The 57,671-nt window shown below is 59.3% G+C and carries 51 protein-coding genes, 1 tRNA gene and 1 other RNA gene (2 of these 53 running past the window's edge); 28 read left to right on the top strand and 25 right to left on the bottom strand.

Features of this window, described 5'->3' with window-relative positions; all coding sequences use genetic code 11:
* Together AWX27_RS06285 and nfo are read left to right on the top strand one after the other, a co-directional pair.
* Window positions 1–77, top strand: partial view of a YeiH family protein gene (locus tag AWX27_RS06285; RefSeq protein WP_060420222.1) — the 3' end only. Its footprint begins 997 nt before the window's first position; only the last 77 of its 1,074 coding nucleotides appear in the window; its start codon lies beyond the left edge, outside the window; its stop codon occupies window positions 75–77.
* 101 nt (window positions 78–178) lie between these two features.
* Window positions 179–1,018 (top strand): deoxyribonuclease IV, encoded by an 840-nt coding sequence (gene nfo / locus AWX27_RS06280; RefSeq protein WP_016926988.1) that lies wholly within the window; start codon window positions 179–181, stop codon window positions 1,016–1,018.
* A 19-nt stretch (window positions 1,019–1,037) separates the two neighbouring features.
* Here the strand turns inward: nfo and AWX27_RS06275 are convergent, their stop codons facing one another.
* The 4 genes from AWX27_RS06275 to fruB form a co-directional block, all read right to left on the bottom strand.
* A complete protein-coding gene (locus AWX27_RS06275; protein ID WP_080432913.1) occupies window positions 1,038–1,631 on the bottom strand; it encodes a DJ-1/PfpI family protein in 594 nt (197 codons plus the stop codon).
* 162 nt (window positions 1,632–1,793) lie between these two features.
* Window positions 1,794–3,476: a PTS fructose transporter subunit IIBC gene (gene fruA / locus AWX27_RS06270; RefSeq protein WP_060420216.1), complete on the bottom strand. Its 1,683-nt coding sequence runs from the start codon at window positions 3,474–3,476 to the stop codon at window positions 1,794–1,796.
* An 11-nt stretch (window positions 3,477–3,487) separates the two neighbouring features.
* On the bottom strand, window positions 3,488–4,429 hold the full coding sequence (fruK, locus tag AWX27_RS06265; protein WP_015378523.1) for a 1-phosphofructokinase: 942 nt from the start codon (window positions 4,427–4,429) through the stop codon (window positions 3,488–3,490).
* Window positions 4,426–5,559, bottom strand: coding sequence for a fused PTS fructose transporter subunit IIA/HPr protein (gene fruB, locus AWX27_RS06260; RefSeq protein WP_060420213.1), 1,134 nt, complete (start codon window positions 5,557–5,559; stop codon window positions 4,426–4,428). The genes fruK and fruB overlap by 4 nt, the downstream gene beginning before the upstream one ends.
* Before the next feature lie 247 nt (window positions 5,560–5,806).
* Between fruB and AWX27_RS06255 the strand changes: the two genes are divergently transcribed.
* The 3 genes from AWX27_RS06255 to torA all read left to right on the top strand — a co-directional run bounded on the left by AWX27_RS06255 (window position 5,807) and on the right by torA (window position 10,110).
* A complete protein-coding gene (locus AWX27_RS06255; protein ID WP_046687518.1) occupies window positions 5,807–6,229 on the top strand; it encodes a nucleotide triphosphate diphosphatase NUDT15 in 423 nt (140 codons plus the stop codon).
* Between the two features lie 233 nt (window positions 6,230–6,462).
* Window positions 6,463–7,623: a NapC/NirT family cytochrome c gene (locus tag AWX27_RS06250; RefSeq protein ID WP_060420210.1), complete on the top strand. Its 1,161-nt coding sequence runs from the start codon at window positions 6,463–6,465 to the stop codon at window positions 7,621–7,623.
* Window positions 7,624–7,635: 12 nt separating this feature from the next.
* Window positions 7,636–10,110, top strand: coding sequence for a trimethylamine-N-oxide reductase TorA (torA, locus tag AWX27_RS06245; RefSeq protein WP_060420207.1), 2,475 nt, complete (start codon window positions 7,636–7,638; stop codon window positions 10,108–10,110).
* A 1-nt stretch (window position 10,111) separates the two neighbouring features.
* On the opposite strand, the gene AWX27_RS25000 is transcribed toward torA, so the two are convergent.
* Window positions 10,112–10,327 carry a hypothetical protein gene (locus AWX27_RS25000; protein WP_154618174.1) on the bottom strand — a complete coding sequence of 72 codons (216 nt, stop codon included), beginning with the start codon at window positions 10,325–10,327 and terminating at the stop codon, window positions 10,112–10,114.
* Window positions 10,328–10,424: 97 nt separating this feature from the next.
* Between AWX27_RS25000 and AWX27_RS06240 the strand changes: the two genes are divergently transcribed.
* The gene (locus AWX27_RS06240) at window positions 10,425–11,600 is read left to right on the top strand and encodes a sugar efflux transporter (protein WP_060420204.1); all 1,176 of its coding nucleotides are present in this window, start codon (window positions 10,425–10,427) and stop codon (window positions 11,598–11,600) included.
* Here AWX27_RS06240 and AWX27_RS06235 read toward each other — a convergent pair.
* On the bottom strand, window positions 11,597–11,851 hold the full coding sequence (locus AWX27_RS06235) for a YkgJ family cysteine cluster protein (RefSeq protein WP_060420200.1): 255 nt from the start codon (window positions 11,849–11,851) through the stop codon (window positions 11,597–11,599). The genes AWX27_RS06240 and AWX27_RS06235 overlap by 4 nt on opposite strands.
* Before the next feature lie 264 nt (window positions 11,852–12,115).
* On the opposite strand from AWX27_RS06235, the gene mtr reads away from it, so the two are divergent.
* Complete coding sequence (gene mtr / locus AWX27_RS06230) at window positions 12,116–13,360, top strand: tryptophan permease (protein WP_060420197.1); 1,245 nt, start codon at window positions 12,116–12,118, stop codon at window positions 13,358–13,360.
* Window positions 13,361–13,486: 126 nt separating this feature from the next.
* Window positions 13,487–14,059 (top strand): elongation factor P-like protein YeiP, encoded by a 573-nt coding sequence (yeiP, locus tag AWX27_RS06225; RefSeq protein ID WP_004935725.1) that lies wholly within the window; start codon window positions 13,487–13,489, stop codon window positions 14,057–14,059.
* 43 nt (window positions 14,060–14,102) lie between these two features.
* On the opposite strand, the gene uxuA is transcribed toward yeiP, so the two are convergent.
* Window positions 14,103–15,293: a mannonate dehydratase gene (gene uxuA / locus AWX27_RS06220; protein WP_060420195.1), complete on the bottom strand. Its 1,191-nt coding sequence runs from the start codon at window positions 15,291–15,293 to the stop codon at window positions 14,103–14,105.
* A 293-nt stretch (window positions 15,294–15,586) separates the two neighbouring features.
* Here uxuA and AWX27_RS06215 point away from each other — a divergent pair, with 293 nt between their 5' ends.
* Window positions 15,587–17,059 carry a mannitol dehydrogenase family protein gene (locus AWX27_RS06215; RefSeq protein ID WP_060420192.1) on the top strand — a complete coding sequence of 491 codons (1,473 nt, stop codon included), beginning with the start codon at window positions 15,587–15,589 and terminating at the stop codon, window positions 17,057–17,059.
* A gap of 62 nt (window positions 17,060–17,121) precedes the next feature.
* Here the strand turns inward: AWX27_RS06215 and AWX27_RS06210 are convergent, their stop codons facing one another.
* Window positions 17,122–17,430, bottom strand: a complete 309-nt coding sequence (locus AWX27_RS06210; protein ID WP_060420188.1) for a type 1 fimbrial protein — start codon at window positions 17,428–17,430, stop codon at window positions 17,122–17,124.
* Between the two features lie 318 nt (window positions 17,431–17,748).
* Between AWX27_RS06210 and AWX27_RS06205 the strand changes: the two genes are divergently transcribed.
* The 8 genes from AWX27_RS06205 to yejF all read left to right on the top strand — a co-directional run bounded on the left by AWX27_RS06205 (window position 17,749) and on the right by yejF (window position 28,131).
* Window positions 17,749–18,723 (top strand): CobW family GTP-binding protein, encoded by a 975-nt coding sequence (locus tag AWX27_RS06205; RefSeq protein WP_060420186.1) that lies wholly within the window; start codon window positions 17,749–17,751, stop codon window positions 18,721–18,723.
* Window positions 18,724–18,801: 78 nt separating this feature from the next.
* Window positions 18,802–19,512, top strand: coding sequence for a phosphatase PAP2 family protein (locus AWX27_RS06200; RefSeq protein WP_038876299.1), 711 nt, complete (start codon window positions 18,802–18,804; stop codon window positions 19,510–19,512).
* Window positions 19,513–19,922: 410 nt separating this feature from the next.
* A complete protein-coding gene (gene mepS, locus AWX27_RS06195; protein ID WP_038876300.1) occupies window positions 19,923–20,498 on the top strand; it encodes a bifunctional murein DD-endopeptidase/murein LD-carboxypeptidase in 576 nt (191 codons plus the stop codon).
* 412 nt (window positions 20,499–20,910) lie between these two features.
* Window positions 20,911–22,494 (top strand): cyclic di-GMP phosphodiesterase, encoded by a 1,584-nt coding sequence (locus AWX27_RS06190; protein ID WP_060420184.1) that lies wholly within the window; start codon window positions 20,911–20,913, stop codon window positions 22,492–22,494.
* Window positions 22,495–22,587: 93 nt separating this feature from the next.
* Window positions 22,588–24,396 carry an extracellular solute-binding protein gene (locus AWX27_RS06185; RefSeq protein WP_060420182.1) on the top strand — a complete coding sequence of 603 codons (1,809 nt, stop codon included), beginning with the start codon at window positions 22,588–22,590 and terminating at the stop codon, window positions 24,394–24,396.
* A 9-nt stretch (window positions 24,397–24,405) separates the two neighbouring features.
* Complete coding sequence (locus AWX27_RS06180; RefSeq protein ID WP_060420179.1) at window positions 24,406–25,497, top strand: microcin C ABC transporter permease YejB; 1,092 nt, start codon at window positions 24,406–24,408, stop codon at window positions 25,495–25,497.
* Window positions 25,494–26,519 (top strand): ABC transporter permease, encoded by a 1,026-nt coding sequence (locus AWX27_RS06175; protein WP_060420176.1) that lies wholly within the window; start codon window positions 25,494–25,496, stop codon window positions 26,517–26,519. Before AWX27_RS06180 ends, AWX27_RS06175 begins: the two co-directional genes overlap by 4 nt.
* Window position 26,520: 1 nt before the next feature.
* Window positions 26,521–28,131: a microcin C ABC transporter ATP-binding protein YejF gene (gene yejF / locus AWX27_RS06170; protein ID WP_060420174.1), complete on the top strand. Its 1,611-nt coding sequence runs from the start codon at window positions 26,521–26,523 to the stop codon at window positions 28,129–28,131.
* A 9-nt stretch (window positions 28,132–28,140) separates the two neighbouring features.
* Here yejF and AWX27_RS06165 read toward each other — a convergent pair whose 3' ends face one another.
* The 3 genes from AWX27_RS06165 to rsuA form a co-directional block, all read right to left on the bottom strand.
* Window positions 28,141–28,485, bottom strand: a complete 345-nt coding sequence (locus tag AWX27_RS06165; protein WP_047730237.1) for a YejG family protein — start codon at window positions 28,483–28,485, stop codon at window positions 28,141–28,143.
* Between the two features lie 594 nt (window positions 28,486–29,079).
* Window positions 29,080–30,276 (bottom strand): Bcr/CflA family multidrug efflux MFS transporter, encoded by a 1,197-nt coding sequence (locus tag AWX27_RS06160; protein ID WP_047730236.1) that lies wholly within the window; start codon window positions 30,274–30,276, stop codon window positions 29,080–29,082.
* A 41-nt stretch (window positions 30,277–30,317) separates the two neighbouring features.
* Window positions 30,318–31,031 carry a 16S rRNA pseudouridine(516) synthase RsuA gene (gene rsuA, locus AWX27_RS06155; protein ID WP_060420171.1) on the bottom strand — a complete coding sequence of 238 codons (714 nt, stop codon included), beginning with the start codon at window positions 31,029–31,031 and terminating at the stop codon, window positions 30,318–30,320.
* 318 nt (window positions 31,032–31,349) lie between these two features.
* Here rsuA and AWX27_RS06150 point away from each other — a divergent pair, with 318 nt between their 5' ends.
* Both AWX27_RS06150 and rplY read left to right on the top strand, forming a co-directional pair.
* Window positions 31,350–33,107 carry a DNA repair helicase RadD gene (locus AWX27_RS06150; RefSeq protein WP_060420168.1) on the top strand — a complete coding sequence of 586 codons (1,758 nt, stop codon included), beginning with the start codon at window positions 31,350–31,352 and terminating at the stop codon, window positions 33,105–33,107.
* Between the two features lie 162 nt (window positions 33,108–33,269).
* On the top strand, window positions 33,270–33,554 hold the full coding sequence (gene rplY / locus AWX27_RS24400) for a 50S ribosomal protein L25 (RefSeq protein WP_019453645.1): 285 nt from the start codon (window positions 33,270–33,272) through the stop codon (window positions 33,552–33,554).
* A gap of 84 nt (window positions 33,555–33,638) precedes the next feature.
* Here rplY and yejK read toward each other — a convergent pair whose 3' ends face one another.
* Window positions 33,639–34,646, bottom strand: a complete 1,008-nt coding sequence (yejK, locus tag AWX27_RS06140; RefSeq protein WP_060420164.1) for a nucleoid-associated protein YejK — start codon at window positions 34,644–34,646, stop codon at window positions 33,639–33,641.
* A 211-nt stretch (window positions 34,647–34,857) separates the two neighbouring features.
* Here yejK and AWX27_RS06135 point away from each other — a divergent pair, with 211 nt between their 5' ends.
* The 4 genes from AWX27_RS06135 (at window position 34,858) to AWX27_RS06120 (ending at window position 37,195) form a co-directional block, all read left to right on the top strand.
* Entirely contained in the window at window positions 34,858–35,085 is a 228-nt protein-coding gene (locus AWX27_RS06135; RefSeq protein WP_004935782.1) for a YejL family protein, read from the top strand.
* A gap of 9 nt (window positions 35,086–35,094) precedes the next feature.
* Window positions 35,095–36,876: an LPS biosynthesis-modulating metalloenzyme YejM gene (gene yejM, locus AWX27_RS06130; RefSeq protein WP_060420162.1), complete on the top strand. Its 1,782-nt coding sequence runs from the start codon at window positions 35,095–35,097 to the stop codon at window positions 36,874–36,876.
* A gap of 78 nt (window positions 36,877–36,954) precedes the next feature.
* Window positions 36,955–37,031 (top strand) — tRNA-Pro (locus tag AWX27_RS06125).
* A 34-nt stretch (window positions 37,032–37,065) separates the two neighbouring features.
* Window positions 37,066–37,195: non-coding RNA, RtT sRNA (locus AWX27_RS06120), on the top strand.
* A gap of 47 nt (window positions 37,196–37,242) precedes the next feature.
* On the opposite strand, the gene ttrA is transcribed toward AWX27_RS06120, so the two are convergent.
* From ttrA to ttrB, 3 genes are read right to left on the bottom strand one after another with little or no spacing between them, the layout of a single operon-like run.
* Window positions 37,243–40,314 carry a tetrathionate reductase subunit TtrA gene (gene ttrA, locus AWX27_RS06115; RefSeq protein WP_060420159.1) on the bottom strand — a complete coding sequence of 1,024 codons (3,072 nt, stop codon included), beginning with the start codon at window positions 40,312–40,314 and terminating at the stop codon, window positions 37,243–37,245.
* Window positions 40,307–41,332 (bottom strand): tetrathionate reductase subunit TtrC, encoded by a 1,026-nt coding sequence (gene ttrC, locus AWX27_RS06110; RefSeq protein ID WP_060420157.1) that lies wholly within the window; start codon window positions 41,330–41,332, stop codon window positions 40,307–40,309. Before ttrC ends, ttrA begins: the two co-directional genes overlap by 8 nt.
* Window positions 41,329–42,066 (bottom strand): tetrathionate reductase subunit TtrB, encoded by a 738-nt coding sequence (gene ttrB, locus AWX27_RS06105; protein WP_060420154.1) that lies wholly within the window; start codon window positions 42,064–42,066, stop codon window positions 41,329–41,331. Before ttrB ends, ttrC begins: the two co-directional genes overlap by 4 nt.
* 229 nt (window positions 42,067–42,295) lie before the next feature.
* Here ttrB and ttrS point away from each other — a divergent pair, with 229 nt between their 5' ends.
* The 4 genes from ttrS (at window position 42,296) to AWX27_RS06085 (ending at window position 46,340) form a co-directional block, all read left to right on the top strand.
* Window positions 42,296–44,017, top strand: a complete 1,722-nt coding sequence (gene ttrS / locus AWX27_RS06100) for a tetrathionate respiration histidine kinase TtrS (protein WP_230200956.1) — start codon at window positions 42,296–42,298, stop codon at window positions 44,015–44,017.
* On the top strand, window positions 43,989–44,588 hold the full coding sequence (gene ttrR / locus AWX27_RS06095; RefSeq protein ID WP_060420151.1) for a tetrathionate respiration response regulator TtrR: 600 nt from the start codon (window positions 43,989–43,991) through the stop codon (window positions 44,586–44,588). The genes ttrS and ttrR overlap by 29 nt, the downstream gene beginning before the upstream one ends.
* A gap of 340 nt (window positions 44,589–44,928) precedes the next feature.
* Window positions 44,929–45,591: a VUT family protein gene (locus AWX27_RS06090; protein WP_025303625.1), complete on the top strand. Its 663-nt coding sequence runs from the start codon at window positions 44,929–44,931 to the stop codon at window positions 45,589–45,591.
* Between the two features lie 17 nt (window positions 45,592–45,608).
* Entirely contained in the window at window positions 45,609–46,340 is a 732-nt protein-coding gene (locus AWX27_RS06085) for a metallophosphoesterase family protein (protein ID WP_060420148.1), read from the top strand.
* Here AWX27_RS06085 and AWX27_RS06080 read toward each other — a convergent pair.
* Both AWX27_RS06080 and AWX27_RS06075 read right to left on the bottom strand, forming a co-directional pair.
* Window positions 46,333–46,821: an ATP synthase subunit B family protein gene (locus AWX27_RS06080; protein WP_060420144.1), complete on the bottom strand. Its 489-nt coding sequence runs from the start codon at window positions 46,819–46,821 to the stop codon at window positions 46,333–46,335. The two genes, AWX27_RS06085 and AWX27_RS06080, sit on opposite strands and share 8 nt — an antisense overlap.
* Complete coding sequence (locus AWX27_RS06075) at window positions 46,822–47,475, bottom strand: helix-turn-helix domain-containing protein (protein ID WP_072265423.1); 654 nt, start codon at window positions 47,473–47,475, stop codon at window positions 46,822–46,824.
* An 870-nt stretch (window positions 47,476–48,345) separates the two neighbouring features.
* Here AWX27_RS06075 and AWX27_RS06070 point away from each other — a divergent pair.
* Window positions 48,346–48,588, top strand: a complete 243-nt coding sequence (locus AWX27_RS06070; RefSeq protein WP_060420138.1) for a DinI family protein — start codon at window positions 48,346–48,348, stop codon at window positions 48,586–48,588.
* Between the two features lie 167 nt (window positions 48,589–48,755).
* Here AWX27_RS06070 and AWX27_RS24870 read toward each other — a convergent pair whose 3' ends face one another.
* The 8 genes from AWX27_RS24870 to AWX27_RS06030 all read right to left on the bottom strand — a co-directional run.
* Entirely contained in the window at window positions 48,756–49,940 is a 1,185-nt protein-coding gene (locus AWX27_RS24870) for a phage tail fiber protein (protein WP_080432915.1), read from the bottom strand.
* Window positions 49,941–49,943: 3 nt separating this feature from the next.
* Window positions 49,944–51,137, bottom strand: coding sequence for a tail fiber domain-containing protein (locus AWX27_RS06055; RefSeq protein WP_060420129.1), 1,194 nt, complete (start codon window positions 51,135–51,137; stop codon window positions 49,944–49,946).
* 67 nt (window positions 51,138–51,204) lie between these two features.
* Complete coding sequence (locus AWX27_RS06050; protein ID WP_060420126.1) at window positions 51,205–52,203, bottom strand: DUF6453 family protein; 999 nt, start codon at window positions 52,201–52,203, stop codon at window positions 51,205–51,207.
* A gap of 5 nt (window positions 52,204–52,208) precedes the next feature.
* Window positions 52,209–55,415, bottom strand: a complete 3,207-nt coding sequence (locus AWX27_RS06045; RefSeq protein WP_060420123.1) for a TipJ family phage tail tip protein — start codon at window positions 55,413–55,415, stop codon at window positions 52,209–52,211.
* Window positions 55,416–55,468: 53 nt separating this feature from the next.
* Window positions 55,469–56,095, bottom strand: a complete 627-nt coding sequence (locus AWX27_RS06040; protein WP_060420117.1) for a tail assembly protein — start codon at window positions 56,093–56,095, stop codon at window positions 55,469–55,471.
* A 42-nt stretch (window positions 56,096–56,137) separates the two neighbouring features.
* Window positions 56,138–56,488, bottom strand: coding sequence for a hypothetical protein (locus AWX27_RS24995; RefSeq protein ID WP_154618175.1), 351 nt, complete (start codon window positions 56,486–56,488; stop codon window positions 56,138–56,140).
* A gap of 37 nt (window positions 56,489–56,525) precedes the next feature.
* Window positions 56,526–57,230: a C40 family peptidase gene (locus tag AWX27_RS06035; protein ID WP_060420114.1), complete on the bottom strand. Its 705-nt coding sequence runs from the start codon at window positions 57,228–57,230 to the stop codon at window positions 56,526–56,528.
* Between the two features lie 9 nt (window positions 57,231–57,239).
* Window positions 57,240–57,671, bottom strand: the 3' portion of a protein-coding gene (locus AWX27_RS06030; RefSeq protein WP_047730874.1) for a phage minor tail protein L. It continues 318 nt past the right edge of the window; the window shows 432 of its 750 coding nt (coding positions 319–750); its start codon lies off the right edge, out of view; it ends in the stop codon at window positions 57,240–57,242.

Below are 57,671 nucleotides of genomic sequence, written 5' to 3'. Positions count from 1 at the left end.
TGTTGGCCACGCTGCTGTTCGTCTGGCTGCTGGTCGGCGGCGGCGCGATAAACCAGCTGGTGCAACACTGGCTCTAATCATCCCCTTCAGCGGCCCGCTTCGGCGGGCCGCCGCTTTTCATCATTCAATCCGCCCGCCATCAATGCCATAATGTCACCGATAACACAGGAGAATGAAGATGAAGTTTGTCGGTGCACATGTCAGCGCGTCAGGCGGCGTGGATCAGGCGGTTATCCGCGCGCACGAATTGGAGGCGACCGCGTTCGCCCTGTTCACCAAAAATCAGCGTCAATGGAAGGCCGCGCCGCTGGCCGCCGACGTGATCGATAAGTTCAAGAGCGCCTGCGCGCAGTACGGCTTCGGGCCGGGGCAAATCCTGCCGCACGACAGCTACCTGATCAACCTGGGCCACCCGGTGGCCGAGGCGTTGGAAAAATCGCGCGAGGCGTTTATCGACGAGTTGCAGCGCTGCGAACAGCTGGGGCTGACGCTGCTGAACTTCCACCCGGGCAGCCACCTGCTGCAAATCGATGAAGACAAGTGCCTGGCGCGCATCGCCGAATCGATCAACATCGCGCTGGACAAAACCGCCGGCGTGACGGCGGTGATCGAAAACACCGCCGGCCAGGGCAGCAACCTGGGCTTCAAATTCGAACATCTGGCGGCGATCATCGACGGCGTGGAAGACAAGAGCCGCGTCGGCGTTTGCATCGACACCTGCCACGCCTTCGCCGCCGGATACGATCTGCGTACCGAAGAAGAGTGCGAGCGCACTTTTAAGCAGCTTGGCGACATCGTCGGTTTCAACTACCTGCGCGGCATGCACCTGAACGATGCCAAGAGCGAGTTCAACAGCCGCGTCGACCGCCACCACAGCCTGGGAGAGGGCAACATCGGCAAAACGGTGTTCAGCTACATCATGCGCGATCCGCGTTTCGACAATATCCCGCTGATTCTGGAAACGGTAAATCCGGATATCTGGGCGGAAGAGATCGCCTGGCTGAAGGCGCAGCAGTAACCCACCTCTGGCCGCTCGCCTAGGCGCGAGCGGTTTCCCCCACCGCGTGCTCCGCCGCCAACATGGCGCTGAACTGGCGCAGCGTCTCTTCATCCAGGCCCGCAGCCCTGAACACGGCGGCGGTAAAGCTGACCGGTGCCGATCCCGGTGCCGTAATGACACGGTCATCCACGACGGCGGCGGCGCTCGCAACGAAATGGCTCTGCCCGGTGTAGCCCTCAGCATGGCGCGTCAAAAACCCGGCATCGTTGGAAGTATGCGCCCTGCCGTTCAACAGGCCGGCCCGCGCCAACGCCAACGTTCCACCGCAAATGCCCGCCAGGGTTGCGCCGCGTTGAAACTGCTCGTTGAGCAACGCGCTGATATCCGGTGCCCGTTCGGTTTCCCATAGAGTGCCACCGACCACCACCAGCACCTCGGGGCGCCAATCCGCCAATTCGGCCACGCCTTTTTCAACCTCTACCGTCAGCCCGCCCTGTGATCGAAACTTTCCGACCTGCGGCGCAAAAAACGCTACCTCCAGCCCATAAAACGGGCCGCCAACGCCGGCAATCAGCACGTATTCCCAATCGGCGAAACCGGATGCCAGTACGATCGCCACTTTTTTAGCCACGAATGAATCTCCTTGAGTCATTCCTTGTTCGCATGAACAAAGTCGCGCTGTCAGCTTAGAAAGCGTTGTGGCTTTTGGCCAGGGATAAATCGTGCTAACTGCCTCAACCACAAACAAAAACGCGCAACCCAGGGCTGCGCGTTTTGGCGATACCGACGTCAGTTACGCCGCGGCGGCGACCGACGTTTCAGCACGCTTCAGCAGGGCATAAGCCACGCCCGCCAGCAGGGTACCGGCGGCGATCGCCACCAGATACAGCAGCACCGGCGTGATTGCACCCGGGATCAGCAGCACGAACAGCCCGCCGTGCGGCGCCATCAGTTTGGCGCCGAACGCCATCGACAGCGCACCGGTCAGCGCCCCGCCGGCGATGCAGCAAGGCAGCACGCGCATCGGATCGCGGGCGGCGAACGGGATCGCCCCTTCAGAGATAAAGCACAGGCCCAGCACCAGCGCCGCTTTGCCGCCTTCCCGTTCGGATTTCTCGAACTTGTGGCGCGCTAGCAGCGTCGCCAGCCCCATCGCCAGCGGAGGCACCATGCCGGCGGCCATGATCGCCGCCATTGGCGCATACACCGAGGAGCTGAGCAGCGCCACGCCAAAGGCGTAGGCCGCTTTGTTCACCGGACCGCCCATGTCGGTACACATCATCGCGCCGAGAATCGCCCCCAGCAGCACCGCGTTGGCGGTGCCCAGCGACTGCAGCCAATGGGTCAGGCCTTCCATGATTTTCGCCACCGGCGTGCCGACCACGTAAATCATGATAAGACCGGTGATCAGGCTGGCCACCAGCGGAATGATCAAGATTGGCTTTAGCGCTTCCATGCTCTGCGGCAGACGCAGCTTGCTGCTGATCGCCTTGGCGACGTAACCCGCCAGGAAACCGGCGATGATGCCGCCGAGGAACCCGGCGCCGGTGCTCACGGCCAGCATGCCTCCGATCAGGCCCGGCGTCAGGCCCGGGCGATCCGCGATGGAGAAGGCGATGAAACCGGCCAATACCGGCACCATCAGCGCAAAGGCGGAGCCGCCGCCGATCTGCATCAGCGCCGCCGCCAACGTGCCTTTGACTTCAAACGCCTTGATGCCGAACACGAACGACAGCGCGATACACAGACCGCCGGCCACCACCATCGGCAGCATGTAGGACACGCCGGTCAGCAGGTGGCGATACGGGCCGTTGCCCTCTTTCTTTTTACCCGCCGGCGCCGCACTGCCGCGCTGCTGCGGCTGGAACACCTCGGCCTCGGCCAGCGCCTTGTCCAGTTCCTGGGCGGTTTTCTTCAGCGCCAGGCCGGTGGAAGTGCGGTACATCGGCTTACCGGCAAACTTATCCAGATCCACCTCGATATCCGCCGCGACGATCACCAGATCCGCCGCCGCCACTTCTTCCGGGGTGATGGCGTTGCCGGCACCGACGGAGCCGCGCGTTTCCACCTTCACCCACCAGCCGCGTTTCTTCGCTTCACTTTCAATGGCTTCGGCCGCCATAAAGGTGTGCGCCACGCCGGTTGGGCAAGCGGTGATCGCCACGATGCGTTTTTGCCCATCGGCTTTCACCGGCGCCGCCTGCGGTGCCTGATAGGTTTCAGCTTCGGCCTTGGCGCGCGCCAGAAAAGCCTCCGGCTCACGCACCGCCTGCTCTACGTCGCCCACATACACCAATTTGCCGTTCAGCCCGGCGTCAGCAGGGGCAGACTGCCCCGCCACCGCCACCAGTTCGGCGTCCTGCAGCGACTCGACCAGCGTCAGGCCGGTTTTGGCCGCGGCAGCCTCCAGCATGCGTTTCGCCAGGTGGCCACGGGCCTGCCCCAGCGAACTGTCTACCATCAGCAGCGTTTTCATTCTGCCTCCTGCTATTGATTGAAAGGTTTCAGATCGACGCGCGCCATCATCGCGGCCAACTGGGGACGATCGGTCACGCCGACGTTGCTCTGGCTGACCGCCAGCGCCGCTACCGCCGTGGCCAGACGCAGGGTATGTTCACTGGATTCGCGCATCAGCAGGCCGTAAATCAGGCCCCCGACCATCGAATCGCCGGCACCCACGGTGCTGACCACCTCACAGGACGGCGGTTTGGCGATCCAGGCGCCGGACGCATTAACCCACAGCGCGCCTTCCGCGCCGAGGGAGATCACCACGTGGGCGATGCCCTGTTCGCGCAGCGCATGCGCGGCCTCGACCACGTCCGCCAGCGTCGGCAGCGGGCGGCCGGCCCAGATTTCCAGCTCGCGGCGGTTCGGCTTCACCAGCCACGGCGAGGCCTTCAGCCCGGCGACCAGCGCTTCGCGGCTGCTGTCGAAAATGATGCACGGGCACTTGGCGCGCAGCTGGGTCATCCAGTCGGTAAAGGCATCGGGATCGACACCGGCCGGCAGGCTGCCGCTCACCGCCACCATGTCGAACTGGCCCAGCCAGCTCAGCGAGTCGCTGACGAAGCGATCCCAGTCCTGCGGCGTCACTTCAAAACCGGAGAAGTTGAAGTCGGTCACTTCACCGTCTTTTTCCGTCAGCTTGACGTTGATGCGGGTACGGCCCGGCACCACCTGGAAGCGGTTGGCGATCCCCAGATCGCTGAACAGCAGCTGGAAACCGTCCTGATTGTCTTTGCCCAGGAAACCGCCGACGGTGACGTCGATGCCCAAATCCTTCAACACTTTGGCGACGTTGATGCCCTTACCGGCGGCGTGCAGGCCGGCGGTTTTTACCCGGTTGACTTCCCCGCGCTCGATCTGCGGGCAGAAGCCCACCAGATCGTACGCCGGGTTCAGGGTGATCGTTGCTACTCTTCTGCTCATGCTGCGCCCTCGCCCAGTCCTTCATTAATCGCTTCGCCAATCGCCTTCAGCGCGGCTTCAGCATCTTCTCCATTGGCGGTAAAGCGCAGGTGATGCCCTTTCTTCACGCCCAGCGCTACCACCTTCATCAGGCTGCGCCCGTTGGCCGGCTTACCGCTGCCGTCCAGGTTGGTGACGGTGATGTCACTGTTGAAACTTTTGATCACGTTGACCAGCGCCGTGCCCGGCCGTGCGTGCAGGCCGTGCTCGTTGCGGATCACAAACTCGGCGCTCAGCACGCTGCTCTCCTCGGCCACTTCGCTGGTCAGCAGCGCCAGCACCCCGGCGGCATCCGCCTTCAGCAGGCGTTCAGCTTTGTTGGCCAGCAGCAGGTCGCTGAGGTAGTTGAGCACCGCCAGCGGCTGCGCATCGGCAACCGACACCGTCAGCAGCAGCGCCACCGGCTCGCCGTCTTCCACGAAAGCGTGCGCCGGACGGCTGATGGTGGCCGCGCTGGCCAGGTTGCCTTCGACGCTGTCGCTCAGCCAGATGCCCTGCCCCAGGTTCAGCGGCTTGCGAGTGATGGCATCGCTGACGAACTGCGCGTTGACCGCGCCGGCCTTTTGCAGCCGGCCGGCATTCAGCGCCTGCAGCGTCATCAGGCTGTCGGCCGCGACGTCGAGCGCAATCAGCGAAACGTCGAACTGAAATTCGGCGCTCTGCTGTTCGCCCATCAGCAGGCTGCGCAGCTCTTCCGCGGAGGTGGTTTTCGCCAGCCGCTCCGCCACGCCGTCATCGCTCAATACGTGAGTGAGCTGGCGCAGCAGCGCCAAATGCTCGTCGGAGCGGGCGGCGATGCCGATCGCCACATAGGCGGTCTGGCCTTCGCCCCAGGCGATGCCCTGCGGGAACTGGAATACCTGCACGCCGGTTTTCAGCACCAGATCGCGGGTATCGGTGGTGCCGTGCGGAATGGCGATGCCGTTGCCCAGATAGGTGGACGTCTGCAGTTCGCGCTGCAGCATGCCGTCCACGTAACCGGCGCTGACGCAGCCCGCTTCGGTCAGGGCGGCGGCCACCTGGCGGATGGCCTCCTGCTTACCGTCGGCAGCGGCGCCCAGATGAATGTCTTGCGGTGACAACTGGAACATGATTCTCCTCTCCTGCTGAATTGAATCGTTTCAGCTTCATTGAGAAAAAGGAGCGTTACCCGCTCGCCACAAGCGGTCGGATAACGCTGAAACGTTTCAAGGAGTGTGTAAGCAGCGCAAGGTGAAAGCAAGCTTTCTCCCTTTCGCCATTGCAGATTTTTGAGCTTACGCACACTTTCGCCGGCGCATTGGTCAGCGCCGGGGCAAAATGACATACTGTGCTGAAACTTTGCTGACGGAGAAAAGCATGAACGTAGTGACGGGCGTCGGGGTGATCATCGTCAACCCGCAGGGCGAGATTTTGTTGGGCAAACGCTGCGGCCCGCACGCGCCCTTTTGGTCGATCCCCGGCGGGCATCTGGAGGCCGGTGAAACCTTCGAGCAGTGTGCCCAGCGCGAAATCGCCGAAGAGACCGGGTTGCTCATCGACCCGCCGCGCTTCGTGGGCGTCAGCAACAATCTGCAAACCTGGCGCGCCGAAGGCAAACACACGGTGTCTGTTTGCCTGCAGGTGGATCATCCCGGCGGCAGCGCCGAGTTGAAAGAACCTGAAAAGTGCGCCGAATGGCGCTGGTGCGCGCCAGACGCCCTGCCGGAGCCGCATTTCGAAGCCAGCCGCACCGCCATCCGCCTGTGGCTGAGCGGCCAGGCCTATGTGCCCACGGCCTGACCCATCGCGAGCGCGTGTTGCGTTCGCCTCCCCTGCCGCACTGCCCCACCGCTATATAAATTAGAATATAACGCTATTTTTTGCGATATATGCCCTTTTTTTGACTACGGATAACCCTATGGGGTTAACCCTCTTCTATTATTACCCCTGCAATCGACGTGGCATTCTGACCTCCGGTCGGCGGCCTTTTGGCAAGATTTTATTTTAAATTCATAATTATAAGCGGGTTTACCATGAGCAAAAAACTGACTGGCTTTGAAAAAAAGCGCCGGTGGGGATGGCTATGGCTTTTGCTGCTGGGGATTATCCTCGGCGCGGCGCTGTTGGCCGGGACCGCCACCGTCTTCCATAAAACCAGCGATACCGCCTTCTGCGTTTCCTGCCACACCATGCAACAACCGCTGGCCGAATATCAGGGCAGCGTCCACTTCCAAAACACCAAGGGCATCCGCGCCGAGTGCGCCGACTGCCACGTGCCGCACCAGCCGATCGATTACCTGTGGACCAAAATCCGCGCGGTGAAAGACATTTACGGCGAGATGGTCGGCACCATCGATACGCCGGAAAAATACGAAGCGCACAAGCTGGCGATGGCGCAGTCAGTCTGGAAAACGCTGAAAGAGAACGACTCGGCCACCTGCCGCTCCTGCCACAGCTACGACGCCATGGACATCACCGCCCAGCGCCCTGAGGCGCGCCTGCAGCACCCGGTGGCGATCAAACAGGGCGAGACCTGCATCGACTGCCATAAGGGCGTGGCCCACATCCTGCCGGACATGAGCGGCGAAACCCAGGCCGGCGCCGCCGAGCTGGCGAAGGCCGCGGCGCTGACCGCACCGGACGCCACCACCCTTTACACCATCGCCACCGAGCCGTTCTTCCTCAGCGCGGATGACAGCCATAACGCCGGCAACCTGATGCCGTCCACCGAAGTGCAGGTGGTGAAGCAGGAGGGCGACAAGGTGCTGGCCACCGTCAGCGGCTGGCAGCAGGACGGGGTTAGCGAAGTGTTCTACGCTGCGCAGGGCAAACGCATCCTCAGCGTGCTGCTGGGTGAAGACGCGCGCCAACAGCTGAAGACCGCCTCCACCCAGACCGATGCGGAAACCGGCCTGGTCTGGCATCAGGTTTCTCTGCAGGTGTGGCTGCCGCGTAAACAGTTGATTGACGATCAGCAAAAAATCTGGCGCTACGCCGCGGACATGATGTCGGCCAACTGCACCGGTTGCCACGGGCTGACCGCGCTCGATCGCTTCAACGCCAACCAATGGATCGGCGTCATCAAAGGCATGGCGCCGCGCACCTCGCTGACGCAGGAACAGCTGCGCGTGCTGACGCAATACGTACAAAAACACGCCAGCGACATGCCATCTGCCGCACCGGCCAAGCTTTAAGGGAGAAGCGCAATGAGCAACCAACAACCGTTAACAATGAGCCGCCGCCGCTTCCTGACCGGGGCCGCCGCGCTGGCCGCCGCCCCGCTGCTGGCAGGCTTATGGCCCAAAGCGGCGCTGGCGCAGGCCATCAGCGAAGCGCTGCCGCAATTCATCGTCTTGCGTCAGGCGCAAAAAGGCATTCTGACCGGCGCCCACTGGGGCGCATTCGAGGCCATCGTGCAAGACGGCAAGATGGTCGGCGTGCAGCCGGTGCAGGACGATCCGTATCCGAATGAGCTGATCACCATGGCGCCTTATCAGGTGCACGCCGAGAACCGCATCAAATACCCGATGGTGCGTAAAAGCTGGCTGGAAGGCGGCCCCGGCAGCCATACCGAGCTGCGCGGCCGCGACGAGTGGGTGCGCGTCAGCTGGGACAAAGCGACCGAGCTGGTGTGCAATGAGATCGTTCGCCTGCAAAAAGATCACGGGCCGCAGTCGATCTACGCCGGTTCCTACGGCTGGAAAAGCGTCGGCATGCTGCACAACAGCCGCACGCTGCTGCAGCGCCTGATGAACCTGACCGGCGGTTTCCTCGGCTACGCCGGCGACTACTCCACCGGCGCGGCGCAGGTGATCATGTCGCACGTGGTCGGTTCGATGGAGGTCTACGAACAGCAGACCGCCTGGCCGAACGTGATCGAGAACAGCGAGCTGGTGATCCTGTGGGGCTGCAACCCGATGGTCACGCTGAAAAACAGCTGGAACGTGCCGGATCACGTCGGCCAGACCGGCTTCGAGGCGCTGAAGAAGAAAGGCACCCGGGTGATCAGCATCGATCCGGTGCACAGCGACAGCGCCAAGTTCGTCAATGCGCAGTGGATCGCCCCGCGTCCTTATACCGACGGCGCCATGCTGATCGGCATCGCCCACACGCTGCTGACCGAGAAGCTGCATAACCCGGATTTCCTGAAAACCTACACCGTCGGCTTCGACAAGTTCCAGGCCTACCTGCTGGGCGAGAGCGACGGCGTGGCGAAAACCGCCGAATGGGCGGCCGACATCAGCGGCGTCGATGCCGACACGCTGCGCGGTCTGGCGCGCGAGATGGCGAAGCATCGCACCATGATCATGGGCGGCTGGGGCATTCAGCGCCAGCACCACGGCGAACAGCAGCACTGGCTGCTGGTGACGGTGGCGGCGATGCTCGGCCAGATCGGCCTGCCGGGCGGCGGCTTCGGCTTCAGCTACCACTATTCCTCCGGCGGCAGCCCGACCGCCAAGGGCGGCATCATCGCCGGCATCTCCGCCGGCAACGCGCCGAAGAACTCCCCGGCGCCGATCCCGGTGGCGCGCATCGCCGAATGCCTGAGCAATCCGGGCAAAACCATCGACTTCAACGGTGCCAAGGTCACTTACCCTGAGGTGAAAATGGTGTATGTGGCGGGCGGCAACACCTTCCACCAGCATCAGGACACCAATAACCTGGTCAAAGCCTGGCAGCGGCCGGACACCATCGTGGTCAACGAGCCTTACTGGACCGCCACCGCCAAGCATGCCGACATCGTGCTGCCGGCCACCACCAGCTACGAGCGCAACGATCTGGAAATGGGCGGCGACTATTCGCAGCTCTATGTGTTCCCGATGCATCAATGCGTGCCGCCGCAGCACGAGTCGCGCAGCGACTTCGACATCTTCTCGGCGATGGCGGCCAGGCTGGGCGTGCAGGAGGCCTTTACCGAGGGCAAGGACGAAACCCAGTGGCTGAAAGGCATGTACGACGACATGAAGAACCAGGCGCGCGCGGCCCGGGTGGCGCTGCCGCCGTTCGACATGTTCTGGCAATCCAACAACTACGTGCGCTTCCCGGTGCCGGAGGCCAACACGCAGTGGGTGCGCTTCGCCGACTATCGCGACAACCCGCTGTTGAACCCGCTGGGCACGCCGTCGGGCAAGATCGAGATCTACTCCGACGCCATCGCCAAAATGCATTACGAGGATTGCCCCGGCATCCCGACCTGGATGCCGCCGCACGAGTGGTATCGCGGGCCGGAAGCGGCCAAATATCCGCTGTCGCTCAATACCGCGCACCCGACCAACCGGCTGCACTCTCAGCTCGACAACACGCCGCTGCGCGAGAAATACGCGGTAGCGGATCGTGAAGCTATCCTGATCCATCCGCAGGACGCACAGCAGCGCGGCATCAGCGGCGGCGATCTGGTGCGGGCGTTCAACGATCGTGGCCAGATCCTGGTGGGCGCGGTGGTCAGCGAAGACGTGCGACCGGGCGTGGTGCGCATCAGCGAAGGCGCCTGGTTCGATCCGGCCGATCCGGCGCAGCCCGGCTCGCTGTGCAAGAACGGCAACGTCAACTGCCTGACCTTCGACATCGGCTCTTCCAGCCTGGCGCAGGGCAACTGCGGGCAGATGGCGCAGCTGCAGATCGAGAAGTATCGGGGGCCGGTATTGAAAAATACCGCGCACGCGGTACCGCAAGGCGCCTGATTTACCGGCAAGCAAAGGGGCGCGACGCGCCCCTGAGGTTGATGACAAACCTCATGTCATTGCCCGGTTTGCAGAAAGCAGCGGATAACAAACAGGGAAAATCAATAAATTGATTTTCGGCTGATGACCACAAAGGAGGAAAAACCACGTTTTTTCCTCCTTTGTCAACGGTCTGGGGGGCGCGACGCGCCCCTTTTTTCTCGTCGCCGCGCGACATATCCGTTTACCCTTCACCGCAAGGGAGCGGTTTGCGTTTCATTTCAACGGGCGTATGATGCGCGCGACCTTCCTTTTTCGACGAATTCTCAACCACCATGCCGACTTCATCCGCAGTAACGCGACGCGCGCCCGATCTCACTTCGCTGGCCTTTTTGGCGGTGGCGTTCCTGACCGGCATCGCCGGCGCCCTGCAAACCCCGACGCTGAGCCTGTTTCTGGAAACCGAGGTCAAGGTACGGCCGGCGCTGGTCGGGCTGTTCTTTACCGGCAGCGCGGTGATCGGCATTCTGGTCAGCCAGTTTCTCGCCGGCCGTTCGGATAAACAAGGCGACCGCAAATCGCTGATCTTCCTCTGCTGCATGCTGGGTGCGCTGGGGTTCACGCTGTTCGCCTGGAGCCGCAACTACTATCTGCTGCTGATCGTCGGCGTGGTGCTTACCAGCTTCGGCTCCACCGCCAACCCGCAGATGTTTGCGCTGGCGCGTGAGCATGCCGACCGTACCGGCCGCGAGGCGGTGATGTTCACCTCCATCATGCGCGCCCAGGTCTCCCTGGCCTGGGTCATTGGCCCGCCGATCGCCTTCGCGCTGGCGTTGGGCTTCGGCTTTAAGGCCATGTATCTGGCGGGCGCGGCGGCCTTTGTGCTGTGCGGCCTGCTGGTGTGGAAACGGCTGCCCTCGATGCCGAAAACCGCGGCGACGAACGCGCCCCTGGCCGCACCGCGGCAGCACCGCCGCGATTCGCTGCTGCTGTTCGTCGCCTGCACCCTGATGTGGACCGCCAACAGCATGTACCTGATCAACATGCCGCTGTACGTGGTGCACGAGCTGCGGCTGCCGGAGCGGCTGGCCGGGATATTGATGGGCGCCGCCGCCGGGCTGGAGATCCCGGTCATGCTGCTCGCCGGCCTGGCGGCGAAGCGCTGCGGCAAACGCCGCCTGATGCGCGGGGCAGTGGTCGCCGGCGTGCTGTTCTACTGCGGCCTGCTGTTTATCACCGGCAGCTGGCAGCTCATCGCCCTGCAGCTGCTGAATGCGGCGTTTATCGGCGTGCTGGCGGGGATCGGCATGCTCTATTTTCAGGATTTGATGCCCGGCCAGGCCGGCGCGGCCACCACGCTGTTCACCAACACCACCCGGGTGGGCTGGATCATCGCCGGCTCGATCGCCGGCGCGGTGGCGGAAATCTGGAACTACCATGCGGTGTTTTACGCCGCGCTGGCGATGACGGTGGGGGCCACGCTGTGCCTGTGGCGGTTGAAAGACGCTTAGGGCGCGGTGTCCGCTTCCAGCCTGGCGAGATAAATCAGCGCCTGATCGCGGTGATCGTGGCACATGTCGCGGCTCGGCTGCAGGTTGCCGCACACTTTCGGCCGCAGCGGCGAATGAAACAGGCCGCAGCGCAGCTGCTCATCCAGGTGAATGCAGCGGGTATTGGCGGGCTTGCCGTTCGGCATGCCGGGGATCGGGCTGGATATTGACGGCGCGATACAGCAGGCGCCGCAGTCGCTGCGACAGTCCATCAGCGCTACTCCTGGTGGGCTGGGGAAAAGAAGCGCGACAATAGCAGCCGTGCGCGGCGGCCGCCAGCAGAATCCCTGCGCCCCGGCGATCTTTACACTCATCGCCCTGCGCCGGCCGGCGTCATCCTATGGCGAATAAACGCCCAACACACCTTGATTTAAAGACAAAAACGCGTGAAACGTGCAATTACCCCGCTTTACATGCGCCATACACCCATGTACCATTGAGCTAGTACAAAAGAACCTCTTCCATCAGGAGCACGCATGTCTACGGACACCATCCAGAAGCTGGCCCGCCCTTCCGTCCTCGGCGGCGCGATGATCATTGCCGGAACCGCCGTTGGCGCCGGCATGTTTTCCATTCCGATCGTCACTTCCGGTGTCTGGTTCAGCGGCTCCGTCGCGCTGCTGGTGTATACCTGGGCCTGCATGTTGCTTTCCGGCCTGATGATCCTCGAAGCCACGCTGCACTATCCGAGCGGCGCCAGCTTCAACACCATGGTCAAGGATCTGCTGGGTAAAGGCTGGAACGCCGTGAACGGCCTGTCGGTGGCGTTCGTGCTGTACATCCTGACCTACGCCTATATCTCCGCCGGCGGCTCGATTATCGCGCATACGCTGGAGGGCATCGTCGGCGTCGGCCAGACCACCGCCGGCCTGGTATTCGCGCTGGTCGTGGCGTTTATCGTCTGGCTCTCCACCCGCGCGGTCGATCGCCTGAGCACCATTCTGATCGGCGGTATGGTGATCACCTTCGTGATGTCGGTGGGCGACATGTTCACCCATGTGCAGCCTGCGGTGCTGTTCAACACCGGCGATGATCAGGCCAGCTATCTGCCTTACGCCCTGGCGGCGCTGCCTTACCTGCTGACCTCGTTCGGTTACCACGGCAACATTCCCGGGCTGGTGAAGTACTACCACAAGGACAGCGGCTCCGTGGTGCGCAGCCTGGTGTACGGCACCCTGCTGGCGCTGGCGATCTACATCCTGTGGCAGTATGTGATTCAGGGCAATATCGCGCGCGACGCCTTCAAGCAGGTGATCGCCGAGGGCGGCAATATCGGCAGCCTGCTCAAGCAAATGGGCAACGTCTCCAGCAGCCAGACCGTCAGCCAACTGCTGAACGCCTTCTCCTATATGGCGCTGGCCAGCTCGTTCCTCGGCGTGTCGCTGGGCCTGTTCGATTACCTGGCGGACTTCTGCAAGTTCAAGGACGACGCCGTCGGACGCAGCAAGACCGCGCTGGTGACCTTTGTGCCGCCGACCCTGGCCGCGCTGCTGTTCCCGAACGGTTTCCTGTACGCCATCGGCTTCGCCGGGCTGGCGGCCACCATTTGGGCAGTGATCGTGCCGGCGCTGATGGCGCGCGCCAGCCGCCGCCGCTATCCGCAGGCGGGATACCGCGCACCGGGCGGCAACGGCGTGATCCTGTTCGTCATCCTGTTCGGGCTGATCAACGCCACCGCGCATATTCTGTCGCTGTTCGGTCTGCTGCCGGTCTTTCACTAATCCCCGAAGGGAGAGCATCTGCTCTCCCTTTCCCGCACTGTTTTTACGCCGGGCTATTGCCTGAAATCAGCGGCGCGAGTACCTTGTCGCAACTTCTCTAATACTCTTCATTGCGGATGAATTGAAATGGCAAGAGCTAACGAAATTAAGCGCGGCATGGCGATCAGCTACAACGGCAAACTGCTGCTGGTAAAAGATATCGACGTGCAGAGCCCGAGCGCCCGCGGCGCCAGCACCCTGTACAAAATGCGCTTCTCCGACGTGCGCACCGGCCTGAAAGTGGAAGAACGCTTCAAGGGCGACGATATCCTGGACACCATTTCCCTGTCGCGCCGCAAGGTGAACTTCTCCTATATCGACGGCGAAGAATACGTGTTCATGGATGACGAAGACTACACGCCGTACATCTTCAAGAAAGACCAGATCGAAGACGAGCTGCTGTTCATTCCGGAAGGCGGTCTGCCGGGCATGCAGGTGCTGACGCTGGACGGCCAGGTGCTGGCGCTGGAGCTGCCGCAGACCGTGGATATGGAAATCGTCGAGACCGCGCCGGGCATCAAAGGCGCTTCCGCCAGCGCCCGCAACAAACCGGCCACCATGGCGACCGGCCTGGTGATCCACGTGCCGGAATACCTCAGCGCCGGCGACAAGATTCGCATTCATATCGCCGAACGCCGCTACATGAGCCGCGCCGACTAGTCGACGCCAGCGGGGCCGAGTCTCGGCCCCGTTCCCTTTTCCGCTACGGCAATTCCGGGAAAAAGCGCCGCTTGAGCGCCAGCTCGACGCCGCGCAGCTCCGCCAGCCCTTTCAACCGCCCGATGGCCGAATAGCCCGGATTGGTTTTCTTTTTCAAATCGTCCAGCATCTGATGCCCATGATCGGGGCGCATCGGGATCGGCCGCCGATCGCCTGCCCGTTGCCGACGCAGCTCTTCGGTCAGGATCGCTTCGATCACCGCCACCATGTCCACATCGCCCTGCAGGTGTGCCCCTTCGTGGAAGCTTTTCGGGTTCTCCTCGCGGCAGGTGGCGCGCAGGTGGGTAAAGTGAATGCGATCGCCGAAGGTCTCAATCATCCGCACCAGATCGTTATCGGCGCGCACGCCGTATGAACCGGTGCATAGGGTGAAGCCGTTATAAATGCTGTCGACGGTCTGCTTCAGCCACTGCATGTCTTCAATCGTGGAGACGATGCGCGGCAGGCCGAGGATCGGCCGCGGCGGATCGTCGGGGTGCACCGCCAGCCGGATGCCGGCCTCTTCCGCCACCGGCACGATGGCGCGCAGAAAGACCGCCATGTTTTCGCGCAGTTGCGCCTTGTCGATGCCGTCGTATTCCGCCAACCGGCGGCGAAACTGTTCCAGCGTGTAGCCCTCTTCCGCCCCCGGCAGCCCGGCGATGATGTTGCCGGTCAGCGTGGCTTTCTCCTCCTCGCTCATGGCGGCGAAACGGGCCGCCGCCTGGCTGCGTTCTTGCGGCGTATAGTCCGCCTCGGCGCCGGCGCGCTGCAGGATATGCAGCTCGAACGCGGCGAAGGCTATCTGATCGAAACGCAGCGCTTTGGAACCGTCCGGCAGCGGATAGGCCAGATCGGTGCGCGTCCAGTCGAGGATCGGCATGAAGTTGTAGCAGACGGTGTCGATGCCGCAGGCCGCCAGGTTGCGCAGCGACTGCTGGTAATTGGCGATGTACCGCCGCCAGTCGCCGCTGTGGGTTTTGATCTCCTCATGTACCGGCACGCTCTCCACCACCGACCACACCAGCCCCTTTTCCGCCAACAGCGCCTGCCGCGCGCGGATTTCGTCGATCGGCCAGACTTCACCGTTCGCGATATGATGCAGCGCCGTCACCACCCCGGTCGCCCCGGCCTGACGCACATCGTCCAAAGAAACCGGATCGTTCGGGCCATACCAACGCCATGTTTGTTCCATGTTTTGTCCTTATGCCTGTCTCGCACCGCAATGCTGTTATACCAGTTTAATTTAGATGTCAGTTATCTTTAACTTACTCTTTCGCCCTGCGCTGTCAAAACCGAACCCCTCATTGGTTGATCCACTTCACGATTCTGGCTTATTTTGGACTGACCAATTCCTTTAACTGGCCGACATCCTTACACTGGTCGCAGTTTTTTATCACCGGTGCCACCCTGCCTGCGCGGCGGAAAACTGGTCTGCTAACTTGGCGCAAGTGGCCCGCCAGCTGTCTTACCCGTTTTGGAGATGAGATGAAAACGATTGCCAACACCCCGCTGCCGAGCGCCGTCCGGCAGCCGGACTATGACCGCCGGGCCCTGCGCAGCCGCATCGTGCACCTTGGCTTCGGCGCGTTCCACCGCGCGCATCAGGCGCTGCTGACCGATCGGGTGCTGAACGCCCAAGGCGGCGATTGGGGCATTTGCGAAATCAGTCTTTCCGGCGGCGTGCCGCTGTTTGAGGCGCTGCGGCAACAGGATCATCTGTACAGCGTGCTGGAGAAAGGCGCGGACGGCCATCAGGCCATCGTGGTCGGTGCGGTGCATGAGAGCCTGCATCGCAAGCTGGAAGGCATCGCCGCGGTGCTGGAGAAGCTGGCCGAGCCGCAGGTGGCGATCGTTTCGATGACCATCACCGAAAAAGGCTATTGCATCGAGCCCGGCAGCGGGCGGCTGGATCGACAGCATTCGGGGATCGTCGCCGATCTGGCGTGGCCGCATCAGCCGCAGACCGTGCCGGGCATTTTGGTGGAAGCGCTGCGGCTGCGGCGCGAACGCGGCCTGCCCGCCTTCTCCCTGCTCTCCTGCGACAATATTCCGGAGAACGGCCACGTGCTGCGCCGGGCGGTGCTCGATTTGGCGCAGGCGCGGGATCCGGCACTCGCCGACTGGATCGCCACCGCCGCCACCTTCCCCTGCACCATGGTGGATCGCATCGTGCCGGCCGCCACGCCGGCCATGCTGGATGAGATCGCCGCCGCGCTGGGCGGCGTGCGCGACGAATGCGCCATCGCCTGCGAGCCCTTCATCCAATGGGTGGTGGAAGACAACTTTATCGCCGGACGCCCGGCGTGGGAGCAGGCCGGCGTCCAACTGGTCAGCGATGTACTGCCGTTTGAACACATGAAGCTGCGCATGCTGAACGGCAGCCACTCATTCCTGGCTTACCTCGGTTACCTGGGCGGCTACCGCTATATCAACGAGTGCATGGCGGATGAGCACTACCGCCGCGCCGCCCTGCGGTTGATGCTGGACGAACAGGCCCCGACGCTGAGCGTCACCGGCATCAGTCTGGCCGACTACGCCGCACAGCTTATCGCGCGCTTCAACAATCCGGCGCTGCAACACCTCACCTGGCAGATCGCCATGGACGGCTCGCAGAAGCTGCCGCAGCGCCTGCTGGACGCGGTGCGCTGGCATCTGCGGCACGGCGGTGACTATAGCGGGCTGGCGCTGGGCGTGGCGGGCTGGATGCGTTACGTCGGCGGCGTCGATGACGCCGGTCAGCCGATCGACATTCGCGATCCGCTGGCAGACGTGTTGCAACAGACGATCGCCGCCACAACGGACGATCGGCGACGCGTAACGGCGTTGCTGGCGCTGAAATCAGTGTTCGGCGAAACGCTGGCGGCGCATGCGGCGTTTACCGAAGCGGTAACGCAAGCCTATTTGTCCCTGCGCGATCGCGGGGCGCGTGAAACGGTGAAGGAGTGGGTGATGCGGTGAGGAGCCTGCAGGGCCGAGAATAACCATGCCGGCGTAACGTTACGCCGGCATGGCGGAACGACTTAACGATAAACGACCGTCATAACAGCAAGTTTTTTCTGTTGGTCTACCCACTTCATTTCGGTTGTGCCTAGATTTAGCGGAAGTTCTTTGCGTGTAGCATCAAAACCTGACAACGCTTGCTGGGCCTGATAACGCTGGCCGTTGCGGTAACATTGCGTATTCGCCTTAGAATCTGCAATATTGACCGTGCAAGGACTTTCAACGATAGAACCGACGAAGCGAATTACCCCGCCGGCCACTCCTGCATGACTCACTGCCGTCCATGAAAACAACATTCCTACGATCAAAAATAACCGAAAGGTATTCATGGCAACCTCATTTTTAGTTAAGCCAATTTAACCATAGAGGATCTTGTTAGGAATAATCGCAAGGAAAGGGACAGGATTTGATCGTTAATCGCGTCATTAACAATGTAAAAACAAGCTACTAACAAAAGTTAACCGCATCTAATACAGGGTTTTATCTAAGAATTTTCTTGCTTTTAAAGGTGGCTTTTGCCGGTTGAAAAGCGCAGGGTGACGTGCAAAATTTGCGAGATAGAGCACAAATTAAATTGCGGCCGCTTCACCGACAAGGCAGGGTAACTCATTTATTAAGCAAGTTAATTTTTACGCCAGGAATTATTAATGACCAAAACCAATTTGATTACCGGCTTTCTCGGCAGCGGTAAAACCACCACCATCCGCCATTTGCTGGCTCATAAGCCCGAACAGGAACGCTGGGCGGTATTGGTCAATGAATTCGGCGAAATAGGCATCGACGGCGCGCTGCTGGCGGACAGCGGCGCGGTGCTCAAAGAGATCCCCGGCGGCTGCATGTGCTGCGTCAACGGCCTGCCGATGCAGGTGGGCTTGAATATGCTACTGCAGCAGGCCAAACCGGATCGGTTGCTGATTGAGCCGACCGGGCTCGGACACCCGAAGCAAATCCTGTCGCTGCTGACCCAGGAGAGCTATGCCGGCTGGATCGATCTGCAGGCCACGCTGTGCCTGCTGGATGCCCGCCAGCTCAGCCAACCCCGCTACCGCGACAACGAAAACTTCCGCGATCAGCTGGCCGCGGCCGATGTTATTCTGGCCAGCAAAAGCGATACCTATCAGCCGGAAGACAGGCGGGCGCTGGAAGCCTGGAGGGCGCAAGATCCGCTGCAGCGGCCCTGCTACGCCATCGCGCAAGGCCAAGCGGATGTCGCGCTGTTGTCCCTCCCGCGCACGAATCGTGCAGAATTACCGGACGCGCAGCATCATCATGGTCAGGCGAAAACGCAGGGGCTGGCAGCGCTGCGATTGCCGGAGCACGCCCGCTGGCGGCGAGCGCTGAACGAGGGGCAAGGCTTCACCAGCTGCGGCTGGATTTTTGACGCCGACACCCAGTTCGACACCGTCGGCTTTATGGAGTGGGTACGACTCGCGCCGGTCGAACGCGCCAAAGGCGTGGTGCGCATTCCCGAAGGCACATTGCTGATCAATCGTCAGGGGCAGGATCTCAACATCGAAACCCGCCCGCTCGCGCCGCTCGACAGCCGGATTGAACTGATCCACAGCGAAAATACCGACTGGAACGCCCTGCAATCCGCCTTGTTTAAGATTCGTTTAAGTTAAACCCCGTACCGTTGCCCCCTCGGTTGTCGCAGGGCGGCCGGGTTTTGTTTCGTTTTCATTTTTTCAACAGGTTATGTCATGACACGCCGCAATTTACCCTTCATTCTCTTCTTTAACTTACTGGGCGTTGCGCTGTTTCTGTCCTGGTTCCTGCCGGCCAATCACGGCGGCTGGTTTACCCTGGATTCGGCGATTTTTTTCTTCTTTAACCGCCATCTGGCTACCGACCCGGCATTTTTGCATCTGGTCGCCATCACCAATAACCGCGCGTTTGATGTCATTTCGCTGCTCGCCATGGGTCTGCTGTATCTGTACTTCTACCTGAAGCAGGACGCCGCCGGCCGCCGCCGCCTGGTGATCACCGGCGTGGTGATGCTGCTGACCGCCGTGGTGCTGAATCAGCTTGGCCATCTGCTGCCGGTGAAACATCCGAGCCCTACCCTGACCTTCGACAATATCCATCGCGTCAGCGAGCTGACCGGCATCCCGACCAAGGACGCTTCCGGCGACAGCTTCCCCGGCGACCACGGCATGATGCTGATTATTTTTTCCTGCTTTATGCTGCGCTATTTCGGCCGCGGTGCCTTCGCCGTCGCCCTGCTGATTACGCTGGTCTTTTCATTGCCACGCGTGATGATTGGCGCCCACTGGTTTACCGATATCGCCGTCGGTTCGCTGTCCGTGGTGCTGGTTGGCGCCAGCTGGGTGCTGATGACGCCTTGCAGCGACTGGATTGTCGATCGGTTGAATCGCCTGTTGCCCGGCAAGCACCGCCCCGGCCAACCATAACTTGCGTCTATGACTCATGCCGGGAGGCCCACGCCTCCCGTGCTCTCCCCCCGCGCCGCGCGCAAAATTTCACCGCCGCCCGTTAACGCTTTTGCAACCTGATTTCACGCCAGATTCATACATCGGACAATTGGCGTTTTTTATATGAAGATTTACATTATGTTACATCACAAATTCATATAAAAAAGACGGGAAAAAGGCTCGCAATCCCCTATTTGTTCCGGTAATCTCAGATGCGTTTGTGCCTGGTTTAAGTCGAATCAGTATGGAATCCGATAAAAATGTGCGTTCTCGCACGTTTTCAACGGTAACTGGTTGTCGATGCAACAGGTGCGGACTAGGCTCGTTCCGTTTGGCATTTTTCAGGTAGCGACTTTCGTCGTTAAGGACTTCAAGGGAAAACAACAACAATGGTCAAATCTCAACCGTTTCTGAGATATTTTTTGCGGGTAGTCCCTGCAATTGCCGCGGCGGTTATGCTGTCAGCGTGCAGCTCGACTCACACTTCGAACTTGAATAACGCACAAACTGAGATGCGTGCAGTTAATGACAAAGACGGTCTTTTACTGCAAGCCTCTCAGGATGAATTCGAAGCGATGGTCCGCAACGTTGACGTCAAGTCAAAGATTATGGATCAGTACGCGGACTGGAAAGGCGTTCGCTACCGCTTAGGCGGTGACACCAAGCGCGGCATCGATTGCTCGGCGTTTGTGCAGCGTACCTTCCGCGAACAGTTCGGCATGGATTTACCGCGCTCTACCTATGAACAGGAAGATCTCGGCAAGAAAATCCAGCGCACCAAGCTGCGCGCCGGCGATTTGGTGCTGTTCCGCGCCGGCTCTACCGGTCGCCATGTCGGCATCTATTTAGGCAACGATCAATTCGTTCACGCCTCCACCAGCAGTGGTGTCATGATTTCCAAGCTGACCGATAACTATTGGGACAAACGTTATCGAGAAGCGCGCCGGGTGCTGACCAGCGGCTGACGGCGCATCGCCTTGAAGATTCCGAATACCAAACGAGCGATAAGCGCCGCCTACGGGCGGCGTTTTTTTTGGCGGTTGAACAGGTGCCCTCGCGCTTGGTCCCTGGCTTATCGTCACCTCTCCCCGCTTAACGCCGCCGCACGCCATTATTTTGATAAACTGTTGGCAGGAAATCGCGCCGTCGAGGAAAAACTCGCCTATTATCGTCAGATGACGGCAACGGCGCCCCGGCGTTATTTAAAACGTTTCCGCTTAGAATAGGCGCATTATATTTCTGTCGGCGACGCCGCGTATTTAAACGGCGCCGCCGGTTGGTACGGGATAAAAAGGCAAAAATGAAAAAAAAGCCGTTGGTACAATCCATTAACTGGCTGTGCGACACCCCTGACGCCCTGTTGCAGAGGACTCGGTTATGGGCTTGAAAAGGGCTTTCGCCCGCAGCGTCTCTCACCGACAGCGCAGCCTGGCTAAAAGCGGCGTCGCCGCTCTGGTATTTTTTACGCTATTCACCGCGGTCACGCTTTCTTTGATCAACCACCAGCGCACGCAATATCAACATAAAGTCGAAGCGCGTACGCAAAAGTTCACGCTGGGTTATATCTCGCATCTGACGGCCGTGATGCAGCAAATGATGCCGCTGTTGGACAAGCCTTGCCTCTCCAGCCAGTCGGACATTACCTACCAGGCGGCCTTTACCAGCGGCGTGCGCACCTTTCTGTTGGTGAAAGACGGCTACGCCTATTGCTCCTCCGCCACCGGCGACATGATGCTGCCGATGAAAAACCTCTATCAGGACATCGACTGGGATCTGCCTTTGGATCTCAAGCTGCAGCAGGGCACGCCGATCGTGCCAAATAAGCCTGCGGTTGCGGTTTGGCTGCGGCATCCCGGCGAGCAGGCCACCGGCATCCTCGCTACGCTGGACATCGATCTGATGCCCTATCTGCTGTTCACCTCGCACGACGAACAGGCGCCGGGCATCGCCATCGTGATGGGCAATCGCGCGCTGACCACTTTCAGCCCGAACCTGATGCCGGTCGATCAACTGCCGAAAGGCAAGGCGGATAACCTGACGCTGCCCAATCTGCCGTTGACCATCATGTTCTACAACGAGAAGCTGACGCCCAACGACATTCGCCTGACGCTGTTGGGCAGCCTGGTGCTGTCATTGATGATCGGCGTACTCTGCTACTACATGCTGCTGCTGCGGCAAAGCCCGGAGCGCGCGCTGCTGCGCGGCATCAAGCGCAACGAGTTCTTTATCGAATACCAGCCGGTGTTCCACACCGACAGCAACAGCATCGGCGGGCTGGAAGCGCTGATTCGCTGGCAGCATCCGATCGAGGGCCGCATCCCGCCCGATGTCTTTATCCCCTACGCCGAAAGCAACGGGCTGATCGTGCCGCTTACCCGCCAGCTGTTCAGGCTGATCGCCGAAGATGCGCCGCAGCTTGCCAAAGCGCTGCCACGGGGAGGTAAAGTCGGCCTCAACATCTCCCCCGCCCACCTTAGCGCACCGTCCTTCCACCAGGACGTGTATGAACTGTTGGCGCAGCTGCCGGGTGATTACTTTACGCTGGTGTTTGAAATCACCGAGCGCGGCATGGTGGAAGAAGAGAGCGCGCTGGCGGAGTTTGACTGGCTGCACAAACAGGGCATCGAGATCGCGGTAGACGATTTTGGCACCGGGCACAGCGCGTTGATCTATCTTGAGCGCTTCACCATGGATTACCTGAAGATCGACCGTGGCTTCGTCAACACCATTGGCCAGGACACGGTCACCGCGCCGGTGCTGGATGCGGTGATCTCGCTGGCGAAAAAGCTGAAAATGCTGACGGTGGCCGAAGGCGTCGAAACCGCCGAGCAGATGCAGTTCCTGCAAGAACACGGCGTCAACTTCATGCAGGGATACTACTTCAGCAAGCCGCTGAGCATCGACAACTTCGTCGCCTACTGCAATGCTCATCAGGTCTTTGATTATCAGGCAAAAAAATAGTTAATCTTTAAGCATCTTTACCCTGCGCCCACCCGAAGAATGTTATGCTGGGCGCAGGTTGTACTTTATTCCACAGCAGGAGCTTACCGTCCGATGTCCGTGCGCATTTTCGCTGCTCTGGTGCTCTCGGCACTGAGCTTCGGTCTGCAGGCCGAAGCCCTCAACGAAAGCTACGCTTTCGCCCTTCTCGGTGAACCGAAATACGCCACCGACTTCAGCCATTTCGACTACGTCAACCCGGCGGCGCCCAAGGGCGGCGACGTACGGCTGGCGGCCATCGGCACCTACGACAACTTCAACCGCTTCGCCACCCGTGGCGTACCCGGTGAACGCACGATGGAGCTGTACGATACGCTGTTCACCAACTCCGACGACGAACCCGGCAGCTATTATCCGCTGATTGCCGAATCGGCCCGTTTCCCGGCCGACATGCGCTGGATGGAGTTGGATATCAACGCGCGCGCCCGCTTCCAAGACGGCAGCCCGATCACCGCCGCCGACGTGGCCTTCACCTTCAATAAATTCATGACCGAAGGCGTGCCGCAGTTTCGCTCCTATTACAAAGGCGTCACGGTCAAGGCCATTTCCCGGCTGACGGTGCGCATCGAGCTGCCTAAAGCCAACCGTGAGCAAATCCTCAGCCTGCTCAGCCTGCGCGTATTGCCGGAAAGCTTCTGGAAAAACCATAAGCTCAACGAACCGCTCAGCACCCCGCCGCTCGCCAGCGGCCCGTATAAAATCGGCGATTACCGCCTCGGCCAGTACATCACCTACCAGCGAGTGCGCGACTACTGGGCCGCCAACCTGCCGGTGAATCGCGGCCGCTATAACTTCGACAGCATTCGCTACGATTATTACCTGGACGATAAAGTGGCGCTGGAAGCCTTCAAGGCCGGGGCTTACGATTTCCGCATCGAGCCGTCGCCCAAAAGCTGGGCCACCCAGTACCAGGGCGGCAACTTCGCGCGCAACTACATCATCAAGCAGGACGAGACCAACCAGGCGGCGCAGAATACCCGCTGGCTGGCGTTCAACCTGCAAAAACCGCTGTTTGCCGATCGCCGGGTACGGGAAGCGATTGGCCTGGCTTTCGACTTCAACTGGATGAACAAGGCGCTGTATTACAACGCTTATCAGCGCGCCGACAGCTATTTCCAAAACACCGCCTACGCCGCCCGTAGCTACCCGGACGCCGCCGAACTGGCCTTGCTGGCACCGCTCAAAGGCCAGATACCGCCGGAGGTGTTTACCAGCATCTACCAGCCGCCCTCCTCCGACGGCAGCGGCAACGATCGGCAAAATCTGCTGAAAGCGACTCAACTACTGAAAGAAGCCGGTTGGGTGGTCAAAAATCAAAAGCTGGTCAACGCCAAAACCGGTCAGCCGTTCACCTTCGAATTGATGCTGCTGAGCGGCAGCAACTTCCAGTACGTATTACCCTTCCGCCACAACCTGCAGCGGCTGGGCATCGAGATGCAAATTCGCGAGGTTGATGCCTCGCAGTACACCCGTCGCATGCGCGAGCGCGATTTCGACATGATGTCGACGGTGTACATGGCGATGCCGTTCCCCAGCGCCGATCTGCAAATCCTGTGGGATTCGCAGTACATCGATTCCAGCTACAACACGGCCGGCGTCAAAGATCCGGCGGTCGACAGCCTGGTCAGGCAAATCGCCGCCCATCAGGGCGACGAAAAAGCCCTGCTGCCGCTCGGCCGCGCGCTGGACCGGGTGCTGACCTGGAACAACTACATGCTGCCGATGTGGTACTCCAACCACGATCGCTACGCCTATTGGGACAAGTTCTCCACGCCGCCGATCCGCCCGGCCTATGCGATCGGCTTCGACAACTGGTGGTACGACGTCAACAAGGCGGCGCGTTTACCGGCTCAACGGCAATAAGGAGTCGGAATGGCGGCCTATCTGATACGCAGACTGTTATTGGTGATCCCCACGCTGTGGGCGATCATCACCATCAACTTTTTTATCGTGCAAATTGCGCCCGGCGGTCCGGTCGATCAGGCCATCGCCGCCATTGAGCTGGGGCACGGCAGCGGTTTTGGCAGCGGCGGCGCAGGTGAAGGCCTGGGCCATGCCCGGGCGGGCATCGCGGCTGGCGACGGCCAATACCGCGGTTCGCGCGGCCTGGATCCGGAGGTGATCGCCGAGATCACCCAACGTTACGGCTTCGACAAACCGCTGCACGAACGCTACTTCACCATGCTGTGGAACTATATGCGCTTCGACTTCGGCGACAGCCTGTTTCGCGGCGCTTCGGTGATGCAGCTGATCGGCCAGAGCCTGCCGGTCTCCATCACGCTGGGCCTTTGGAGCACGCTGATCATTTACCTGGTGTCGATCCCGCTCGGCATCCGCAAGGCCGTCCACAACGGCAGCGCGTTCGATACCTGGAGCAGCACGCTGATCATCATCGGCTACGCCATTCCGGCTTTCCTGTTCGCCATCCTGATGATCGTGCTGTTCGCCGGCGGCAGCTACCTGGACTGGTTCCCGCTGCGCGGCCTGGTGTCCAGCAACTTCGACACCCTCTCGTGGCCGGCAAAGATCGCCGACTACCTGTGGCACATCACCCTGCCGGTGCTGGCGACGGTGATCGGCGGCTTCGCCACCCTGACCATGCTGACCAAGAACTCGTTCCTCGACGAGATCCGCAAGCAGTACGTCACCACCGCCCGCGCCAAAGGGCTGGATGAGAAAAAAATCCTCTACCGCCACGTGTTCCGCAACGCCATGCTGCTGGTGATCGCCGGTTTTCCGGCCACCTTTATCAGCATGTTCTTCACCGGCTCGCTGCTGATTGAGGTGATGTTCTCGCTCAACGGCCTGGGGCTGCTGGGCTACGACGCCACGCTGCAGCGCGACTACCCGGTGATGTTCGGCACGCTGTATATCTTCACCCTGATCGGCCTGCTGTTGAATATCCTCAGCGATATCACCTACACCCTGGTCGATCCGCGCATTGACTTCGAGGCCCGCCAATGAGCCGCCTTAGCCCGATCAACCAGGCGCGCTGGGCGCGTTTTCGCCGCAACCGCCGCGGCTACTGGTCGCTGTGGATCTTCTTGGTGCTATTCACCCTGAGCCTGGCCGCCGATCTGATCGCCAATGACAAACCGCTGTTGGTGCGTTATGAAGGCCGGTTGTACCTACCGTTTATGATTAACTACAGCGAAACCGCCTTCGGCGGCGAGCTGAACACCGAAGCCGACTATCAGGATCCGTTCGTACAGCGGCAGATCGAACGGCACGGCTGGGCGGTTTGGGCGCCGATCCGCTTCAGCTACGACACCATCAACTTCGCCACCGAGGTGCCCTTCCCCTCGCCGCCTTCGCGCCACAACCTGCTGGGCACCGACAGCAACGGCGGCGACGTGCTCGCTCGTGTTCTGTACGGTTTTCGCATCTCGATGCTGTTCGGCCTGGCGTTGACGCTGTTTTCCAGCCTGATCGGCGTGTGCGTCGGCGCGACCCAGGGGTATTACGGCGGGCGTTTCGATCTGTGGGGGCAGCGCTTTATCGAAGTGTGGTCGGGCATGCCGACGCTGTTTCTGATCATTCTGCTGTCGAGCATCGTCCAGCCCAATTTCTGGTGGCTGCTCGGCATCACCATCCTGTTCGGCTGGATGAGCCTGGTGGGGGTAGTGCGCGCCGAATTCCTGCGCACGCGCAATTTTGACTACATCCGCGCCGCGCGCGCCATGGGCGTACCGGATCGGGTGATCATGTCCCGCCATATGCTGCCCAACGCCATGGTGGCGACGCTGACCTTCCTGCCGTTTATCCTGTGCGGCTCGATCACCACCCTGACGTCGCTCGATTTCCTCGGTTTCGGTCTGCCGATAGGCTCGCCGTCGCTCGGCGAATTGCTGCTGCAGGGCAAAAACAATCTGCAGGCGCCGTGGCTCGGCATCACCGCCTTCCTGGTCTTGGCGGTGCTGCTGTCGTTATTAATCTTTATCGGCGAAGCGGTACGCGACGCCTTTGACCCCAGCAAGGCGCATTGATATGGCCACTCCTTTGCTCGCTATTCAGGATCTCAGCATCGCCTTTCGCCAGGGCGACACCGTCACGCCGGTGGTCAACGCACTCTCGCTGCAAATCGCGCCGGCGGAAACGCTGGCGCTGGTGGGGGAATCCGGCTCCGGCAAAAGCGTCACCGCCCTGTCGATACTGCGCCTGCTGCCCGCGCCGCCGGTGGTTTACCCTGCCGGTGATATCCTGTTCAACGGCGACTCGTTGCTGCATGCGCCGGAAGCGGCGCTGCGCAAGGTGCGAGGCAATCAGATCGCGATGATCTTTCAGGAACCGATGGTGTCGCTTAACCCGCTGCACACCATCGAAAAACAGCTCGCGGAAGTGCTGATGCTGCACCGCGGCCTGCGGCGCGAAGCCGCGCGCGCAGAGATCGTCGAATGCCTGGAGCGCGTCGGTATCCGTCAGGCCAAAAGCCGGCTGCAGGATTACCCGCATCAGCTGTCCGGCGGTGAACGCCAGCGGGTGATGATCGCCATGGCGGTGCTGACTCGCCCGAAACTGCTGATCGCCGACGAGCCCACCACCGCGCTCGACGTCACTATCCAGGCGCAGATCCTGACGCTGCTGCAAGAGCTGAAGCAGGAGATGGGCATGGGGCTCTTGTTCATCACCCATAACCTGAATATCGTGCGCCGCCTGGCGGACAACGTAGCGGTGATGCGCCAGGGCCGCAGCGTGGAGCAAAACGGCCGTGCGCAGCTGTTCAGCCGGCCGCAGCATCCTTACACGCAGCAGCTGCTGGCCGCCGAGGACGTCGGTGAACCGCTGCCGCTGCCTGCCGCGGCCAACGGGCGCCCCGACGACGAGCGGCCGCTGCTCAAGGTGGAAAATCTACAGGTACGCTTCCCCATTCGCCGCGGCCTGCTGCGCCGCACGGTGGATTATCACTATGCATTGAAATCATTGAGTTTCGAGCTGCGCGCCGGGGAAAGCGTGGGGCTGGTGGGGGAATCCGGCTCGGGTAAAAGCACCACCGGGCTGGCGCTGCTGCGCCTGTTGGCCTCGCAGGGCGCCATCTGGTTCGACGGCGAACCGCTGCACCCGCTCACGATGAAGCAGATGCTGCCCTACCGCAGCCGGATGCAAATCGTCTTCCAGGATCCCTACTCCGCCCTGAACCCGCGCCTGAACGTGCAGCAAATCATCGCCGAAGGGCTGGAAGTGCACCAGCGGCTTAGCACAGAGCAGCGGGAACAGCGCGTGATCGAGGTGTTGCAGGAAGTCGGCCTGGATCCGCAGCTGCGCCATCGCTATCCTACCGAGTTTTCCGGCGGGCAACGCCAGCGTATCGCCATCGCGCGCGCGCTGATCCTGCAGCCGCAGCTGCTGATCCTCGACGAGCCGACCTCTTCGCTGGATAAATCGGTGCAGGCGCAGATCCTGACGCTGCTGAAATCGCTGCAGCAACGCCACCGGCTGGCTTATCTGTTCATCAGCCATGACCTGCAGGTGGTGCGTTCGCTATGCCACCAGGTCATCGTGTTGCGACAGGGAGAAGTGGTTGAACAGGGAGACTGCCGGGCGATTTTCGCGGCGCCCGCCGCCGACTATACCCGTCAACTGCTGCAGTTGGCGGATTAGCGGCGAATTCTAGAAAGGGTATTGCGCGCTGAGCGGTTCGGCGATCGCGGCGCCGACGTTTTTCAGGCGGCACATGGTGGCGCTCTCGTCGCTGCGCTGCACGAACAGGCAAGGCTCCCCTTCCCATTCGACGATCGCGCAGTCGACCTGAATCTCCTGCAGCGACAGATTAAGCTGTTGCATTACCTGCCAGGCCTCGGCCCCTTCATGGCTGAGTAACTTCAGCCCTATCAGGTTGTTATCTTCGTCTATTCCGTTAAACGGAATCGGTTCTACCTTCACGCCGGTGAAACCGGATAGCCAACGATAACTTTGCGGCAAGCGATGCACTACCGAAAGTTGGATATTCTCCACATGAAATCCCTAGATTGAAAAGGTGAAACACTTTTACCTGACAGGGTTACTAAGTTATAGCCGCTGACTCCCGACTCTGCCGCGCACAAATGTTATTTAAATGTAAATTTTGCCGCTAGCCATTAACCAGACCCCGTGCTTGCCGATGCCGTGCCATTTTTTGGCGCGCCGTGCGGTGTTATTTCACGGCATTTTGCGACTCAGCTCGCATTTTTGCGTTATATGTAACCCTTTCCCGCAGCGATCTCAACTCTTTTTTCTTGCAATGCGACTACTTTTCCGTCGCCATATTTTTACAATGAAGAAACATTTTCCCCACCACGTTAGCGCAGCCTTCCCTGCTAATACCTTGATTTACATCAAACCTAATACAAACCCCCCGCCGCGCTCAGCCGGCAGAACGCCGCGCCTCCCGGGGAATATGGGGTGGTGCGGCGGCGGAATTTTTTAACAAAAAACACACAGAGGGGAAAATGGCCAATTGATTAGCTTGCGTATATTTAGCAACAAAATTTCAATTGCCAGTTGCACCCTGAAATGGCAGGGCGCAACCCTATGACGATGCGGGGCGACACGCCCCGCATTGGGAGAACGTCAGGCCGCGCGATCGCGTGGCCGGCTGGCGTAAAGATAAAACAGCACCGCCACGATGCTGCACAGCGCCATTGAGGTAACCATGGGCCACGCGCTTTTACCCGGCGCCATCGACAGGACCGCCCCCACCAGCGCGCCGATGCTGAAGCGCAACGTGCCGGCCAGCGAAGACGCAGTGCCCGCCATATGCGGGAAGTCATCCAGGATCACCGCCATGGCGTTGGAGGAGATCATCGCGATGCACCCCAGATAGACCGCAACGCCGATCACCAGCGCCCAGAAGCCCAGGCCGACGGCGCTCACCGCCACCAGCCACAGCCCCATCGCCAACTGTACCAACAGCCCCAGCTTGAACATCTTGACCGCGCCGAACCGCCGCACGTTGCGGCTGTTGATCAGCGTCGTCAGGAACAGGAAGACGATGTTCAGCGCAAAATAGTAGCCGAAATGCTGCGGCGAAACGTGGTTCAGTTCGATGTAGACGAACGGCCCGGCGCTGAGGAACGAGAACATGCCCGCAAACGAGAAGGCGCTGGCGAGCATGTAGCTGAGCACCCGCTTATGGCGGAACAGCGAACCGAAGTTGCCCAGCGTGGTGCGCAGGTGGAACCGTTGTCGGCGCTCTTTCGGCAGCGTCTCCTTGATGAACAGGGCCACCAGCAGTGAACCGATCAACGCCGCGGCGCCCATGGTCCAAAAGATGGCGTGCCAGCTGAACCACAGCAACAGCGCACCGCCGATCATCGGCGCCAGCAGCGGCGCGATGGTCATCACCAGAATGACGAACGACATCATGCGCGAGAACTCATCCTTGGTGAACATATCGCGCATCAGGGCATTGATCACCACGCTGGCGGCCGCCGCCGCCAGGCCGTGCAGGAAACGCAGCCCGATCAGCTGATCGATCGATTGCGCCATGGCGCAGGCGCAGCCGGCGATGGCGAAGATCAGCGTTCCCCACAGGATCACCGGCTTGCGGCCGAGGCTGTCCGACATCGGCCCATAGAACAGCTGCCCGAAGGCAAAGCCGAGCATATAGGCGCTGAGGGTCATCTGCACGCTGCCGGACTCGACGCCAAACTGGGCGGCGATCACCGGCATACTGGGCAGGTACATGTCGATGGCCAACGGCATCAACATGGACAACAGGCCCAAAATGAAAATCAAACCGAGATGAGAGGTTCGGTTCTGTTGCACGTTCCACGACTCCTTAATCGGCCGCAATCGATGATCGGTTTTCAGTCCTGCAGGTGCGGCGCGCCCACGCTGGCGATCTCTTCTTCGGTCAGTGGGCGGTATTCGCCCGGCGCCAGATCGTCATCCAGCACGATGGCGCCGATGCGCTCACGGTGCAACTCGATCACCCGGTTGCCGACGGCAGCGAACATCCGCTTCACCTGGTGGTAGCGCCCTTCGCTGAGGGTCAGGCGCACTACGCGCTCGTCGACCTGCTCCAGCGTCGCCGGGCGCGTCAGGTCTTTCTCGTTGTGCAGTTGCACCCCTTCGGCGAAACGCTGCGCGGTGTCTTCCGCCAACGGGTGCTCCAGCGTCACCAGATAGGTTTTCTCGCAGTGGTGGCGCGGCGACGTGACGCGGTGCGACCACTGCCCGTCGTCGGTCATCAACACCAGCCCGGTGGTGTCGATATCCAGCCGTCCGGCGGCGTGCAGCTTGTACGCGACCGGTTCATCGAGAAAATACAGCACCGTCGGATGATCGGGATCGTCGGTGGAGCAGACGTAGCCCTGCGGTTTATTGAGCATGAAATAGCGCGGGCCGTTCTGCTGCTGCAGCGGATTACCGTCGAACGCCACTTCTTGCTCCGGGGTCAGTTTGATCGCCCCGCTCTTCACTACCTCACCGTCCACGGTGACGCGTTTAGCCCGAAGTTCGCGCGCCACCAGCGCACGGCTGATGCCTAACTGCTGAGATAAAAACTTGTCCAATCGCATGGGATCTGCTTTGCCTGTCGTTGTTATGATCGCATTGATCGTATTGCCAAAATATGACGCCCGCCGTTGCACCGGGTGCAAATGGCAGGTTCAGGGGGGGAATCGCGTGGGGGAACAGCGATTGCTGTCACACGAGTATAGCGGCACAGCGCGTTGCCCGACAGAGGTAATTTTCACGCTCCTCGCAGCGCGCGCGCGTAGAAGGCATAATAATAGAAATTTTTCGGCTGTCCGGGGAGTAGAATGTCACGGTTTCTGTGGGAGCAGCGGTGACAAAGCCGCTTCCCGACGGCCCATCCCAACCCACGGCGTTCATTTATGGCCTTTACCCTACGCCCCTACCAACTGGAAGCGGTCGAAGCCACCATCAATCATTTCCGGCGGCATCCCGAACCGGCGCTGATCGTGCTGCCGACCGGCGCCGGCAAAAGCCTGGTGATCGCCGAGCTGGCGAAGCGCGCCCGCGGGCGGGTGCTGGTGTTGGCGCACGTCAAGGAACTGGTGGCGCAAAACCACGCCAAATACTGCGCCTACGGCCTGGAAGCGGACATCTTCGCCGCCGGCCTGCAGCAGAAAGAGAGCGCCGGCAAGGTGGTGTTCGGCAGCGTGCAGTCGGTGGCGCGCAACCTGCCGCTGTTCGACGGCGCCTTTTCGCTGCTGATCGTCGATGAATGCCACCGCATCAGCGATGACGACGACAGCCAGTACCAGCAAATCATCCAGCATTTGCAGAAAACCAACCCGCAGCTGCGGCTGCTGGGGTTGACCGCCACGCCCTATCGTCTGGGCAAGGGCTGGATTTACCAGTATCACTACCACGGCTTCACCCGCGGCGACGGCGCCAGCCTGTTTCGCGACTGCATCTACGAGCTGCCGCTGCGCTATATGATTAAGAACGGCTTCCTGGTACCGCCTGAGCGGCTGGACATGCCGATCGTGCAGTACGATTTCAGCCGGCTGGAAGCCAGAAGCAACGGCCTGTTCAGCGAAGCGGATCTGAACCGCGAGCTGAAGCGGCAAAACCGCGTCACGCCGCACATCATCAGCCAGATCGTGGAGTACGCCGAAGATCGCAAAGGGGTGATGATCTTCGCCGCCACCGTCGAGCACGCCCGCGAGATCCACGGCCTGCTGCCGACCGGCGAGGCCGCGCTGGTCAGCGCCGAAACACCGCCCGCCGAGCGCGATGCGCTGATCGAGGCGTTCAAACAGCAGCGGCTGCGCTATCTGGTCAACGTCGCGGTATTGACCACCGGCTTCGACGCGCCGCACGTCGATCTGATCGCGATCCTGCGCCCGACCGAGTCCGTCAGCCTGTATCAGCAGATCGTCGGCCGCGGGCTGCGGCTGGCGCCCGGCAAGGAGGATTGCCTGATCCTCGACTACGCCGGCAACCCGCACGACCTGTTCACGCCGGAGGTCGGCGTCAGCAAGCCGCACGGTGACAGCCAACCGGTGCAGGTGTTCTGCCCGGCCTGCGGCTTCGCCAACCTGTTCTGGGGCAAGTGCACCGAAAACGGCGACATCATCGAGCACTACGGCCGCCGCTGTCAGGGCTGGCTGGAGGACGACGACGGCCACCGCGAGCAGTGCGATTACCGCTTCCGATTCAAGAGCTGCCCGCACTGCGGCGCGGAGAACGACATCGCCGCGCGCCGCTGCCATCAGTGCCAGGAAGTGCTGGTCGATCCCGACGACATGCTGAAAGCGGCGCTGAAGCTGAAAGATGCGCTGGTGCTGCGCTGCGGCGGCATGGAACTGCAAAGCGGCCGCGACGACAAGGGCGAATGGCTGAAGGCCACCTATTACGACGAGGACGGCACCAGCACCAGCGAGCGCTTCCGCCTGCAGACGCCGGCGCAGCGCAAAGCGTTCGAGATGCTGTTCCTGCGCCCGCATCAGCGCGCGCCGGGCGTGCCGTTCGCCTGGCACACCGCCGCCGACGTGCTGGCGCAACAGCAGGCGCTGCGCCATCCGGATTTCGTGGTGGCGCGCAAACGCGGGCAGTTTTGGCAGGTGCGCGAGAAAGTGTTCGATTATCAAGGCCGTTTCCGCCGCGCCAATCAATTGGCCTGAGCGAACTGTCCCCAACCTGGGCAGGTTTTCGTTGCCCTGCGGGCGGCTTTCCGTTAAAATGCCGCGCGCTTTACCTGGGCCTGCCCAGCGTTAAAGCGGGTTTCCGAACTTGCTACTTGGGTCGCCTGTAGCAGGGTAAATTTTCTTTTAAGAGAAAAAACAATGTTCACTATCAATGTAGAAGTACGTAAAGACCAGGGTAAAGGTGCGAGCCGCCGCCTGCGTGCAGCAAACAAATTCCCAGCTATCGTTTACGGTGGCAAAGAAGCTGCAGTTTCCATCGAATTGGACCATGATTCTGTTAAGAACATGGAAGCTAAACCAGAATTCTACAGCGAAGCAGTAACTCTGGTTATCGACGGTAAAGAAACCAAAGTTAAGGTTCAGGCTGTACAGCGTCACCCGTTCAAGCCAAAACTGGCTCACATCGACTTCGTTCGCGTTTAATCGCTACGTTTTCGAACCTTTCGGGACGCCGAAATAAAGAACGCCGCAATTGCGGCGTTTTTTATTGTCTGCGATTCGGCAAGCTTACTTGCCGCTGCCGGTCCGGCGCTGCAGCTGATCGCGCAGGTTCGGCGGCGTGCCTTTGATGGTCAGCGTGTCGGTGGCCGCATCCCAGAAAATGCGCTCGCCCAGCAGCATGGCGTCGAAGTTCAGGCTGATGCCGCCGCCGCTGCCGGCAAATTTGGTCAGCTGGCGCAGCGTGCCGCGATCCGCCGGGAAGCTCTCTTCCAGCTCATACCCTTGCTCGCTGGAGAACTGCATGAAGTCTTTCTCGCCGACCGGCGACAGCTCCTGCGACAGCGCCTGCAGTTCAATCTCTTCGCCCGCCTGCAGCTGTTCGTTGCAGTAGCTGTACACCTGCTGGCGCACCGACTGGCGCTCGTTCTTGTCCAGCTGCGCATCGGCGCAATAGTCGTCTACCGCCTGCAGCAGCCCGCGGTTTTGCGCCTTGGTGTCCAACCCTTCGGACGCCGCCAGGAAGTCCATGAAGAAGTCGGCGACCTTGCGGCCCACGCGCCCGCGCAGGAAGGTCAGGTAGCGGGTCGATTCCGGGTTGGTTTCCCACTCGGTCAGATCGATGCGCGCAACGATATCGGCGTTGTTGATGTCCAGATAGTGCGTGGTGTTGATATCCAGCTCTTCGTTGACGCGCATGCTGTTACGGCTGTTCAACACCGCGATCAGCAGGTACTCCACCGCCAGATAGCGGTATTGGCCGAACAGTACCACGCCGCCTTCGGCGAACGGATACTTCGCCAGTTCGTCGCGCAGGCGGCCGGTCGCCGCGCGGCTGAAGGCCAGAAAGTCTTTATCGTCCTTGCGGCAGGTGCGCAGCGCTTCCGCCAGTTCGCTGCCTTCGTTGAACAGGCCTAAGGCCTTGCTCTTGGCGCTGTAGACGCGATGCAATTCCGCCATCATTTCTTCTACCGCCGCGTTGGCGGGAAGCAAGGAATCGCGCAGCACCACGTCCAGCGTTTGCTCGTCGCGTTTCACCAACTGATGCAGAGCGATCTGGTCGATATCCAGACTCATGGTAAATCCTCCTGTTCTTTAGGCGCGTATTCAAACACTGAAGGCCCCGCCCTGCAATACTAAAAAACTGCGGCAAACCGGAAAGGCGCAGCGAGGGGCCGCCCCGGCGCGGGCGAACGATTTCCCGAATGACAGGAAGTGATAAAAGAGCGGAAAATCACTGTCCTATACGGTAAGATAGAGCACTTTGCAGATTACTAAGCGCAATTTTATGCCACAATCATCCCGTTACAGTGACGAACACGTTGAACAACTGCTCTCAGAGCTGGTCAATGTTCTGGAAAAACACCATACCCCCACCGATCTTTCCCTGATGGTGCTGGGCAACATGGTCACTAATTTGATCAACACCAGCGTTGCCCCCGCGCAGCGGAAAACCCTGGCGAGATCGTTCGCGGAAGCCCTGCAGGCTTCTGTCCGTGAAGATAAAGCGCATTAATATTGACTTATGGTGACAAACCGTCAGCGTTATCGTGAAAAAGTCTCCCAGATGATCAGCTGGGGGCACTGGTTCGCCTTATTCAACATTCTGCTCGCCCTTGGGCTGGGTAGCCGCTACCTGTTTGTCACCGACTGGCCCGCTTCCCTGCTGGGCCGCGTCTATGCTCTGGTCAGCCTGCTGGGGCATTTCAGCTTTATCGTGTTCGCCGGCTATTTGCTGGTGATCTTCCCGCTCACCTTCGTGGTGATGTCGCAGCGGCTGCTGCGATTTATTTCCGCCGCGCTGGCCACCGCCGGGCTCACGCTGTTGCTGGTCGACAGCGAAGTGTTCTCCCATTTCCACCTGCACCTCAATCCGGTGGTGTGGGATCTGGTGGTCAACCCGGACCAAAGCGAGCTTTCGCGCGACTGGCAGCTGATGTTTATCTGCGTGCCGGTGATCTTCCTGGTGGAGATGCTGTTCGGCACCTGGAGCTGGCAAAAGCTGCGCAGCCTGAATCGCCGCCGTTTCGGCAAGCCGCTGGCGGCGCTGTTTATCAGCGCCTTTTTCGCGTCGCACCTGATTTATATCTGGGCCGACGCCAACTTCTATCGCCCGATCACCATGCAGCGAGCCAACCTGCCGCTCTCGTACCCGATGACCGCGCGCAAGTTCCTCGAAAAACACGGCCTGCTCGACCAGCAAGAGTATGAGCGCCGCCTGGTGCAACAAGGCAATCCGGAAGCGGTGGCGGTGGAATATCCGCTCAGCGATCTCAGCTACGGCGATAAAGGCAGCGGCTATAACCTGCTGATGATCGTGGTAGACGGCATTCGCGCCAAAGACGTGGCGCAAGACATGCCGGCGCTGACGCGCTTCGCCCAGGAAAACGTGCGTTTCAGCGATCATTACAGTTCAGGCAACCATGCCGATACCGGGCTGTTCGGCCTGTTCTACGGCATTTCCCCGACCTATCTGGACAGCGTGCTCGCCGGGCGCAAGCCGTCGGCGCTGATCAATGCGCTCAGCGATCAAGGCTACCAGCTGGGGCTGTTCTCCTCCGACGGCTTCAACGCCAGCCTGTACCGTCAGGCCCTGTTGACCGACTTCTCGCTGCCGACGCCGGCGCCGCAAAGCGACGCGCAAACCACGCAGCAATGGCAGCGCTGGCTGACGGATCAGGGCGATAAAGAGCCGTGGTTCTCCTATATCAACTTCAGCGGCGCCGAGCCGGCCGAAGGTGCCAAAACCCCGGCGCCGGCCGACTTTATCCAGCGCTATCGTACCGGCGTGCAAGACGTGGACGCCCAGATAGCCCTGGTGCTGGACACCCTGAAACAGCGCGGCCTGCTGGACAAAACCGTGGTGGTGATCACCGCCGAGCACGGCGTCGAATTCAACGACAGCGGCAAAGGCCAATGGGGGGCCGGCAACGGCTTCAACCAGGCGCAGCTGCAGGTACCGTTGGTGATCCACTGGCCGGGCACCCCGGCCCAGACCATCAGCAAGCTGACCGGCCATAACGACGTGATGCGCACCCTGATGCAACGGTTGCTGCACGTGAAGACCGCGCCGAAAGATTATTCGCAGGGCGAAGATCTGTTCACCGCCCAGCGCCGCAACAACTGGATCGCCACCGGCGATGGCAATCAGCTGGTGATCACCACGCCGACGCAGACGCTGATGCTGGACAACAGCGGCAACTATCGCGTCTACGATCAGAACGGCGATGAAATAAAAGACGAGAAACCGCAGCTTGCTCTGCTGTTGCAGGTGCTGACCGATGTAAAACGCTTTATCGCCAACTAACTGCTTAAAACTAAAGCAATCAAGTGGCGAGGCGCTTGCATTAACATCGGGAATCGGTAGTATGAATTTTCATAGCGTCGGCATGTAGCGCAGCCTGGTAGCGCACCGTCATGGGGTGTCGGGGGTCGGAGGTTCGAATCCTCTCATGCCGACCAAGCTCAAGAAAACCTGCTGTTACAGCAGGTTTTTTTTCGTCTGCACGCTGAGAGGATGAGAATCTCCGAAGGAGGTTTGAGCCGAGCGCAGTGAGACCACGTTGCTTTAGCAACGGCCCGCAGGGCAAGCATCGAAGATGCGCATAATCCTCTCATGCCGACCAAGCTCAAGAAAACCTGCTGTTACAGCAGGTTTTTTTTCGTCTGCCGTTTACGCGGAAAGTTTGACGATCGCCGCAGGAATGCCCTGGCGCACCGCCGCACCGGTTACCCAATCCAGCCAGGTGTTCGGCACTTCGCGCGTCGGATCGGCAAAGCCCAAATCGTTAAGGTTGATGCCGGCGGCGATGCGCTCATCCATCGCCAGCGGTTCGCCGTCCAGGTAGTGCTGGCTGGCGCCCATCTCCCGGTGGCCGTAACCGTGTTCCACCGCGATCACACCGGGCATCACCCCCGCCAGCAAACTGATCTGCGCCTCCCGGCTGCCGCCCGGCGTACTGATGCTCACCCAGTCACCGTGTTGAATGCCGAAACGCACCCCGTCCGCCGGGTTTAGGGCCACCAGGTTCACAGGCTTCACGTCGTGCAGGCGCCGGATCACCGCGGTGGAGCTGCTCATCACATTGGATTTGAAGGACATCAGCCGCAGCGGCCACTGTCGCTCAGGGTAGAGCTCTTCCACCGCGCGGCCGTCCGACAAACGCGCCGGGTAACAGGTGGGACAGCCGCTGAAACGCTCGCCGGTGATCGCATGGCGGTGCTTTGCCACTTCCGCATTCCAGATCTGCAGCGGCTTCTCCCAACGGTTGCCCACGCTGCCGTCGCGGCGGCCGCTGTCATGATCGGCGAAGCGGCCGCCGCGGCTGTAGATAAACGCCACGCGGTCGATTTCATCGGCGCGCAGCGTCTGCGCAAGCTGCGGCAACAAGCGATCGACGCCGCACAGCGCCAGCTCTTCCGTCCTCGCGGCCGGCACCGGCGCCTTGCCGGCAAACGCCACGTTGGCGGCGGCGCGCAGATAATAATCCTCGGCGCGGTTGAGCGGCAGCAGCCCGCCCTGGCCGTCGCCGATCGCGCGATCGCCAAACCCCGGCAGCGCCAGGCGTTTGGCGACGGCGATGCAAAACGCCTCCATGGAAATCGGCTGCCCTTGCGCCGTTTTCGCGGTCGCCGGCGTCACTATTGGCCAGCGCGCGGTAGTAGCCTTGCTGGCGACGCCGCCCCAGGGGGCGCTGAATCCCCAGCTCTCAAAGTTATGGGTATCCGGGATAATATAGTCGGCCAGCGCCGTCGTTTCGTTGATAAACGCATCGATGGCGATAAACAGCGGCAAACGCGCCGGATCTTTCAATCGTTCCTCCGCCACGCCGCGCAACCCGGCGATACCGTACAAGGGGTTGGTCATGTTCGAGATCCAGACTTTCAGCCCGTACGGATACCCCGCCAGCGCCGACGTCAGCAGCTCGGTCAACTGCCCGGCGACGAACGGATACCAGGGCGCCCTGGCCGGCCAGGGTGAAATGCCCGCCGCCACTTTTTCGCGGTATTCGTCGGAGGTTTCATAAGCGGCCTTGCTGCGCGCGATATTCAGCCCCTTCGGTTTTACCAGGCCGGGAAACTCGACCAGGTTATAGCGCGGCCCCTCGGCGAAGCCGTTGAATTTACCGCCGCCGACGAACACTCCACCCTCCAGGCTAAGGTTACCGATCAACACATTGAGCATCATCACCGACCAGGTATTGTAAAACCCGTTTGCCGCCATCATCCCGCCATGGGCGATCACCGCCGCCTTGCGCCCATGGGCGGTAAAAGCCTCGGCCAGCGCCGCGATGCGCGCCACCGGCACGCCGCATTCCCGGCTGTACGCCTCCGGCGACAGTTTATCGGCGGCCTCTTTCAGACACTGGAAACCACTTTTCACCGCCACCTGCGCGCCGTCGTGCAGCGTCACCGTGCGGGTTACCCACAGCTCGGCACGGTCGCACGCCTCGGCCGGCACCAGCTCCCCCGCGCCGTTGACGACCAGCGGCGACGCCGACTCGGCGCCGTTCAGATGAGCGAGCGTCAGATGCTGCCCCGCCAGCGGGTGCTCGCTCTCGGCGATCACCAGATGCGTGGCGTTGGTCCAGCTCTTCTCGCCGGCACGCTGCATGGCGGCCTCCGACGGGATGGCGAGATAGCCGGCCTGATAACGCCGGTTGTCTAGGATCCACTGGATCATCGCCATCGCCAGCGCCGAGTCCGTGCCCGGTAATATCGGGATCCAATGGCCATGATCGTCCGCCAGCGTGGTGGTCAGCGGCAGCGCCGGCGCCACCACCGCATAGTGAAACTCGCTGCGCAATCTGGCGCTGGCCAGCTGCCGGGCCTGACGCTTGAACGGGTTGCCGGACTGCGCCGGCGAGGTGCCCATAAACAGCGCGAATTCGACCTGTTCCCAGTCCGGTTTCACATGCGGGTTCTTGTCCAGATCGTTCAACAATGCACCGGAGCCGGCACGGTAGGCCAGCCCACAATAAGCGCCGTGCGCGCCGAAGTTTTTGCTGCCGAAGCTGTTCTGGGCGAAGCGCCGCAGGAAGCTGTCGCGCCCATCGTCACCGGCGTTGGTCACCAGCAGCTGGTTGGCTTTCGGCCCCAGCCCCGGCCGCCGGGCGTCGATCGGCGTTTCCAGATCGCGGATCGCCCGCAGGCCGTCCACATGCCCCTCGCCGAACAGATCGCCGCCCTCCACCACTTCAGCGATCAACTGCTCGAAGCTGATACGTTGCCACTTGCCCTCGCCGCGCTTGCCGACGCGTTTCATCGGCTCCAGCACGCGCAGCAGGCTGTAAAGCCCCTCCAGCAGCGTGGCGCCGCGCGCGCAGGCGGTGGAACGGGCGTCGAGGCCGCTTTCGCCGCCCAGCTGCGCCAACGCCTCCTGCAACGGCAACGCCGAGTCGACGTGCCGTTCCTGAGACAGCGGATGATAAGGGTTGCCGGCAATGCGCAATACCCGATCGGTCTGTCTGTCCACCCGAACCCGCACGCCGCATTGCGTCCAGCAGCCGAAACACTGGGTCATCGAGATGGCCTGCTGCGGATTGCCTTGCCATTCCGGCACTGCCCGCCCTTCGGGCAGCAGAGAGTTGCCGTTGATGCGATCCAACGTCACCCGCCCTGAGGTGCCGTGAATCAAGCCGTCGATCGCCCGTTTGGCGACCTCACGATAGCTCAGGCCAAAAGCGGACAACCCGCCGAAGGCCAGGCCCACTTTCAACCACTGACGCCGGGTGAGTTTAGCCATGTTGTTTTCTCCGCAATAAAAACGCCTGTGCTTCACGCACCATGATCATTAACGCCAGCCACAGCCCGAAAGTGCCGACGATCGCCAGCAAGCCGTCGGTACCCAGCGGCAGGCTATAGAGGGAATAAGACGCGTTGTATTTCGGGAGGGTTTGTACCTCGATCAACAGCGTCCAGCGCATCAGCCAGCTCAGCCCCAGCGCGCCGGCCACCAGCAGCGGTGCGCCGCCGCGCGGCAAACGTCGATAGGCGGCCCAGGCGGCACACGCCAGCGCCAGTGCCCACAGCGCGATCCACCCGGCGGCATACTGGCGCGCCGTCGCCTGCGTCTGCAGCCAGTGGCGTATCGCCGTGCCGGATAGCGTATCGCCGCATACCCACAGCAGGATCGCCCCGCCGAGCAGCAGTAACGTCAGCAGCATCCCGCGCGCCAGTGGCGCCTGCAGGCCGGGCGGTTCGCGCAGTGTCAGCAGCAGCAAGGCCAAAAGCGCCTGCAGCGCGCTGAGGAACATCACGATCGGAAATCCGTAGCTGAACCAGATGGGGCGAGCGCGCACAACGGAAACCTCACGCCCGGTGTACAACAGCAGGCCGATAGCTACCAGCGCACAAGCGGGCGCTATCCCACGCAGCAGCGCCACCCGCCTGCCCGTCAGCCGCGTAAATTCGACCGCGATAAACCACAGGCCGATCAACAAGGTAAACAGCGGCAAGAACAGCGCCCCCCACGGCATCCACGACCAGGGCGTCGGATAAGCGTAGAAATGCCAGAAACGGGCGGTTTGATGCAGATCGGCGGTCAACGCCAGCGGCGCGGTGATGGCGCACGTCAGCCCGATAAACAGCGCCATGCGCTCCAGATGCGCGGCGTTATCTCCACCGCGCCAGCGCCACACGCAGGCCAGCAGCGCGGCGCAGGCGGCGATGCCGATAAAGAAGAAATATTGCACGGCCCACGGCAGCCAGCTCACCGCCTGCGGCTGGCTCAGCACTTCTGCGATCATCAGTTGGCGGCTCATCGTCCCTCCCCCCATAAGGCGACCTGCGCCCGGCCCGGCAGCGGCGTGACGAAGGCGTCATCCAGCCCCAGATAAAAGACGTGGGGCGCGGTTTGATTCTCCGGCTTGAGGACTTTGATCTCGGCCTCATGGCGCCGCAGCAGCTTGCTCAGCGTGCTGTGCGGATCGCGCATGTCGCCGATGATCCGCGCCCCGCCCACGCACGACTCCACGCACGCCGGCAGCAATCCCGCTTCCAGCCGGTGCACGCAGAAGGTGCATTTGTCCGCCGTTTGGGTGGCGTGATTGATAAAGCGGGCATCGTACGGGCAGGCCTGCACGCAATAGGCGCACCCCACGCAGCGTTTGTTGTCGACCACCACGATCCCATCCTCGCGCTGGAAGGTGGCCTGCACCGGGCATACCGGCACGCAGGGCGGGTTGTCACAGTGGTTGCACAGCCTGGGCAGCAGCACGTTGGTCGCCACCGCTTCGCCTTCGAGGCTGACCTGGTACTGGTTTACCGTGGTGCGAAACTCCCCGTGCGGCGTCTGGTTTTCAATGGCGCAGCTCACGGTACAGGCCTGGCACCCGACGCAGCGCCGCAGGTCGATCAGCATCGCATAGCGTCGGCGAACATCCCCCTCGCGCCGCGTCGGCGCCCACGTCAGCCCGGCTTCCGCCATGGGGATCAGCGAGGCCCCCGCCGTCAACACGCCCAGCCGCTGCAAAAACTGCCGTTTACCGAAATCCATGCGCCTCTCCCACACCCTGGGCATCACCCCGATCACGCTATTGATGCCCGTTAGATGAATAAACAATGTCGATGATTTACAGTGTAAAAATGGCATTGGGCTCAGCTCTATTGTGGTTAACCACATACCGAACCTAACGTTGATCTAAAACAAGTGACGGCAGGCAGATTGCCCATCAGGAGGGGCCGTGAGGGTCGTGTTATTACTGCTGCTCAGTCTCGGCTGGGGGATGGCGGCACAGGCGGGCGAGTGGTCGGTCGGCGTGCTGGCGATGCGCGGCGATGCGGCGACCGCGCGTGACTGGCAGCCGCTGATCGACAGGCTCAACGGCAGCGTCGGCGGTGAACGCTTCCGCCTGCGGCCGCTCGATCTGGCGCAGATGCGCGAGGCGGTCAATCGGGGCAGCGTGCAGTTCGTGGTCACCAATCCGGCGCAGTTTGTGCAGCTGAACAGCCACTATCATCTGCGCTGGCTGGCGTCGTTACGCGCCGCCAACGGCGACCGGGCAACGGGCAACATCATCGGCAGCGTGATTCTGGTGCGGCGCGACAGCGGCATTACGACGCCGCAGGCGCTGATGGGCAAAACGGTGGGCGCCATCGATCCGCAGGCCTTCGGCGGCTATCTGACCGGTTATAAGGCGCTCAGCGACGCCGGCATACGGCCCGAGCGCGATTTTCACCTGCGCTTTACCGGTTTCCCTGCCGACGCCCTGCTCTATCTGTTGCGCGAACGCGCCATTCAGGCCGCCATCGTCCCCGTTTGCCTGCTGGAGAAAATGGATCAGGAAGGCCTGATCAATCCGGCGGATTTTCGCCCGCTGTTGCAACAGGCCACGTCGGTTCCCTGCGTTACCAGCACGCCGCTTTACCCCAACTGGTCGTTCGCCGCCCTGCCCGGCCTGGATAACTCACTGGTGGATGCGGTGGCAAGAGCCTTGCTGACCGCACCGCCGCAGTCACCCTTCCTGTGGGGCGCACCGGCCTCGACCAGCGAGGTGGAAGCGCTGCTGCGCGCCGTCAATCAGCACCCGGAACAGCGGCGGCTGTGGCTGGATATCAAAAGCTGGCTGATCCAGCATCAGACGGCCGTCGGCCTGTCTCTGGCGGTGCTGGCGCTGTTGATCGTCAACCACATCTGGATCGCGCTGCTGGTACGCCGGCGCGGGCGGCAGTTGCTCCATGCCGGAGAGCAACTGCGGCGGCAGGAGCAGGCGCTGGAGAACGCCAGGCAGCTGAACGTCCTGGGGGAGATGGCCTCCGGCTTCGCACACGAGCTCAATCAACCGCTGGCGGCTATTCGCCACTATGCGCAAGGATGCCTGATCCAACTGCGCAACACGGACGCCGGGCATCCGTTGCTGGGGCCGCTGGAAAATATCGACCGACAGGCGCAGCGCGGCGGCGAGACGATTCATAACCTGCGCCAGTGGGCACAGCCCACCGCAGAGGCGATAGACCAAACGCGCTGGCAGCCCGCTGCGGTAAGCGAAACCGCCGAGCGGGTGTGGGCGCTGCTGCGCCTGACGCAGCGCTATCCCGGCCTGACGTTGTTCAACAACGTGGCGCCTTCGCTGACGCTAACCCTGCCGCCGGCGCTGCTGGAACAGCTGCTGGCGAACCTGCTGCTGAATGCGGCGCAGGCCGGGGCCAATGCCGTCTGGCTTTCCGCCACCCAGAGCGAACGGGCGATCGAGTTGCATCTGCAGGACAACGCGGGCGGCATGACAACGGCCGGGCTGGAACAGGCTTTTCGTCCCTTCAACACCACCAAAGCCGGCGGCATGGGGCTGGGGTTAGCCATTTGCCGGCGCCTGGCCCGCTATGGCGGCGGCGAAATCCGCCTGGCTAACCGCCCCGCCCCCGACAGCCGCAATGGGCTGTGCGTAACGCTGCATTTCATATTGAACGATGAGGAAAACCATGTCGCTAATTCATCTGGTGGACGATGACGTCGCCGTCACCGACGCCTGCCATTTTTTGCTGACCAGCCTCGGCCACGACGTGCAGTGCTGGAATGACAGCACCGACTTTTTGGCGCAGGCCGACCTGTTTCAGACCGGGATCGTCTTGCTGGACATGAGGATGCCGAAACTCGATGGGCACCAGGCCTACGCTGAGCTGCGCCGCCTCGGCAGCACGCTGGCGGTGGTGTTCCTGTCCGGCCATGGCGACGTGCCGATGGCGGTGGAGCAGATGAAGTACGGCGCGGTGGACTTCCTGCAAAAACCGATCGCCGCTGAACCGCTGATCGCCGCCCTCGAACGCGCGCACCGGGTTTCGGCCGCAGCCTGGCAACGCCATGAAACTTACGGCCGCTACCGCACGCTCACGCCGAAAGAACGCGACATCGCGCAGCTGGTAGTGCGGGGCATGATGAATCGGGAAATGGCGGAGCGGCTGAATATCGCGCTGCGCACCGTGGAGGTTCACCGGGCGAAAGTGATGGAGAAAATGCAGGCCGCCAGCCTGGCGGAATTGGTGATTCAGCTGCAGGCTCTGCCGCCCACGCCCCGGGAGTGAACGTATAAAGCCCTCATCAAGCTAACGTCCCGTATTCCTCTTCCCATGATTGACACAGCGCAATCCAGGTAATATATTCATTAGAAATATTAATGAATTACGGTAAAGTCATCTGTTCTCAACCAACAGGCCATCAGCATTCTTCGCAAAACCCAGCGTAGCGCTTTCGCCTTCAGGAACCCCGTGAGGGAAAGGAGAGGCGTTGCCTTGAATAAAGAGAAACGAAGGCCATGCGACATGGCTCAAGCATCATTGCGCCACTATCTGGCCGCTTGGTTGACGTTTTAAATAAGTATGGATTATGAATAACAGAAGAACACGGACTAAATAAGGAATAAAAATGCAAGGAAATCTCAAGCTCTATGGCCTTTTTGTTGGCCTGACGGTGACCATTATGATCACCTGCGACACGTTGGTTTATAAGGTCTTTGATATCTATGGTTTTAAAATAACGGCCAGCGGTATTGTATTCTCCCTGTGTTTCTTGATCTCCACATTGCTTACTGAGGTTTACGGCTATAAATTGTCGGTCAGAGCAATATGGATCATGGTCTTCTGTCAAAGCTTATATGTCATCATACTTAATCTCTCAGCCGTTATTCAGCCAGAAAACAACGATATCGCCACGCACTATTATTCTTTGTACCACGAATTCTGGCGAGTCATGATCGGTACCTGGGTGTCCGTTCCGGTCGCTTATTTCGTCAATGGTTTTATTATTTCAAAGATGAAGATTATCTTCTCCGGCAAATACTTCTTTATCCGATATATTGTGGGCTCCATGTCTACACAGGCCGCCCTGTTGCTGACAGCCTATCCGATCAGTCTTTCAGGAAAATATACCTTCATGGAGTTGGTTAACATCATAAGTACAACCTGGTCTTATAAAGTTGTCGTCTCCATTGTCTTGCTGCCGCTCGCCATCGCCTTAGTCGAGTGGGTGAAGAAGATAGAAAACACCGATCACTATGATTGGGGCACCTCATACAATCCATTTAAGTAATATCAACAGGGTCTAGCATGAAAGTAATTCAGATTAGCGACATACATATTATGCCTAATGAAAGCGCGCTGGCTTCGAAGCATCTTGCTAATTTCGACAGGGCCATTGACTTCATTAATGCCAATGCCGATAAAATCAATGCCGACTTGATCATTGTGACGGGTGACATCTCTCATGATGGCGATATCCCCTCTTATGAGCGCTTCTTTAAGATAATGAACCGCACTTCCTTACCTTTCTATTTTTTCCCAGGCAACCACGACAACAAAAAGAACCTGGACGATGCAGCCCATAAACAGGGCGGCAACTATGATATAAACTCGTTTGAAGATGACGAATGGCGCATGCTCAGCATCGACTCGGTGGTTGATAACGAAGATTTCGGCAGGGTCTCGACGCATGCGCTCGACACGCTTGAAAAAGCCATCGTCGCAAGTGGCAATAAAAAGGTCGCCGTCTTCTTGCATCATCACCCTATTCCTGTAGGCACCCCGATTGTTGATAGCTGTATGTTAAACAATGCTGAGGAGCTATTGAGCCTCTGCCAACGATTAAACGTTAAGTTTATCGGCTCAGGCCATGCGCATACGTTATTCCAAAGAAAGCTGGGGGAAACCTTAATCTCTGTTTCCCCGGCAATTTGTTCGCAATGGAAAAACGGCACAAGCGATGTCAGCAGCATAGACAACTCGGCTTTCAGCGTAATTACGTTCGATGAGCATATTCACGTCGAACCCTGGTTTATTTAATCAACGTCAGTATTGTTTTTTTAGACTTGTCGCTTTTCTTTGCATTTTTCAAAGAGGCAGAGAGTGCTCTGCCTTCTTTTACCCCGGCATAAAAGGCTATTTTCGTCGCATCCAAGGACTCGGTTTTGTCGACAAGATCGCGATCCTTTAGGAAATCCGCCCCTGATATTGATATCGAGTCAACGTCGTTTTTCAACGTCCACATACAGTTTCTTTTTTCTTCATGAATCGACAGTTTGGCCGAGGCGATTTTTATTTTAGACTCGGTCTCGGCGATAAAAGCGATGTCTTTCGGGTTAACGTGCCTGAGAAAATCGCCCTCGATGAGTTGCCCCCAGTTTTTTTTCACGAAAGTATGGGTGCCAAACTCTTTGAAAAGCCAATATCCATCCGCCGTTCGGATCACACTGCGATCTAACGTATAGAGGTAACTGGGGGAGTATATTTTTCTTAGCCTTCTCATTATGTTAAATAAATCCATTTATTTCAGCCTCTTTATCGTTTTCAATAGAACACCGACGATCGCATAATCGCTATAGGACTTCACGCTGCTATCTGAATCTAATGAGATATTTGTAAACAACAAGTCGTCGTCAGAAACAAAAACTCGCCTTAAACATATTGGGTAATTTTTCAGCTTAACCAGGACGATGTCCCCATCACAAAATGGCTCCTTGAGGGAGATCACACAATACGTTCCGCGGTCTAATTCAGGCGACAGTGAATTATTCGTTATCTCTGCCACAAACAGCGAATCGTCCGTCATGTCATCGACTTCTGTCGTATAGGTATCTTCCGCTCTGATCGTGTTGGCCAGAAAACGCTCTACATCGCTGTAGCTAATGAGCGGCAGCGATCTCACATTGTGTTTGGCCTCCCCTGTGACGCTTAAATCCTTGTCAGTCAGCTCCCCTACTTTTACGCTGAAAAATTCACCAATGGACGCAAGCGTGGCGATCGTGGGATTCCCCACCCCTTTCCTCAGATTATTGATGGTGGCAATACCTATCCCTGTTTCGCTGCTCAACCGACTGGCGTCAATCCCGTGCATGCGCATGAGGTAAGTGAGGTTTTCACCTATCATTTTCAATGACATACCATTTTCTTCTGATATTTTAATGTTGTTTGGTTGCATTATAATGTTTTAAACCTATACTTTAGCGTCATTAAAGTGAATTAAAAACATTAAACCACTTCCAAGGTGGAAATGACAATGATCCTGGGCGAACGACGGACGAAAAACACAAAAAACCTATTGTAATAAAATGATTTTATTGCAAATCATCGTTCTTGATGAACGTGACTGGTTTTTTATTGAAATGATTCAGTTTACTTATAAAAAGCTATCTAAGCAGGCTAACTCATATCCCGTTCATCAAGCTTCAGAGGCGCTTGACAACGCCCGGGATATCTTCATCGCATTCACGCCATAGCTGCCGCGGGAGAAACCTAAGATACTGATCATTAACCTCGCAGCAATTTAGTGCAAGAAAGCCCACCTGGAGAGCAAACCGCATCCCGGTTTAATTTTAAACGAAATGAGATGAATGCCTTATTCAGCGCTCATAGAGCGACTATTGCCCAACACTCGGGATTTTTTCTCCATCAGAACGCGAAGACGCGGCATCAGCGCCCGTAGCACTGAGTTCCGGCGCATACCTGCGTTGAGCAACATTATGCCAAGAACGGCGACCAGAAAGGTGGCGCCGGGCCTCCAACACCAGGGAGCCCCGGCCCGACGCCACCGCCTGCCTTACGTATTGATTTTTAAGGGTGAAAAATGCAGGCTGCGGGAATGATCACGCCCTTTGAAGATTCACGCGCGAAGTGAGCGGGGAAAATGCAGGCCACTGGCCAAACGTAAGAAAATGATTCTGCGGCAGGCTTAGCCCCCCGTAGCGCAAGCAAGAATGAACGCCTCATGCAAAATTGCTTTCCCACTCTTGCCAACCCGCCTTCCTCAGGCCAGAATACTGTACATTAAATCAGTATTTACAGGTGAGTCATGTTTGTAGAATTAGTGTACGACAAGCGCAACGTCGCTGGGCTACCCAACGCCGCCGAGATTATTCGCAACGAGCTGGAAAAACGCGTGCATGCGCTGTTTCCTGAAGCCGAAGTGCGCGTAAAACCGATGCAGGCCAACGGCCTGAACTCCGACGCCAGCAAAAGCGATCGTGAGAAGCTGAACCGAATGTTGGAAGATATGTTCGAAGAAGCGGATCAGTGGCTGGTCACGGATATTTGACGGGGAAAAACGGGATTCGCAGGGAGAAGACTCCCACCCAGCGGGAACCCTGCATCGCAGAACGGGCAGTCGTTCTGCCCGAGCCTATCGGTGATAATGCCGGCGCCGATGCAATAGGCGGCCAGAAACCTACTGCACCGGCATTATTTACCTGGCATCCACTTTATTTATGAAGCCGCGTTGGTTTCCGATGGCGTTTCATCGTTTGATACCAGCGCCTCTGGCGGCAACACTTCCACCGCTTCATGCACCGGCATGGTGAGGCGCAGATCGATCCAGCGCCCTTCAGGGATATCCATCGCCTCGCCGGCCACGATCGTTGCGCTACCGATGTCAAAACGACGTTTGCTGATTTTCACCGTAATCACGCCGTCGCTGTCGGTGGCGGTTTCCACAAAGCACAGGCGGTTACCGTTCGCGTCCTGCGGTACTTCGATCGTCCAGCCCTCTTCCGCAAAACCTAACGCGCCGGTGACTTTGTAAACGCCAACTGAAACACGTTCAGCAGATACCCCCGCAGCCTCACTGTTAACAGCCGCATAGCCTGACAGTGCAAAGTCGTCCAGGTAGTCATCAGCCATCTTTTCCGGCGCGCCAGACAACCTGGCGATCGGAGACGCTTTTTTGATGAAGCCATTGGCGTCAACGGTTGTATTTCTGGTGTCCCAAACCCTGGCCCACGGTGCTACAGTGCCGTTTTCATTCGTTCTGTAATGCAGACCAAAATTCCCGCGAGATGCAATCTGAAACGCATAGTTAGCAAGCGATGTATGCGCTATATTGATCCCCATAAACGCCGAGGTAGTGGGGGCTGGGCCATCGTTTGCCGCGGTATTTCCCGCAGTTAAAAACTGCCCCTTCGCTGAAGAAAGCGCTATATCCCACCCAGTATTTACCCCCTTCCCACCTATCCCATAATCCCCAGGCTTTAACGCACTTGCTAGCGTAGCCGCCGCATTGTTTTCACTAACTTTTGCAGCCTTTGCCGAGGCCGCTGATTTATCAGCGGACAACGCGGCTTCGGCGCGCAGGCGATCGACGGTTTGCACAATCTCAGGTGTGATGTCGCTTTCACCTGGACGCCGCAGGAAATCATTGAGCGTACCGGGGAGGGAGTCGGTATAAACCTCTATTGTGCCTACACGCTCTGGTTGAGCACCGTAGACAGATACAATTACCTCGTAGGCACCAGGCTCTACATTAAGCGAATACCGGCCCGTATCATCGGTGACAGATTGCGACTTTGCCAAATTTAACACCGTGGATGATGTTTTCACTGAGCGCATCGTAATAGTTACGCCAGAACGAGAATCACCGTAAGGCCCCTTTAACACCCCGCTGACTAACACCATTATTTATTTCCCCATTAGCAAGTTAATTAATTCATCTTGGCGATCTATTCTTTCCAGCATTTCCTTATTCGCTGTCAATAAAAGGCCAAAAAGCTCAAGTGGATTAAGAGATTTTTTTCCATCGGATAATGTCGTAACACCATTAGGTAATATTTTCTCGACTTCCTGCGCAATCACACCGAAATCATGCGTAGCACCTATAGTTACCCCGCCGTCATAAGTAGTATCTTTAAATTTGTATGACACTGGACGAATTTGACGTATCACCGCCGATGCAGCACCCGGTTCTACGGGATTAATTTTTTCTTTGATTGTTTCGTCTGAATCAAAGAAATTTATTCCCTTCTGAGAACCATCAATTGATACTTCAAGATAACCATTACCAATTGCGGAAAATGCCCGTACTCGTCCAGCAACGGAGTATGATCCAAGAGGTGCGGCGAAAGAACCATCTTGGCGCATTTCAAACTGAGTAACCAACCCGCCAGCCTGATTGGCTATCCGGTATCTAAACCCGCCAGTACCTACGCCTCGGTTATTGACAAGTTCACTTATACCGGTAGAACCATCCCAACCAATGGCAGTGCACGCATCAACGACAATTCCATTAACCCCTTGAGTTTTTACTATCCCGTTTATCAATCCACCAGTTTTCCCATTGATAGTACCCAGGCGATTATCGTTTCCAGCGGCCACAGTGTTTGCGGTAGTACCAACATCACGGGACGCCGAGTTACCGAGGTCGCTTTTATTGGCCTTTTTATCGACTTCTGTTTTATCCGCCTTCAAATTCAATGCAGCGGTAAAACTATTCCAGGCAGGGCCGGTGTAAGTGCTGCCGTCAGGTAACGTCACCGTAATGTTTCCGCTACTGCTGAAGACCTGTTGCCAGTTCTCTTTATCGAAATTCAACCCACGCAAGGCTTTCGCCGTTTCGGTGGCCAGTTGGGCGGTGATGGCGTTCATCGTGTCACGCGGCACGGCACTCCAGGCAACACTTTGCTGAGCCGGGCCGTCATAGGCTTTAACCAGCGTTACCTGAGTGGCGTTATCAATCGTTTTTACCGGCAGCGTATAGGTGACGCCACCGACAACGCTCACGATGAAATCACCGGCTTTCAGCTCGGTATTGAATGCCGTCCCCGTACCTTTCACTACGGCGGAGTTGTTTGTTAGGGTTAGAGTGCCTGCTGGCATGATGTTCTCCTGAATTTAGGCAACAAAAAACCCAGCGGCAGGCTGGGTTGTTAAAGGTCTTTAGGTGTTAGAAATATTTGTCCGAGTCCAAAATTATCATGCGGTGATTCAGTGTCATTGTTCTTCCGATTAGGTTTTTACCTTCGCCAAACTTTGCGCCTTTTCTTCCATAAACTCTGCCGCCTTGCATGCCTACGCCGAGATAGAAAAGATAAGTCCAGTTAGCTGTCCCCTCGCCCAGAAAACCATAATTCAGCACCGGAACCATCGGGCGGGATAACCCCGTCTCAATAGAACCCGCTCCATTCATTATTTGATAAGAGCTATATGAAACTGGCGTGTAACCCGTAGTGAAAACCAAGTCCCCAGCGTTATTCCAGATGGCAATACCATAATCAGGCATCTGCAAATCGGGTACAGTCGCCACAACACATATTCGCATCGTGGCACTAATACCATCGCTGGTAGCGCCGTGACCGTCGTTGATAATCCTCCAGCCACGTATTGCGTCAGTATATAAACCATCCCCATCCGGCATAATTGTTAATTCATAGTTCGCATTGAACCAGCTAACATAGATTACAGCATTTTCACGCCCCTGAACTCCATCAGGTATGCGCCAATATCCCGTAAAGTTAATTTCTTCCATATGTGTAATATATGAAATATGAGATTTACCCAGTGTTGCAAACTGAACTGAATCTGTCATGAGTATGCCGTATTCCGGCGGGTCACTCGCAGGCAACGTTTCGAATACCTTTCCCCGAAATGAAAGATTAGTTGCACCGCCTCTGTAACTGTCAGACCATGTCTTGATACCGTCATTCTCCCTGACATATCCGGTGAGGTTGCTGATGTTAGGTATTTCGTAATAATAACGTTCCATCGGAACTAAAAAAATTTCGCTACCGGGTGAAATCCCAGGCAATGGCGTCCACGCGTTACCATCACGAAGGTTTACATTAATCGGACCATCATAAACCTGCCTGACCATGCGAAGCCCGGAGTTAAACTCAATCATTTTCCCGTTTTGCGCTCGGGTCAGAATGCCGTACTCTTCCGCCATAACTGTTACCTCAGTTTACCGATCCGCAATACCAGCTGATTAGAGCTGTTGTAATAATCGTCACGGATGTTCGTCATCACTCGCCGTCCCTGGCCTGGGCTATTGCCGTTCATCTCAAACTCCCCATTTCTGAAGTTAATGCTCAGCCCCTGCTGGCCCGGCTGATAGTTATCAGATGACAGACGGTCTGATAATTTAGCTGTCCCAATTGAGGCATCCGCAATTTTCGCCGACGTGATAGAGGCGTTCTGAATGAACGCGTCGCTGATAAACACCTGGCCGTTGATTACAGCGAACGGTGAATATTGCGTGTCGCCGCTGCCGCTCATCAGCACAAACTGATTCGCGTTAAAGCCCACGCGGGTGGTGACCGGCCTGCCGTTTTCCGCCAATACCGCGATCGACATGCCGGCGTTGTAGAAGGTGCCGTTCACCCGCACGCCCGCTTTCAGCGTATGGATGGCCGTGGCACCGTCGGCGTCGACCGTCGCCGTCAGTTTGTCTTCCAGCACCGCCGTGACGTCGTCAATCTGCGCCTGCACCTGGGTTTTCATCTCGGCCAGCCCGCGATCGACCTCCGCGATGGTGGTTTTCACCACCATGATATCGGCGCGCACCGTACCGTACTGCGCCCACTGGTGATCCACCGTCGCGTTGTTGGCCAGCGCATTCTGCAAGATGGCGTCGATATTGGTGTCGATATCGCCCACCAGCCGCTCACCGTCTTTCGCGGTCAGGAGATCGTCGCCGATGTTCTCGAGATAATCGCCGGCGTCCGCGTTCGCCTGCCCGGCGGCCCAACCCGTCCAGTCCCCCTGATTGCCGGTGCGGTCTTGCAGCCGCGCGCGGAACCAGAAGGCCTGGCCGGCCTTCAACCCGGTCATGGCGTGGGTGTGCAGCGGGTACGGGATATCGGCCAGCAGCATCGCATTATTTCCGGCGGCGTTGTCCGCATACTGAATTTCGGTTTTCAGCGTATCTTCAGCGCCGGACGGGAACGCCCAGTCGAGCTGAATGCCCCACAGCAAAGGCGATGCCTTGAAGCCGACCGGCATCGGCGGCTTACCCTCTTTGCCCTTGAGGTAGGTTTCCATCGAGGTCGCCCAGACAGACGACACATTGCTGGCGTTGATGGCCCGCACGCGAACCCGATAACGACCGGCGTAAATCCCCGGCACCTCGAAACCGAGCGCGGAAGTGCGCGGCACCGACACCCAGTTGCCGTTATCTTTGCGCCATTCCGCCTCATAGGCGATGGCATTTTCAACCGCGCCCCAGGCGGCGCGCAGGGTGGTAATGGCGATCCCCTGGCTCACCGAGGAGTAGCTGTCGATGGCGATGTTTTTCGGCGGCGCCTGCACGCCGGGCGGAATGATGGAAATCGGGCGATCGTCGATACGCGCGCCGGTATCGATGCGGGCGTATTTATTCGGATCGTGTTCCGCGGCGTTGACGGTATAAGTATTGTCGCCGTTATCGGCGATGCCCACCACGCGGTAAAGCTGCACCGCCAGGTCGTCCGCGTCGATGGACCAGGCCGCCTCCGGCGCCGGCGCTTCGCTGTAGGCGGTGGTGACGGTCACCACGCGTTCATTCACCGCCTGCACGGTGCGCGCCTGCGCCCGGCCGGATGGCAGGTTGACGATCAGGCGATCGCCGGCTTTGGCGCCCGGCTTCCTGTCCAACGTCAGTTTACGGCCGTCCACGCCGCTGAGGCGCCCGCCAATCACCCGCCCGGCCAGCATCTGGTCCGCCACGCCGACGATATGCCCCGGCATAGGGATCATGCCGTCCAGCCCCACGGAGAAACTGACCGTACGATCCTTGCTGTTGGTCAACAGCGCCCAGCGACCGCGGCGATTCGCTTCGCTCGGCGTGGTGCAGCCGATGGCCGTCAGTTCGGTCTGGTTCACGTCGTAGCGGCGCACCAGATCGCTGTCGAATACCGCCTCTATCGCATCGGCGTAATGGTTGCCCGGATCGGACCAGCTGACCATCGCGGTGCTGTAACGGGTACGTTCGCTGGCGGAGGAATAGGTAAACTTGCCGTCGATGACGTTGGCGCGGGTGTAGGTGAAGTCCATATCGCGCGGCATGTCCGCCAGGGCGACCATTTGGTTTTGCCCCCAATAGGTCATGCCGCGGAAGATGCCGGCCAAATCGCTCAGTACCGTCCAGGCCTCTTCCCGCGACTGCAGATAAACGTTGCAGGTAAAGCGCGGCTCCATGCCCTCGCCGCCGCGCCCGTCCGGCACCGGCTGATCGCAATACTGCGCGATGCGATACAGCTCGGACTCGGAAACCTGGGAAGCGTCGATGCGATCGCCCAGGCCAAAACGCTCGGCCAAAATAATGTCGTAAAACACCCAAGCCGGGTTATCGCTGTAGGCCCATTTAAAGCCGCCGCTCCAGATGCCGGTATAGCTGCGCGTTTGCGGATCGTAGTTGTCCGGCACGCGGATCAGGCGGCCGCGCGGTTTGCAGCTGATCTTCGGGATGTTGGGGAACTGCTTCGAGTCGAACTCAACGTAAAGCAGCGCGGTGTTCGGGTAGCGCAGCTTGGCGTCGATGATTTCGGTCAGCGCCTCGATGTTCATGCGGTCGGCGATCCGGGCGCTGTTGGCGTTAGGCGTCAACCGGCGCACGCGCAGCTGCCATCCCGTGGTGGCCTTCGGCAAGTTGATGCGGTGCGAGCGTTCATACAGCGAGGTGGTTTTATCGTCGATCGCCGCCGTTAGCACCTCCTGGTAGCTGCCGCCGTCGGTCGCCACGTCGATGGCATACTCGATGCGATAGCCGTTGACGTCGCCGTTGTCCGCTTGCTTTTGCAGCATGGGCCACCCCAGGCGCAGGCGAACGGCGGAAAGTTGCAGGTTCGAGACGGAACGCACCCACGGCGCGCCGCTTTTCAGTTCGCTGCCAACCGAGATCTCATTCTCAACGGCGGGTATGCCCTGGATATATTCCTGCGCCTGCGAACCAGGGCGGAATTCCCAGCGGAAACCGGGAAAGTTTTCCGTTCCGTCGCTGCTCAGCACCGGCGTACCGTCAACAAAAATGTTTGTGCCATCCAGCCCGCCGGCAAACTCCCCTTCGCCCAATGCGAACAACATCTTCGCTCTGGCGATCGACTGAATGCTGTCCGGCGATTCTACCGGCGTGTGGCCGCCGCCGCCGCCGCCTTTTCGCCCACGGATCATGTTCTGTGCCATATTTCGCCCATAAAAAAAGCCGCTATTGCGGCTGTCTGTTCAAACGGATGTCGTTATTGCTGGTCTTCGGTATAAATGCCTGCGGAGATAATCGCCCCGCCAATTTCACGCGTGCCGTACAGCACGCCGACGGGGTTGCCCTGCGCCGTGGTATTGACCGGCCCGCCAAAAGCATAGCTCGGTTTATTTTCCGGGCCTTGCCGCATGCGCAGCCCGCCCATTTGCGGGGAAAGCATTTGGAGAATGCCACCGAGGGCCATGGAAGCACCGGCCATCGCCGCCATGCCAGTTCCCCCACCCGCCGTAAATGCCCCCAGAGCCCCCGTCCCTGCACCCGCAGAAACATACATGGCCACGGCAACCAGCGCCACGCCCAGCACGGTCTGGAATAATCCTGCGCGCTTGCTCCCAATCACGACGGGAACAAGGTGAATATCTTCCGTCCCTTTGGTGAGCTCCAGCTCATCCTGCCCGACATTGCGTTTACCAACGAAAATAGAAAATGTCAGGCCGCGTTTGTGCGCTTCAAGCATGTAGCGTTCAAAGCCTGGAAGCAGATTTTTCATCGCATCGATCGCTTTTGGCACCGTTGGCGCCCGATATTTAAATTCGCGGCCGAAAACCTTAATCATGGGACCATGAAAACGAATGGTTCTGAGAGGAATATCAATAAAATCCATACAACCTCCAATAAAAAGCCCCACTAGAATGGGGCTGTATATTTACTTGCGGGCGCTATTTATTATTATTTTACATTCGCGCTTATTAAGTTCAATACCACCTAGCGCTGTGGTTCCATTTTTACAGTCTGTTGAAAGTTTTCTAATACTCAACGCACCATATCTATCACCTTTTGCATCAAGTAGTTCGTTAATTTTTTTTGAGTCTGCCGTATTATATTTTTGCTGAGCATCCATTAATGCCATAAACCAAGCCCACTTCCTTACATACTCACCAAGAATTGGATCTTCGTCTATTTCTTTATGATGACTAAGATATGCATCCAGTGTAGTTGCATTAGCAAAAAAAGAAGTCATAAAACACAAAGCCAGCGCAGAGATTATTTTCTTCATTACCCTTTTCCTTAAGCTGAAAAGTGGAATGATAGCATCACATCAGCGCTTTGTGCCGCAACACCTTCACCGTTCGCTCCTTCCAATACCCACCATAAGGCACCCGCTGGCTGAGCATGCCGTACATATGGTGCAGCAACAGGCCATCTGCCAGCAGAATGCCGGCGTGGTTGGCCACCGGCGCCGAAACCTGCATGATCGCCATATCCCCCGGCTGCGGCGGGCCATCGAACTCGCGAAAGCCGCAGGCATGCCAGTTATCCAGATAGCGGTTTTCACCCCGCTCCCACCACGGATAATCAACGCGGTAATCCTGAAGCGTTATGCCGTGCTCCTGCCGGTAGTAGCTCATGACCAGCCCCCAACAATCGGTATGCCCCAGCACGAACTGGCGGCCCACCAGCGGCAGTTCGCCGCGCGGCAAGAGGGTGCGTAAATCCCCCTCCGGCCAGCTGGCTATCGCCCAAGGCAACGCCATCGCGTCGCACTGCGCCTTGTCCAATTCACTCGGCTGCGTGGTGGCGTCCGGGTGACTGTGCACAATAAGGGTGATGGTGCCCCATTCGGCGGCGGCCACGTAGTCTTCCGGCGCCAGATAAAACTGCTCGGTGGGGTTGTCCGCCAGGTTGCGACACGGGAAATAGCGCTCCACGCGGGACTTTTGCGCCACCACACCGCAGCATTCGCGCGGATACTCGGCCCTGGCGTGGGCCATAATGGCCGCCGCGGTTTTTTCTTTCATGCTCGCCCCCTACTGCCGGATCAACGCCGCGCCGGGGAAGCCGCCGAACGGCAGCGGCTCGTGCTCGCCAAAGCGTTTTTGGCAGTCGCTCAACAGCCCGCCGCAGCGATCCTGGCTCGGGTCATCCACCGGGTTGCCCTTGTCGTCAAAGTAACGGCTACCGGCGTAATCGCAGCCCTTGCCGGTGCGATAGCCGCCGCGCGAGCACCAGGTGCACAGGCTGTGGATTTGCCGGGTCGGGATGCGCAGTCCCCGCAGGTCAGCCGGACTCGAGAGTTCGAACTCCACCGCTTCGTCGCTTTCCGTCGCCTTGCGATCGATGTAGAACACCTGCAGCTTTTCCTGCAGCGGATCGGCCGAAGAGTTCCCTTGCGGGAAGTTGCGGGCATCAAGGTAGTGTACCAGCGTGTCGTGGATCCGCACCTTGGCCTGCGCCATGTC

This window comes from Serratia sp. 2880STDY5682894 (assembly GCF_001537385.1).
In the GTDB taxonomy this organism is placed as follows: Bacteria; Pseudomonadota; Gammaproteobacteria; order Enterobacterales; family Enterobacteriaceae; genus Serratia; species Serratia nevei.
Note: the sequence above shows the minus strand (reverse complement) of the source record. Positions and strands in the feature narration are given on the sequence as shown.

Coding starts and splice junctions, on each gene's coding strand:
- nfo (WP_016926988.1), top strand. CDS start 179: ATGAAGTTTGTCGGTGCACATGTCAGCGCGTCAGGCGGCGTGGATCAG.
- fruA (WP_060420216.1), bottom strand. CDS start 3,476: ATGAAAACGCTGCTGATGGTAGACAGTTCGCTGGGGCAGGCCCGTGGC.
- fruK (WP_015378523.1), bottom strand. CDS start 4,429: ATGAGCAGAAGAGTAGCAACGATCACCCTGAACCCGGCGTACGATCTG.
- fruB (WP_060420213.1), bottom strand. CDS start 5,559: ATGTTCCAGTTGTCACCGCAAGACATTCATCTGGGCGCCGCTGCCGAC.
- AWX27_RS06255 (WP_046687518.1), top strand. CDS start 5,807: ATGAACGTAGTGACGGGCGTCGGGGTGATCATCGTCAACCCGCAGGGC.
- AWX27_RS06250 (WP_060420210.1), top strand. CDS start 6,463: ATGAGCAAAAAACTGACTGGCTTTGAAAAAAAGCGCCGGTGGGGATGG.
- torA (WP_060420207.1), top strand. CDS start 7,636: ATGAGCAACCAACAACCGTTAACAATGAGCCGCCGCCGCTTCCTGACC.
- AWX27_RS25000 (WP_154618174.1), bottom strand. CDS start 10,327: ATGTCGCGCGGCGACGAGAAAAAAGGGGCGCGTCGCGCCCCCCAGACC.
- AWX27_RS06240 (WP_060420204.1), top strand. CDS start 10,425: ATGCCGACTTCATCCGCAGTAACGCGACGCGCGCCCGATCTCACTTCG.
- AWX27_RS06235 (WP_060420200.1), bottom strand. CDS start 11,851: ATGGACTGTCGCAGCGACTGCGGCGCCTGCTGTATCGCGCCGTCAATA.
- mtr (WP_060420197.1), top strand. CDS start 12,116: ATGTCTACGGACACCATCCAGAAGCTGGCCCGCCCTTCCGTCCTCGGC.
- yeiP (WP_004935725.1), top strand. CDS start 13,487: ATGGCAAGAGCTAACGAAATTAAGCGCGGCATGGCGATCAGCTACAAC.
- uxuA (WP_060420195.1), bottom strand. CDS start 15,293: ATGGAACAAACATGGCGTTGGTATGGCCCGAACGATCCGGTTTCTTTG.
- AWX27_RS06215 (WP_060420192.1), top strand. CDS start 15,587: ATGAAAACGATTGCCAACACCCCGCTGCCGAGCGCCGTCCGGCAGCCG.
- AWX27_RS06210 (WP_060420188.1), bottom strand. CDS start 17,430: ATGAATACCTTTCGGTTATTTTTGATCGTAGGAATGTTGTTTTCATGG.
- AWX27_RS06205 (WP_060420186.1), top strand. CDS start 17,749: ATGACCAAAACCAATTTGATTACCGGCTTTCTCGGCAGCGGTAAAACC.
- AWX27_RS06200 (WP_038876299.1), top strand. CDS start 18,802: ATGACACGCCGCAATTTACCCTTCATTCTCTTCTTTAACTTACTGGGC.
- mepS (WP_038876300.1), top strand. CDS start 19,923: ATGGTCAAATCTCAACCGTTTCTGAGATATTTTTTGCGGGTAGTCCCT.
- AWX27_RS06190 (WP_060420184.1), top strand. CDS start 20,911: ATGGGCTTGAAAAGGGCTTTCGCCCGCAGCGTCTCTCACCGACAGCGC.
- AWX27_RS06185 (WP_060420182.1), top strand. CDS start 22,588: ATGTCCGTGCGCATTTTCGCTGCTCTGGTGCTCTCGGCACTGAGCTTC.
- AWX27_RS06180 (WP_060420179.1), top strand. CDS start 24,406: ATGGCGGCCTATCTGATACGCAGACTGTTATTGGTGATCCCCACGCTG.
- AWX27_RS06175 (WP_060420176.1), top strand. CDS start 25,494: ATGAGCCGCCTTAGCCCGATCAACCAGGCGCGCTGGGCGCGTTTTCGC.
- yejF (WP_060420174.1), top strand. CDS start 26,521: ATGGCCACTCCTTTGCTCGCTATTCAGGATCTCAGCATCGCCTTTCGC.
- rsuA (WP_060420171.1), bottom strand. CDS start 31,031: ATGCGATTGGACAAGTTTTTATCTCAGCAGTTAGGCATCAGCCGTGCG.
- AWX27_RS06150 (WP_060420168.1), top strand. CDS start 31,350: ATGGCCTTTACCCTACGCCCCTACCAACTGGAAGCGGTCGAAGCCACC.
- rplY (WP_019453645.1), top strand. CDS start 33,270: ATGTTCACTATCAATGTAGAAGTACGTAAAGACCAGGGTAAAGGTGCG.
- yejK (WP_060420164.1), bottom strand. CDS start 34,646: ATGAGTCTGGATATCGACCAGATCGCTCTGCATCAGTTGGTGAAACGC.
- AWX27_RS06135 (WP_004935782.1), top strand. CDS start 34,858: ATGCCACAATCATCCCGTTACAGTGACGAACACGTTGAACAACTGCTC.
- yejM (WP_060420162.1), top strand. CDS start 35,095: ATGGTGACAAACCGTCAGCGTTATCGTGAAAAAGTCTCCCAGATGATC.
- ttrA (WP_060420159.1), bottom strand. CDS start 40,314: ATGGCTAAACTCACCCGGCGTCAGTGGTTGAAAGTGGGCCTGGCCTTC.
- ttrC (WP_060420157.1), bottom strand. CDS start 41,332: ATGAGCCGCCAACTGATGATCGCAGAAGTGCTGAGCCAGCCGCAGGCG.
- ttrB (WP_060420154.1), bottom strand. CDS start 42,066: ATGGATTTCGGTAAACGGCAGTTTTTGCAGCGGCTGGGCGTGTTGACG.
- ttrS (WP_230200956.1), top strand. CDS start 42,296: ATGGCGGCACAGGCGGGCGAGTGGTCGGTCGGCGTGCTGGCGATGCGC.
- ttrR (WP_060420151.1), top strand. CDS start 43,989: ATGTCGCTAATTCATCTGGTGGACGATGACGTCGCCGTCACCGACGCC.
- AWX27_RS06090 (WP_025303625.1), top strand. CDS start 44,929: ATGCAAGGAAATCTCAAGCTCTATGGCCTTTTTGTTGGCCTGACGGTG.
- AWX27_RS06085 (WP_060420148.1), top strand. CDS start 45,609: ATGAAAGTAATTCAGATTAGCGACATACATATTATGCCTAATGAAAGC.
- AWX27_RS06080 (WP_060420144.1), bottom strand. CDS start 46,821: ATGGATTTATTTAACATAATGAGAAGGCTAAGAAAAATATACTCCCCC.
- AWX27_RS06075 (WP_072265423.1), bottom strand. CDS start 47,475: ATGCAACCAAACAACATTAAAATATCAGAAGAAAATGGTATGTCATTG.
- AWX27_RS06070 (WP_060420138.1), top strand. CDS start 48,346: ATGTTTGTAGAATTAGTGTACGACAAGCGCAACGTCGCTGGGCTACCC.
- AWX27_RS24870 (WP_080432915.1), bottom strand. CDS start 49,940: ATGGTGTTAGTCAGCGGGGTGTTAAAGGGGCCTTACGGTGATTCTCGT.
- AWX27_RS06055 (WP_060420129.1), bottom strand. CDS start 51,137: ATGCCAGCAGGCACTCTAACCCTAACAAACAACTCCGCCGTAGTGAAA.
- AWX27_RS06050 (WP_060420126.1), bottom strand. CDS start 52,203: ATGGCGGAAGAGTACGGCATTCTGACCCGAGCGCAAAACGGGAAAATG.
- AWX27_RS06045 (WP_060420123.1), bottom strand. CDS start 55,415: ATGGCACAGAACATGATCCGTGGGCGAAAAGGCGGCGGCGGCGGCGGC.
- AWX27_RS06040 (WP_060420117.1), bottom strand. CDS start 56,095: ATGGATTTTATTGATATTCCTCTCAGAACCATTCGTTTTCATGGTCCC.
- AWX27_RS24995 (WP_154618175.1), bottom strand. CDS start 56,488: ATGAAGAAAATAATCTCTGCGCTGGCTTTGTGTTTTATGACTTCTTTT.
- AWX27_RS06035 (WP_060420114.1), bottom strand. CDS start 57,230: ATGAAAGAAAAAACCGCGGCGGCCATTATGGCCCACGCCAGGGCCGAG.